This is a genomic window from Streptomyces sp. NPDC002276 (genome assembly GCF_053891435.1).
Map to the genome: position 1 here is coordinate 2,324 of NZ_JBSFCQ010000021.1, position 56,064 is coordinate 58,387.

Genomic DNA, 56,064 nt, shown 5'->3' on the forward strand with positions numbered 1-56,064 from the left:
CACCGAGCACGAACGGAACCCTCCCGCACCCACCACGGCGAACACACCGACCCGCTACGCCAGTTGACCGCCCCGCTCGACAACATCCCCGGCCAGACCGACCGGACCGACACCGGGACACCTCGCCGGCGCGACCGCCACGAGAGCGGACTGCACCCCCAGCCCACCGAGCACGAACGGAACCCTCCCGCACCCACCACGGCGAACACACCGACCCGCTACGCCAGTTGACCGCCCCGCTCGACAACATCCCCGGCCAGGTCGACCGGACCGACGCCCGCGCGGCGAGCGAGAGCCACCGCCGCGAGGGTCGAGTGGACCCCCAGCTTGCCGAGCACGTTTTGCATATGCGTCCGGACTGTGTGCGGGGAGAGGAACAGTCGCTCGGCGACCGCTTTCCGGCCCAGCCCGGCCACCATGCAGCGCAGCACCTCGCGCTCCCGGGGAGTCAGCGACTCCACCAGACGCTCGCTCTCGGTGCGGTGCTTGCGTGCGGCCGTCAACTCGCGCAGGACGCCGGTCAGCAGGGCGGGTGGCAGGTGCGTCTCGTCGCGAAGCACCCCTCGGATGACGGTTAAAAGCCTGGACAGCGAGCAGTCCTTGGCGACCCAGCCGGACGCCCCGGCCTGAAGCGCCAGCGCGGCCCGGCGCGGATCGTCCTTCTCCGCCAGCACGACCATCCGTACGCTCGGCTGGGCGGAACGGACCCCGGCGACCAGGGAGATCCCGTCCACCAGCCCGTCCTCGTTGCCCGCCTGTACCGGCACCGCGGGGCGAATGCCCTGCACATTGCCGCCCAGGTCGGCGTCGACCAGCAGGACGTCGAATCTGCGGCCCTCGGCGTTCGCGCGCTCCATGCTGCGCAGCGCGGCGGGACCACTGCCTGCCGCGGACACGTCGACATCTGGCTCGGCCGCCAGTGCCGCGGCGAGCGACTCGGCGAAAATGCGATGGTCGTCGACGACCAGGACTCGGATGCGAACCACGAAACCCCCTTCCCCAGGCTCCTGGTGGAGCAGGGGATACCTCATCGTCGGGAGACGAAGCGATGATTGCGGGTACGACGCCCGGGAGCCGCCGCAACCGCACGGCCGCCGCCGTGCAGAGACTGCTACCCCCACATCGGGCGTCGTACCCGACTTGTCTCGCCCCCTGATCAGCACCGGCCCCCACCGGTGCTGTTCACAGGGTACGGCCGGGGCGCAGCAGCGGAACCCAATTTGCAGAACTGACTGTCCGGCGCGTTTATGGTGAGCCGCATGTTTCGTATTGAGACGGAAGTCGACAGAGAGCGACGCGATCTGCTCCGCGCCCGGCTGCTCGAAACCAACACGGCCGCGTCCCCGGTGCTGCGGGCACTGCGCGGAACCCCTCGCGAACGCGAAGTTCCGCTCCACGTGTGGGCGTTGGACGACTCGGGGGAGCTGGCGGGCGGAGCGGTCTGCCACACGTGGGCGGACTGGCTCCATGTGACCTATCTGTGGGTGGACGGCCGACACCGGGGGACGGGACTGGGCGGCCGACTTCTGGCCACGGCCGAGCGGATCGCCGTCACCGAGCGCGCTTGTGTGGCGGCCCGGCTTGAGACATGGGACTTCCAGGCGCCGGAGTTCTACAAGAAGCAGGGGTACCAGGTGGTGTCCGTGATCCCGGACTATCCGCCGGGGATCACGGAGTACACGCTCACCAAGAACCTGGGCTGAGCAGGGCGGTCGGTGAAGTGGCCGGTTGTGGACGTGCGTTGGTGTCGACCCTCTAAAGTCCCTGGCCGTGACAGTCACTTCGACGCGGGGCGCCGGAACATCACCGCTGTGGCGTGAACGGCCCTTCATGCTGCTCGCCGCCGCCCGCACCGTCTCCGTACTGGGCAACGGATTCGCCCGGGTGGCCCTCGCCTTCGCGGTGCTGGCGCTGCCCGGCGCCGGACCCGGCCGGCTCTCCCTGGTCCTGGCCTGCCAGGCGGTGCCGCAGCTGGTGCTCATCCTGGTCGGCGGGGTGATCGCGGACCGGATGTCACGCGCCCGGCTGATGGCGCTCGCGGACGTGCTGGGGGCCGGGGCGTACACGGGCCTGGCCGTGCTGGTCCTGTCCGGGCACGCGCCGGTTCTCGCGATGTGTCTGCTCGCGGTGGCGGCCGGTACGGCGACGGCCCTGTTCGCCCCGGCGATGGAGGGCATCGTGCCGCTGGTGGTCCCCGCGGACCGCCTACAGCGGGCGAACGGTCTGCTGCGGGTGGGCACCAACAGCGCGCTGCTCCTGGGCCTGTCGCTCTCGGGCGTGACGGTGGCGCTGGTCGGTCCCGGCTGGGCGCTGGCCCTGAACGCCGCGTCCTTCGCCCTCAGCGCGGCCCTGACCGCCCGCCTCCCAGTACCGAGCCGCCCGCCCCGGAAGACCTCCGGCTGGGCCGATCTCCGCGACGGCTGGCGGGAGTTCGCGTCCCGCCAGTGGCTGTGGGTGGTGGTGGCCCAGTGGTCGATCGTGATCGCGGCGCTCAACGCGAACGTGGGCGTCCTCGGCCCCCTGACCGCCGACCGCTATCTCGGCGGCGCGCGCGCCTGGTCGCTGATCGTCGCCGCGCAGGCCCTGGGCACGATCGCCGGCGCGGGCCTGGCCTCCCGCGTCCGGGTCCGCCGCCCGATCCTGGTGGCGGTCCTGGCCACGTTCCCGACGGCGGCACCGGTCGCCCTGCTCGCGGTGCGGGCCCCGGTCTGGCTGATCGCCGTGGCGATGTTCACGGCCGGGGTCTCCAGCGACGTCTTCGGCGTCCTGTGGAGCACCACGATCCACCGCGAGATCCCGGAGGAGTCCCTCTCCCGGGTCAGCTCCTACGACTACTTCGGCTCCCTGTCCTTCGCCCCCCTGGGCCTGCTGATCGCGGGACCACTCGCGGCGACCGTGGGACTGGGGCACGCCCTCGCGGGCTGCGCGGCTCTGGTGGTACTGGCCACGGGGGCGGCACTGCTGGCGCCGGGGGTACGGAGGCTCACGGCTCCTTGAGATCGTCAACAGATGGTCAACCAAGTCAAAGGTATGGAGAACTGGTGTTGCCCGAGCACTCTTACTCCCCATTTACTTGCCGCTGTCACGGCAGGTGCACCAACGGGGGAGCAGATGCACATGACACGGCATTTGTCATGCCCTAGACATCTTCGAACGGCCGCACGGACGGCCGTACTCGCCTGCGCACTCGCACTGCTGGTCTCCGGCGGTTCGGTGGCCGCCGGCGCGGACGCGAAGACTTCGTCAGCCGGCGCCACGGACTCGCCGGGTGCGTCGGACATGACCTCGGCCCGGGCACAGGCCGTGGAACAGGGCAAGCGGGTCGAGGTCACCAGCAAGCGCACCGAGGACTCGACCACGTGGGTCAACCCGAACGGCGCGCTGACCACCGAGGTGTTCCAGGAGCCGATCCGGGTCCGCCAGGACGGTACCTGGACGCCCGTCGACACCACACTCGCCGACACGGGAGCCTCGGTCACCCCCGGCGCGACGGTGGCGGGCCTCGACCTCTCCGACGGCGGGACGGGGCCCTTCGCCAAGGTGACGGACGGAGGGACCTCGCTGGCCCTGTCCGTCGGAGGCGACCTGCCGACGCCGACCCTGGACGGGAACACGGCGACGTACGCCGACGCGGTGTCCGGGGCGACCTGGTGGTGACGGCGCTGCCCAGCGGGTTCTCCGAGCAGGTCGTCCTCCACGAACGGCCCGACGGTCCGCTGACCATCCGGATGCCGCTGACGACCTCGCAGGGACTGAAGGTCTCCCAGACCGGTTCCGGCCACCTGCTGTTGACCGACGGGAGCGGCAGGACGGTCGCCGACGCCCCGGCACCGCACATGTGGGACTCGGCCGTCGACCCCGCCTCCGGGCTCGCCGCGCACGACGCCCCGGTCGCGTCCCGGATCGAGAGCACCGACCAGGGCCAAGTCCTCGTCCTCACCCCCGACTTGAGCTTCCTCGACGCCGCCGACGTCAGCTGTCCGCTGACCATCGACCCGACCACCACGCTGGCGGTCAGCACCGACACCTGGATGGAGAGCCCCAACTACACCGACTCGCAACGCTCTTCGGAGGAGCTGCGGGTGGGCTCGTACGACGGCGGCACCCACCGGGCCCGCGCCTACCTGAAGTTCGACGTATCCGACATCGTCGGCTCCCACATCGTGGACACCGACCTGTCCCTGTACTCCTACTGGTCGTCCACCTGCTCCACGGCCGGCTCCGGCATCCGGGTCCGCCGGGTCACCTCCGACTGGGATCCCACCGCCGTCACCTGGGACACCGTGCCGACCGTGACCGGAACCGGCGAGGTGGTCAACACCGGGGCCCACGGCTACTCCTCGTCCTGCCCCGCCGCCTACAGCCACTGGGACGTCGACGCCATCGTGCAGGCCTGGGCGGACGGCGCCCCCAACTACGGCATCCAACTGCGCGCGGTCGACGAGACCGACTCCCTGACCTGGCGGCGCTACCGCTCCGCGAACTACGTCTCCGGAGACGATGCCGTAGAACCGCATCTGACCATCACCTACGAGGACTCCGAACTCGCGGGCATCACCGACTCGGCCGACCTCACCACGCCGGTGATCAGCAGCGGCACGGTCAAGGACGCCGCCGGAAACGTGGCGGCCGGAGCGGACGTGGTCCTGTACGCCTGGCCGGACAACGAGTCGGACGACGCCCTCGAAGAGGGGGACTCGGTGAAACTTCAGCCCGTCGCGAAGGCGGTCTCCGACAGCAGCGGCGGCTACGTCCTGCGGGTGGCCTCCGCATCCTCCCTGACCCCGGAGGCCGCAGCGGACGGCACGGTGAACCTCGAAACTGTCGCGTACTCGGGCAGCCACCAGGCCCTGTTCAGCTTCCCCCGCACACTGGTCACTTCGTCGAGCACCACGGCGTATCTGGCGGCGGCCACAGACGCAGTCACGTCGGATACGGACTCGACCACCATCGCTGACACCACCCCCGTGGTCGCCGACCTGGTGTTGGACAACGCGCTGTCCACCTCCGAATACTCAAGCTCCACCGTCGACGCCGGCAACGGCGTTGACGAGGAGAGCAGTTCGGCACCCGAGTCCCTGACGGACGATCCGGACAGCGCGACCGCCTCCGCCGCGGACGACGCCGCAGCCGCCGAATCCACAGCGAGCGACACGACCGCCGACGCGGGCGTCACCAAGGGCTGCAGCGGCACGCTGAAGAAGAAGCTGGGCGAGCATTGGGTGATCGCCGGCCAGACCTACAGCGCCACCACCGGCGTCCAGCACAGCTTCGAGTACAGCAGGGGTGCGGACAGTTCGCTGGGTGTCGGCGTCTCCGCCACCGGCGCCTACGGCAGCTTCACCGGAAGCGGCTCGATCTCCAAGTCCAACTCGATGACGATCGGCATGGGCGGCCGGGGATCCACGATCAGCCAGCACTACGAGGTGCGGGCCAGGGGCTACTACGGCGGTGCGAAGACGAGCGCCGCCTACATCCCCACCGCCAAACACTGCGCCTACTACCAGAAAGACACCCATTTCACCCGGACCACCTCCCACGCCATCACCTGGACCGACGGCGCCAGTCTCGCCGATGTGATCGGCATCGACCTGTCGGTCGAAACCGGCTACTCCAGCGACGCAACGGTGGACTACACCTTCAACGCCAACCGCTGCCTCTGCGGTACCGGCGGAGCAGTGGGTGGCAAGCACCCGTACAACTTCGTCGCCACCACCACGAACAGCGGGCACACCCGATGAACGTAAGACCGTCGCTGCCAGCTCTCATACTGCTTGCGGCCCTGACAGCAGGCTGCTCCGTGGCACAGCAGCAGGACTCCACCGATGGGCCGTTGGACGAGCCCGGATACTCCGACGGCGGATCGGGCAAGGTGTGCATTACCGCGAAGACAAGCGGCAGCATCTTCTTCGGCGGCGACGAGTTGCACAACTACGGCGCCAAGGCCCTCGTCATCGACAAGATCACGCTGCGCGAGGCGAACGGCGTACGACTGGTCGAGGCACTCATCGTGTCCAACTCGTCGGCCTTCATCGGCTACGGCCACGGCTGGCCCCCCGATCCGGAAGCGCGCACCGGACCCGGCATCGACTGGGCCCACCGCCGCAAGGCCGTGGGAGCGACCGTCTCCCCCCAGTCCGACAACGCGAAAGTCGCGAACAACCTGGTCCTGCATCTCCAGGTCACCGCCGCCTCCGGGGTGCGCATGGCCGGAATCCGGGTGCGTTACCACGTCGGCGGCTCCGCCTACGTGTGGGACAACGTGCTGGGCCTGACCGTGGAGACGAAGAAGAAGTCATGCTGAACCGCCCATGCCCCGTCGCCTCGTGACGAGCGTCCCGGCAGCGGTGCTGATGATCCTCATCGGCCTGCTGCCGGGCGGCTCGGCGGGCCCTCGCGGAAGCACCCCGGATCCGCGTCCCGGCACCGACACCGACACCGGCCCGGTCGTGGCCCTGGTCAACGCGTCCTCACCCGCCGGGAACCTCTTCAACGGCCAGTTCTGCGGAGGCGTCCTGGTCTCCCCCACCGTGGTCCTCACCGCGGCCCACTGTGTGCGCGGCAGACGGCCCGGCTCCGTGGACGCCGTCGTCGGGGCCGACAACCTGTGCCGCAGCGCACCCGTCCCCGGTCAGCGACTGCCCGTCCGCGCGGTCCTCCCGCATCCCCGCACGCAACAGGGGCGAACCGTGGACGCCGCGCTCCTGGTACTGGCGGGCAAGGCCACCGCCGCACCCGCCCGCCTACCGGCCCCGAGCGACCAACTGCCCGCCACCGGCACCGAGTTCGGCTGGGGACGAGACGGCTACGGCCGGGTCGCCCCTGCCGCCGCACCTCGGTCCCGCTGCGTTTCGTACCCGGCGAGCGGTGCGCCCGCGCGCAGCGCGACCTGGACATCGCCCCCAACCCCGCCTGGCAACTGTGCGCCGTACCGGCCCCCGAAGCCACCCGCAACACCTGCACAGGCGACTCCGGCAGCCCGGTACTGGCCGCGAACAGGGTCTGGGGTCTGGTCGCCTGGGGCCCCAGTTGCCGCCTCGACGACGTGGGCGTCTACGTGCGGGTGCCCGCGCTCAGCACCTGGGTGGCCGCCGGACCCGCAACGGCACGATGAAGCCGTCGCGAGCCCGAGAGCACGTTGGGGGGCGACACCTCGCGACCCGACCTGACCCGACCTGACCCGAGCCGACCCGACTCGCCCGGCAAGGCGCCGGGCCTCACGCCACCCGCCGCGCCCCCGCCGAAGGCACCGCCGGGAACACGCGCGGTGCGGTGTAGCCCGCCGCCGCGAACGCCTCCTCCACCGCCTTCGTGACCGTGTCCGCGTCCGTGGCCTCGACCAGGACGATCGCCGAGCCGCCGAAGCCGCCGCCCGTCATCCGGGCCCCGAGGGCGCCCGCGCCGACCGCCGTGTCGACCACGAGGTCCAACTCCGGGCAGGAGATGCGCAGATCGTCGCGGAGGGAGGCGTGCCCCTCGGTCAGCACCGGGCCGATCGCGCGGACCTCGCCCGCGTCGAGCAGGTTGATGACCTGGTCCACCCGGTGGTCGTCGGAGACGACATGGCGGACGTAGCGCCGGATCCGCTCATCGCTCAGCCGCGCCAGTGACGACTCCAGGTCCTCGTACGCCACGTCCCGCAGGAAGGGGACGCCGAGTTGGCGGGCGCCCTCCTCGCAGCCCTCGCGGCGTTCCGCGTACTCGCCGTCTCCGAGGGCGTGCTTGACACGGCTGTCGACCACCAGGAGCGACAGGCCCTCCGACGCCAGGTCGAACGGGATCTGACGGATCGACAGATCGCGGCAGTCGAGGTGGAGCGCGTGGCCCTCCTCGGCGCAGGCCGAGGCCGTCTGGTCCATGATCCCGCAGGGGACGCCGACGAAGTCGTTCTCCGCGCGCTGCGAGAAGCGGGCCAACTCCGGCCCGGACAGGCCGAGTTCGAAGAGGTCGTTCAGGGCCAGGGCCGTGACGACCTCCAACGCCGCCGAGGACGACAGGCCCGCGCCCGTCGGCACCGTGGACGACAAGTGGATGTCAGCGCCGGTCACTTGGTGACCCGCCTCGCGCAACACCCAGACCACGCCCGCCGGATACGCGGCCCAGCTGGTGTTGGTGCGCGGAGCCAGTTCCTCGACATGCAGTTCCACGACCGGGCCCTCGATGTCCGCCGAGTGGAGCCGGAGGACTCCGTCGCTGCGGCGGGACACCGCCGCCACCGCCGTGTGCGGCAGGGCGAGCGGCATCACGAAGCCCTCGTTGAAGTCGGTGTACTCGCCGATCAGGTTGACCCGGCCCGGCGCGGCCCAGACGCCCTCGGGAGCGGTGCCGTACAGCTCCTCGAAGCCCTCAAGTACACCCACGTGTCGTCTCCTAACCCTTCGATACGTTCTGCGCGAACGCCCACGCGTCCGCGACGATGCCCGCGAGGTCCGCGCGGGTCGGGTTCCAGCCGAGGCGCTCCTTGGCGCGGTCCGCCGAGGCGACCAGGGTCGCCGGGTCGCCGCCGCGGCGCGGGGCGACGATCTCGGGGATCGGGTGCCCGGTGACCTGGCGGACCGTCTCGATGACCTGGCGGACGGAGAAGCCCTCGCCGTTGCCCAGGTTGCAGATCAGGTGCTCGCCGGGCGTGGCCGCCTTCAGCGCCAGCAGGTGCGCGTCGGCCAGGTCCGCGACGTGGATGTAGTCACGGACGCAGGTGCCGTCCGGCGTCGGGTAGTCGTCGCCGTAGACGGAGATCGCGTCCCGCTTGCCCTGGGCGACCTGGAGCACGAGCGGGATGAGGTGCGACTCGGGGGCGTGCCGCTCGCCGCAACTGCCGTACGCACCGGCCACGTTGAAGTAGCGCAGGGAGACCGCGCCGAGGCCGTGGGCCGCCGCCTCGCTCGTGATCATGAAGTCGACCGAGAGCTTCGAGGCGCCGTAGGGGTTGGTCGGGGAGGTGCGGGCGGTCTCGACGATCGGGACCTCCTCCGGCTCGCCGTACGTGGCCGCCGTGGAGGAGAAGACGAGCTTGCGGACGCCGGCCTCGCGCATCGAGGCGAGGAGGGCCATCGAGCCGCCGACGTTGTTCTCCCAGTACTTCTCCGGCTTGACGACGGACTCGCCGACCTGGGAGAAGGCGGCGAAGTGCAGCACGGCGTCGAAGGAGGAGTCGAGCCACTTGGCGGCGTCGCGGATGTCGCCCTCGATGAAGGTGGCACCCGCCGGGACGCCCTCCCTGAAACCCGTCGAGAGGTTGTCCAGGACGGTGACCTCGTGGCCCGCCTCCAGCAGGTGCTGGGCGACCACGCTGCCGACGTAACCCGCCCCGCCCGTGACCAGGTACTTACCGCTCATCAACTCGCTACCTCTCGCAGTCGCTCGGCCGCGCGCTCCGGCGGCACGTCGTTGATGAACACGCTCATGCCGGACTCGGAACCCGCGAGGAACTTCAGCTTGCCGGAAGTGCGGCGAATGGTGAAAAGCTCAAGGTGGAGCGCGAAGTCGTCCCTGCTCACACCCTCGAACTCCTCCAGCGTGCCGAACGGCGCCTGGTGCCAGGCGGAGATGTACGGCGTCGGAGGCTCTCCCTCACCGAAGATCCGGTCGAAGCGCCTCAAGAGTTCCAGATAGACCTTGGGGAACTCTGTGCGGGCCGCCTCGTCCAGGCCGAGCAGATCGGGCACCCGGCGCTTGGGATACAGGTGGACCTCGAAGGGCCAGTGCGCCGCGTACGGCACGAAGGCGGCCCAGTGTTCACCCTCAAGGACGACCCGCTCACCGGCGAGTTCGCGCTCCAGGACCGAATCGAAGAGGTTCTCCCCGCCGGTCGCCTCCTTGTGCGCCGCGAGTGAACGCAGCATCAGGGCGGTGCGCGGGGTGGTGAAGGGGTACGCGTAGATCTGGCCGTGGGGATGACCGAGGGTCACACCGATCTCTTCGCCGCGGTTCTCGAAACAGAAGACCTGCTCGACGGAGGGAAGATGCGACAGCTCCGAGGTCCGGTCCGTCCACGCGTCGAGGACGAGGGCCGCCTGCTCCTCGGTCAGCGCGGCGAAGGACGCGTCGTGGTCGGAGGTGAAGCAGACCACCTCGCAGCGGCCGGAGTCGCCGGCCAGCGAGGGGAAACGGTTCTCGAACACGACGACGTCGTACGAGGAGTCCGGGATCTCGCTGAGCCGGTCGCCCGTCGTCGGGCAGAGCGGGCACTGGTCGGCCGGCGGGTGGTAGGTGCGGCCCTGGCGGTGCGAGGCGATCGCCACCGAGTCGCCGAGCAGCACGTCCCGCCGTACCTCCGAAGTGGTGACCGTGCGCTCCAGCGGGCGGCGGTCCACCGCGTCGCGCACGGTGTCGTCCCGCAGGTCGTAGTAGATGAGCTCACGACCGTCGGCCAACCGGGTCGAGGTCTTCTTCACGCCGGGCTCTCCATCCGTACGTACATCCACGCCACCATCCACGCCACATCCGGGCTTCACACAGAACTAAACACATCAAACCACCGATCCCCCCAGTCGTCACCATCAAAATCAAACAAAGAACACCAAACGAAGAACACAAACAAGGTGAGCGCTTGATGCAGACTCCCCAGCCCCCCACCTCCCCCATCTCCCTCGCCGCCGAGCTCCGGCTCCCCACCAACGGGCTCGACTACACGATCCTGGCGATCTACTTCGTCGTCGTCCTCGGCATCGGCCTGGCCGCCCGCAGATCGGTGAAGACGAGCCTCGACTTCTTCCTCTCCGGACGATCCCTACCGGCCTGGATCACCGGCCTCGCCTTCATCTCGGCCAACCTGGCCGCCACCGAGATCCTCGGCATGGCCGCCAACAGCGCGCAGTACGGCGCGTACACCGTGCACTGGTACTGGATCGGCGCCATCCCGGCCATGGTCTTCCTCGGCCTGGTGATGATGCCCTTCTACTACGGCTCGAAGGTGCGCTCGGTCCCGGAGTTCCTGCTCCTCCGCTTCGACAAGTGGGCACACCTGCTGAGTTCGATCCTGTTCGCCTTCGCGGCCATCCTCATCGCGGGCGTCAATCTCTACGCCCTCGCGATCGTCGTCGAGGCGCTGCTGGGCTGGCCGCAGTGGGTGGCGATCGTGGTCGCGGGTGCGTTCGTGCTCGCGTACATCACCCTCGGCGGGCTGTCGTCCGCGATCTACAACGAAGTGCTCCAGTTCTTCGTGATCCTCGCGGCGCTCATCCCCATCTCCTACCTCGGCCTGAAGAAGGTCGGCGGCTGGGACGGCCTGACCCACAAACTGGACGCGACCCACGGCCACAACTTCACCACCGCGTGGGGCGGCACCGGCATCGGCAGCGTCAACCCGCTCGGCGCGAACTGGCTGACCATCGTGCTGGGCCTGGGCTTCGTGCTGTCCTTCGGCTACTGGACGACGAACTTCGCGGAGGTACAGCGCGCGCTCTCGGCGAAGAACCTCTCAGCCGCCCAGCGCACCCCGCTCATCGCCGCGTACCCGAAGGTCTTCATCGTGTTCCTGGTGATGATCCCGGGCCTGGTGGCGGCGGCGCTGGTCCCGAAGATCGGCACCAGTGGCTCGGACCTCCAGTACAACGACGCGATCCCGTACCTGATGGAACAGCTGCTGCCCAACGGCGTCCTCGGCATCGCGGTGACGGGTCTGCTGGCGGCGTTCATGGCGGGCATGGCGGCCAACGTCTCGTCCTTCAACACGGTCTTCACGAACGACATCTGGGCGAAGTACGTAGTGACGGACCGCGAGGACGAGTACTACGTCCGCTTCGGTCGCCTGATCACGGTGGTAGGCGTGGCGGCGTCGGTGGGCACAGCCTTCCTGGCCTCCTCCTTCTCGAACATCATGAGCTACCTACAGACGCTCTTCTCCTTCTTCAACGTGCCGATGTTCGTGGTCTTCATCGTCGGCATGTTCTGGAAGAAGGCCACGCCCAGGTCCGGCTTCTGGGGCCTCCTCGCGGGCACGGTGACCGCGATGCTGAACTACTTCTGGATCTACAAGCAGGGCATCATCTCCATCCCCTCCGACCAGGGCGCCAACTTCGTCTCCGCGATCGCCGGGTTCGTCGCGGGTGCGGTGGTCATGTTCGCGGTCTCCCTCTTCACGCAACCGAAGCCGGCGGAACAGCTCCAAGGCCTGATCTACGGCACGACATCCCCCGGCATGACCGAGGCCCCCGCCGCGGGCGACGACGCGTGGTACCGCCGCCCGGCCCTGCTCGGCTGGGGCGCGGTGATCCTGGCCGCGCTGTGCTACATCCCGTTCTCGTTCTAGTCGCGGAGGATTGAGAAACCATGTCCGAACACTCAGGTCACTCAGATCACTCCGAGCATGATCTCCAGCGCGAAGTCAGCGAGCTGGAGGGCAAGTCGACGACCGCGTCCCGCCTCTTCGACCTGCGGCTGATCATCGGTGGGTTGTTCGTCGTCTACGGCGTGATCGTCACGATCGCCGGGATCAACCCGTCGGACTCCTCGCTGGACAAGTCCGAGGGCGTCAACATCAACCTGTGGACCGGGATCGCGATGCTGCTGCTCGGCATCTTCTTCCTGGGGTGGCTGAAGCTGCGGCCGACGCCTCCGGTGGAACTGTCGGAGGTACCGGAGGAGGAAGAGGGGGGCTTGTAGCCACCTCGCGAGCGACGGCGGCCGTGGCGGCTGTGGCAGCGGTCACAAGGCCTCAACCCGTGAAGGGGCTCAAACAGCTCGACCACGTCGGGAGATGAGCGGTGATTGGAAATGCCGCCGAGGTGGATGAACGGTTCGCCGTTCATCCACCTGAGGTCAAGCAAGTACGGGCTGTCCATCTGGGCGATGTGACGACGAAGCTCATCGACGATCTGCCGCAACCGCGGCTCATCATCGTCATCGGCCGCGGTCTCCCTGACCGTGATTCACCTGTGGTACTCGAACATCCCACGATCGTAGTGACGTGACCAGCAGTGTGCCCGCGGTGCGTGGTCCCTCGACGGTCGACGGCAACAAGTCGACGACCGTTTCGGTGAACCCGGCCTCGTCCAGAACCTTCACCCAGACCTGCTCCTGAAGCACCCACCGACGCATCGTGCACACGTCCCCCTCCGGCGTCTTCGCCGGGACGGCGGCGGCCACCACGTCCGGTTGCGCGGGGGCGCCGCTCAGATAGTGCGCGAGCGTGGAGAACACCAGACGTCCGCCCGGCTTGAGAGCGGTGGCAGCCGCGGGCAGCAGCTCACGGGGGTCGGTGAAGTCGAGGGCGCCGAAGACGCTGTAGAGCACGTCGTAGGTGTTGGTCGTCGCCTTCAGGTGCGACACGGCGTCGGAGGCCACGATGCTCAGACGTGGTGCCAGGTGGCCGAACAGGTGGATGGCCATGTCGTGCTGGCCCGGGGAGGCGTCCACGGCAACAACCCGAGCGGGTTCGTGGTGGGTGACGAGGTGGGCGGCGTGCCGGGCAGCCCCGGCGCCAAGGTCACCGACGACCAGTCCGGACAGGTCCCCCAGCGCTTCCGGGCCCGGGCCACCGTCCTGGCTCCAGTTCCAGTGGAACGTACCGGGGACCGCCCGGTCACGCTCGGCGCGGCTGCGCCCGTAGTGGTGCCAGAGGTCCGAGGAGGTGGTCGTCACGCGGACAATCTTGGCGAACAGGGTCCGCCGATATGCCGATTCCGGGGATTCTCACCCTCGCGCGCGTGAGGCCCCGGCCGGAATCGGCCAGGGCCCGGCGGACCCCTCGGTCAGTGCGAGTCGTTGCCAGGGTGGCAGGGGCCGCACTCGGCGGCGTCCGTCCACAACGACAGGTCTACGTCCCAGCCGTCGGCCGCGATCACGGTCGCCGTCCTCATCACCGAGCCGTCGTTCTTCATCTCGACCTTGGGCACGTGGTGCAGGAAGTGTCCGCCGTTGAAGCAGTCGCACAGGTCGGCGTACGCCACGGTGTCGAGGATGATCGCGTGAACACCGATGTCGACGAGCTTGCTAGGCGCAAGCCCCAGGGACTCGCCCCGGTGGTTCATCGCGGTCAGCAGATACGCGTACCCCTGTCCGAGAACCCGGCCGGCCATGGTCGAGTCGTACGGGTAGTCGCGTACGAGGAGTGCGACCTGCTTGTCCCACAGATCGGTCGGCACGACCTTCCGTACGGAGCGGGCCGGGACGCACGTCGGGTCGGTGGCCGGTGAGGGTGCGACAGCCGTTGCCATGATGCCTCCTTGGACGGTGCCCCGCGGTTCGGGGCCACTGCACCCAGCACACCGCGCCGGACACCTGACGGATGGTCAGCACTCGTGCTGCGCAAGGGTTTTGCACGGTGTGCAAGCGGTCTCGACGACCCCGCTGCGGGTCCGTAGCGTGAGAGGCCCCGGCCGTGCGGTGTGGGAGGGGCCTGTGCCCGTTGACCCGCTCTGGAACAGTACGAAAGCGCGCGAGTTGACCGCGCAACGGCGCCCGGGCGCACTCATTCGCCTCGGCCGCGAACACCACGCGTGGACTCTTGCCGCCCTCGGCGACCGGCTCGGCTGCTCACCGGCCACGGTCTCCCGGCTGGAACGCAGCACCAGAGTCGTCGACCTGACCCTGGTGCACCGCGCCGCACTCGAAGTCGGCGTCCCACAACACGTCCTGGTGAGTTCCCTTGCGCCACCCACCCCGACGGCATCGACGGCCACTAGAGTGTCGGCCAGTCCGCATGCCGAGGAGGACCCGATGCGCCGCCGTACGCTGCTCACCGCAACGGCAGTCGCCGGTCCGGCCGCCCTGCTGCTGGGGGTGGACGAGGCCCTGGCCGACACCCCCGCACCGACCGGCGCCGGATCGCTGGACGCCCGGCTGGCCGCGGCCCGCGAGCTGTACGACAAGGGCACGCACGCGCGTCTGCTCGCCGTGTTGCCCGGCCTCATCGCCGACGGGCACGCCGCCGCTTCCTCGCGCCGGGAACTCGATCAGGCCCGGCTCTCCTCCGTCTACAGCCTCGCCGCCGCCGTACTGAGCAAGCTCGGCTCCTACGAGCAGGCCCGGCTCACCGCGGACCGCGCCCGGACCTGGGCCGAGGTCTCCGGCTCACCGCTCGCATCAGCCGCCGCGGTCCGGGAGTTGGCAATCGTCCTGCGCCACCAGAACCGCAATGAGGAGGCCCAGCGCCTCATGTCGGCCGCGGCCTCCGGTGTGGAAACCACCGGCCTGCGGACCGAGGCGTCGGCGTCCGCGTACGCGCAGATGCTCTGCACCCTCGCCTACACCGCCGCCCGCGGCGGCCACCGCGCCGAAGCCCTGACCATGGCCGAGGAAGCCCGCCGCGCCGCCAGCCGACTGCCTCAAGCCGCCCCAGCAGGACGCCTGTTCCCCATCAATCCGGCCGCGGTCGACCTGTACGCGGTCGGAGTGCACTGGGCCCTCGGAGACGCGGGCGCCGCCCTCGAAGCCGGGAAGAACCTGCGCCCCGCGCAGTTCCCCACTGCCGAGCGCAAGGCCCGACTGGGCACCGACATGGCGCGAGCGTGGTGGGCATGGCAGCGCCCCGAGCAGACCGCCCAGGCATTGCTGTCCGCGTACCGCGCCAGCCCGGCCGAGGTCCGGGACCGGCCCGCGATCCGCGGCATCGTCCACGAGTTGGCCGAACGGCACCCGCGTACAACCGGCGTCCGTGAGTTGCGGACGGCTGTACGTCAGCAGGCGAGCTGACACACCCCGCGTGGCGGAGCCGCACGTTGTCACAGCTGCGCGCCCCTGGGGAGTTGGCGTCGGCCGCGTTCTTGGCCCTGGGCCACGCCCAGTTCGCACCACACGTACTTGCCGCGCTGTCCGTTCCTCGACAGCGGCTGCCATCCCCAGAGGTCGGCGCAGGCCCGAACCAGGGCGAGGCCTCGGCCTGCTTCGGCGTCCAAGAGCTTCGCCAACTGGCCCGGCGGCTCAGGAGGTTCGGGATCCGCGTCCCACGCCCCCACCCGTAGCACCCCCGCCGACCACCGCACCCCGAGCATCGCCGGCCCCTTGGTGTGCAGTACGGCGTTGGCCACCAGTTCCGTCGCGAGGAGTTCGGCGGTGTCCGCGACGCCGATGAGTCCGTGCACGGTGAGGACCAGGCGGAGGGTACGGCGGCAGACGGTGACGGCTCGGCGGTCGTTCGGGATGGAGAGGGAGTACTCCCAGGGTTCGGACTCGGTTTCGGGCATACGGCAGCTCCTGATGAGGGGAGGAGTGAGAGGCGGTGGCATTGCCGCAACCGTCATGGCAGGACGAGGCGGTGCGCTTCCGCAGCGTGTACGTCGCGTCACCGACGGTACGGGTAAAATTTGGAACAGTGCAAGTCGTTGTCGTAATCTGCCCCCGAACGAGTCACCGCCCCACGGCAGTTGGGGCGAGAGAGGAAGCCATGCCGCGCAGACGGCAAGTCACCGCGCGCCAGGAACGCCTGGGCATTGAACTGCGGAAGCTGCGTGAGACAGCAGGACTCAAAGCACGGGAAGCCGCCGCGCTGGTCGGGTCCGACTCCGCCCAGATGAGTCAGATGGAGTCCGGAATCGCAGGAGTGAGCGAGGAACGCGTACGCAGCCTCGCCGCTCATTACTCCTGCGAGGACGAGGAGTTGATCGATGCGCTGATCGCAATGGCCACGGATCGGACACGCGGTTGGTGGGAGGAGTACCGGGGGCTGCTGCCCACGTCGTTCCTGGACCTGTCCGAGCTGGAGCACCACGCCACCTACCGCTGGGACGTGGATTTCCTCCATGTCCCCGGCCTGCTCCAGACGAAGGACTATGCTCGCGCGGTCTTCTCGCACAGAGTGCCCGCGCTTCCCCCGAGAGACCTCGAACTGCGGACCGAACACCGGATGAAGCGACACCGCATCATCGAGGGTGCCCAACCGACTCCGTACGAAGCCGTAGTGCACGAGGGGGCCCTGCGCATCCGGGTCGGCGACCGTCCCGCGTCACGAGCTCAACTCACCCGCGTCCTGGAACTCTCGGAAGCGGACCACGTGACCGTACGTGTCATCCCGTTCGACCTGGATGGATTCATCGATGCCGGAAGCGCCATGGTGTACGCGGGTGGCACTGTGCCCAAGCTGGACACGGTCGTGCGGGACGCGCCCCACGGTTCCGCCTTCGTCGACTCCGAGGCGCAACTCGGCAGCTTCCGAACGCTTTTCCGTAGAGTGAAGGGTGTGTCACTCGACCCCGAACGCTCGCGTGACTTCATCCACAGGCTGACGAAGGAACTGTGAGGCGCACCATGACACCCCTGACCAACTGGCAGAAGTCGTCCTTCTCCGGCGGCGGCGACGGCAACGCCTGCATCGAACTCGCCACCACCCCCACCACCCTCCACCTCCGCGAAAGCGACACCCCCGCCACCTTCCTCACCACCACCCCCACCGCCCTCGCCGCCCTCCTCCACCGCATACGCGCCAACCGTCACGGCTGACCCGTGTCCACACCCAGGGACTCCAGGAACGGCAGATACGCCGCCTCGACCTTCCGGGCGTCGCGGCGGGCGTATGTGCGGGCGTCGTTGCGCGGGGTGCCGTCGTAGATGTCGGTGAGAAAAGCCGGCCCAGGGGGGTCGAAAAGGGCCAGCCAGGGGTAGCGCCTGCGGGCGCCGGGCGGGCCGATGACCGTCCAGGCCCAGTGCAGCGCCAGCAGTGCCGTGGCAGGGTCCTTTGACGGTCTACGCCTGCGGACGGCCCGTAGGACGGCCGCGTGTTCCTTACGGCTCATGGCCTCCCACGTGACGCGGGATTCCTCCCGCACCCACCGCTGATCCATTACGCGTCCAGCCCCGCCGAACTGGTCAGTGGGCCCGCCCTGTCCAGCAGTCCTGTGCGGGCCGCGAGCGCCGCCGCCTCCAGGCGCGAACCCACCCCCAGCTTCATCAGGACCCGCTGGACGTGCGTTCGGGCCGTCGACGGGGCTATGCCCATGCCCGCCGCGATCAGGCGGGTGTCCTCGCCGTCGGCCACCCGGACCAGGACCTCCACCTCCCTCGGCGTGAGCATCTGGAGGAGGCGTTGGCCCTCGTCGTCGGGCTGGGCCGCCGGGTTGAGGAGTTCGCTGAAGGCGCCTTGCAACAGCTGCGGTGCTACGGCTGCTTCGCCTGCCCTGGCCTTCATGATGGCGCGTTCCACGCCCTCTATGCGCTCGTCGTGGCGGACATAGCCCGAGGCGCCGGCCGCGAAGGCCGCCGCGATGCCGCGGGGGCTCGGGACCGGGCCGAGGACCAGGACCGCCACCTGCGGGCGTTCCCGCTTGATCTTCACCACCGGGTCGAAGATGCCCGGCTCGGCCGGTGTCGCCGTGCCCAGCAGGCACACCTCGGGCGCGCGGGTGATCACCAGTTCCGCCGCGCCCGCCGCGGGCGCCGCCGCGGCCAGCACCCGGTGTCCCCGCAGCTTCAGTGCCGAGGCCAGTGCCTCGGCGAGCAATCGGTGGTCGTCGACCACCATCAGCCGCACTCCCATCGAGCAACCCCCCAGTCCCCCCAATGGATGCCCACTATGGATGCCCACCGGTCCCCAAGAACAGAGGGCCCCCAGCACCCCCGTTCTTCATGCCCCCGGAAGCTACACGCTTGTTCGACGTTGCGCTGCCCCTACCGGAGAGAAGTGCCCCGGATCGACTGACTTTTTCGCATTCCGGGGCATTCACGGGTGATGAGGGTGGTGAGGGAGAAGGTGAATGGGGGTGGTGGTTCAGCCTGTTGCTTCAGCCTGTTGCGCCGAAGGCGATCGCCAGGTCCTTGTCGTCGGTGGCGGACGACGAGGGCTTGTCCGCGTAGACCGCCGACATGTACAGCCGGCCCTCCGCGTAGAGGATCTCCGCGTAGTCCGGCAGGAAGCTGGTCTCCGCGTCCCGTACCGTCTCGGTGCTCGGGTTCTCCAGCAGCGTCGTCTCCTTGAAGGAGTTGCCGTCGATGCTGACGATCTGGCCGCCCTTGTCGTAGGGCGGGTACTTGTAGGCGAGCAGGTCGCTGCCGTCCATGCGCAGCGGGGTGATGGTGTAGCCGTCGCCGGCGTCGGCGCGCTGGCCGGTCTGCTTGCCGGTGGCGAGGTCGAAGGCGACGATCTCGTTGGTCTTGCTGTAGGAGTCGCCGGAGCCGTCGTGTTCCTCGGTGGGGACGTACAACCGGTCGTTCCCTACGGCGAGTTCGGTGCAGGCCTCGACGCGGGTGATGCCGTCGCAGCGGCCCGCGTACTGCTTGCCCGGTGCCGGGATGTGGGCGCGCAGGGCGCCGGTCCTGTTGTCGATGGAGAAGTAGTCGGAGATGCCGCTGCCGTCGCCCGCGCTGTCGCCGACGTCGGCCGCGACGACCAGCGGGTCGGTCGACACGATGCTGGCGTACTCGATGCCCTGGGCCATCTTGTAGTCCGAGAGCACCTTCCCGGAGACGGGGTCGATGGTCTGGATGTGCAGGGTGGGCGAGTCGTACGTGCCGCACTTGCGGACCGCGACCAGTTTGGCGCCGCCGCCGTAGCCGTCGTCGTAGCAGTCGGCGACCTTGGGGCTCCACAGGACCTTGCCGGTGGTGATGTCGAAGGCGGCGCCGCCGTTGGTGCTGCCGACGGCGACGGTGTTCGCGCTGACGGTGACGTTCTCGAAACTGATCGGCTGGTCACCGGAGTTGGCGGTCTTGGTCCACAGTTTGGTGCCCGCGTTCAGGTCGATCGCGGCAATCTGGCTGCACCCGTTGGAGGGCTTGGCCTTGGTCGGCATGGCGGGCTCGTAGAGGATCGCCGTTCTGCCGTCGGTGGTGGTGTTCCTGGTGGCCTGGCAGACCGGGCCGGGGAGTTTGATCGTCCACAGTTTGGCGCCGGAGTCGCGGTCGTAGCCGTCGATCTCGGCGGCCCCGCTCTTGGCGTACACCTTGTCGGTGAGCCAGGAGCCGGTGGTCACCATGGTGTCGGCGACCTTGGGCATCGGGACCTGGAAGAGGACCTTGGAGGCGGTGTCGGCGGGCACCTTCTCCTTGCCGCCGGAGGTCGTACCGCCCTTGCTGTCGGAGGGAGTTGAGTCGGCCGTCGTCTTCTTGTCGGCGGCCTTGTCGTCCTTGCCGGACGAGGACGAGTACCAGATTCCGCCGCCGACGATCAGCGCGATCGCCACGACCGCCGCGGTGATGATCACCGCGGACGCCCCGAACTTCCGTCCGCCGCCGCCCGGTTGGCCCGGCTGCGGGTGCAACGGCATGGTCGGCTGACCGGGCCCGCCCGGCCCCGGGTAGCCGTAACCGGGCTGCTGGCCATAGGGGTTGGGCTGCTGCCCGTACGGCTGCTGCGGGGGCTGCGCGTACGGGTTGGGCTGCTGGCCGGGGTAGCCGTAGCCGGGCTGCTGGGGCGGTGGCGGGGGCGGTGCCTGCGGGTAGCCGTAGCCCGGTGGGGGCGGGGGCTGCTGCGGGGGCTGGTCCTGGGGCGGGCCGAAGCCGCCCGGCTGCGGGGGCTGGTTCGGCGGGGGCGGGGGCGGCTGGGTCATGACGAGTACCTCGGGAAGGACGGCGGGACGGGGAGAAGTGGGGAACTCACTTGCCGTAGGCGAGCATCAACTTCTCCTTCGTGTCGTCATTGCCGTTCAGCCGGGTCGACGAGATGTAGAAGCGCCCGTCGACGTAGTCGATGTCCCGGGAGAAGAAGCTCGACTCGATCTTCGCGGTGCCCGCGGGCATCTGGAGCAGCTTCGTCGTGGTGTGCGAGGAGCCGGTCGTCGGGACGGACACGACCTGGCCGCCCGCGTCGTAGGCGGCCTCGACATAGGCGATGAGCTTGCCGCCCTCGGCCTTGACCGGCAGCATCGACTCGTCCTCGGGCGACTTGACGCGCCACTTCTCCTTGCCGGTGGCCAGGTCGATCGCGACGATCTGGTTGGCGCCGGTCGTCGCGTCGGTCGGGAGGTAGAGGGTGTTCGCGTCGACCGCGACGCCCTGGCAGCCCTGGAGGTTCTGGTCGAGGATCGACAGACCGCAGGAGGGGGCGAAGGCGGCCTTGGAGTCGACCTGCGAGCGGACGGAACCGTCGCTCTTCAGCGTCGAGATGTTCCAGTGCTTGTTGTCCGCGTCGGTCATGTAGAGGACGACCGGGTCCACGGAGTACACGTGGGAGACCGTCCAGCCCTTGGGGATCGCCTTCGTCCACTTGGCACTGCCGGTCGCCGGGTCGAGTTCCTGCACCTCGTCGTGGGCGGTGTCGGAGCCCGCCCCGCAGGACGAGACGACGAGCAGCTTGCCGCCGCCCGCGAACGCGGACGGGAAGCAGGCCGCGCCGTACTTCTTCTTCTCGTAGAGCCGCTTGCCGGTGGCGAGGTCGTAGGCCACGCCCGACTGCGAACGGCCCACCATCAGGGTCTTGCCGGTGATGGTCAGGCCGATGCTGAGCGCGCTGTCGAACAGGCCGCCGTCCGCGACGGTCGCGGTCCAGCCCTTCGCCCCGGTGTTCAGGTCGAGCTGCTGGAGGTGGTTGCACTTGGCGCTGTCGCTGACACCGCTCATGTACGCCACCACGACCTTGTCGTCGGCGGACTTCTCGGGGGTGACCGCGCAGATCTTCTGCGGGAAGGTGATCGTGGGCCAAGTCGGGTTGCCGTCACCGACGTTGTAGGCGACGACCTCCTTGTACGCGGCCTTCACCGCCGTCTTGCTGGTGATCCACATGCCAGGGGCGTCGGCGCCGGAACCGGGCGCGTCCGGCGCCTCCTTGTACCAGAGCACCTTCGCCTCGCCGGACTTGCGGCCCGCGTTGAGGTTCTCGGGGTCCTTGCCGCCGTCGCCGCTGCCGTCGCCGGGGTTGGCGGGGTCGTCACTGCTGGTGGGCTTCGGGCTGTCGCTCTTCTCCGCCTTCTCCGCGACCGGCTTCTTGTCGTCACCGCCGCCGGTGACCGCCCACACCGTGCCGCCGACGACCAGCAGCCCGGCGACCGCCGCCGCGATCAGCAGACCGGGCCTGCCCTTGAAGGGGCCGCGGCCGGAGGGGGGTTGGGGCGGGGCGAACTGCGGGGGCGGGGGCGGGGGGTACCCGTAGCCCCCGTAGGGGACGGGCTGCTGGGACTGCTGACCGTAGGGGCCGGGCTGCTGCTGGGGCGGCTGACCGTACGGACCGGGCTGCTGCGGCTGGCCGTAGGGGCCGGAGTTGTACGGACCCGGCTGCTGCGGGTAGCCGTAGCCGGGCGCCGGAGGAACCGGGGCGCCGAAGCCGCCGGACGGTGGCTGTGGCGGTTGGTTCGGCGGCGCTCCGTAACCGCCGGACGGCGGCTGTTCGGGCGGCTGAGTCATCAGCGGCTCCCCCTCGTTCACTGATTTTTAGCCACGCCCCGAGGTTCGCGAAGGACCCGGAGTCGCATTTCAGTCGGTGCGGTCGGTGCGGTCGGTTCTCAGACGGCCCTTTCTATCACTCGGCTGTCCATGGACAACGGGCCGGTTCACCCCTGTACCCAAGGGAGAACCGGCCCGTGATAACGCCGTTATGCGCCTTCACTCACCTTTCACGCGTCCTCGGCGAGTTCCAGCCACCGCATCTCCAGCTCCTCGCGCTCGCCGCCCAAGTCCCGCAACTGCGCGTCCAGTTCGGCGACTTTCGCGAAGTCCGTGGCGTTGTCGGCGATCTGGGCGTGCAGCTTGGTCTCCTTCTCGGAGACCTTGTCCAACTGCCGCTCGATCTTCTGGAGTTCCTTCTTCGCGGCCCGCGCGTCAGCGGCGCTCACGGCGGGCGCGGCCTTCTCCACGACGGGAACGGCCGCCGCGGCGACCTCCTCCATACGGTGGCGCCGCTCCAGGTACTCGTCGATACCGCGCGGCAGCATCCGCAGGGTCGCGTCGCCGAGGAGGGCGTACACCTTGTCGGTGGTGCGCTCGACGAAGAACCGGTCGTGGGAGATCACGATCATCGACCCGGGCCAGCCGTCGAGGACGTCCTCCAGCTGGGTCAGCGTCTCGATGTCGAGGTCGTTGGTGGGCTCGTCGAGGAACAGGACGTTGGGCTCGTCCATGAGCAGCCGCAGCAGCTGCAACCTGCGCCGCTCACCACCCGACAGATCCCCGACCGGCGTCCACTGCTTCTCCTTGTTGAACCCGAACGTCTCGCACAACTGCCCCGCGGTCATCTCCCGCCCCTTGCCGAGATCGACCCGCTCCCGCACCTGCTGCACGGCCTCCAACACCCGCAGGGTGGGCTTGAGTTCGGCCACCTCCTGGGAGAGATACGCGAGCTTGACCGTCTTCCCTACGACGACCTTGCCGGCGGCCGGCTGGGTCTCACCGTCGCTGCGGGCGGCGTCGGCGAGGGCCCGCAGCAGGGAGGTCTTCCCGGCACCGTTGACGCCGACCAGGCCGACGCGGTCGCCGGGCCCGAGGTGCCAAGTGATGTGCTTCAGCAGCACCTTCGGCCCGGCCTGGACGGTCACGTCCTCCAGATCGAAGACGGTCCGGCCGAGCCTCGACGAGGCGAACTTCATCAGCTCGCTGGTGTCGCGCGGGGGCGGTACGTCCGCGATCAGTTCGTTGGCGGCCTCGACGCGGAAGCGCGGCTTGGACGTACGGGCCGGGGCGCCCCGGCGCAGCCAGGCCAGCTCCTTGCGGACCAGGTTCTGCCGCTTGGTCTCCTCGGTGGCGGCGATGCGCTCGCGCTCGGCACGGGCGAAGACGTAGTCGGTGTAGCCGCCCTCGTACTCGTAGACGTCGCCCTTCTGCACGTCCCACATCCGCGTGCAGACCTGGTCCAGGAACCAGCGGTCGTGCGTCACGCAGACGAGCGCGGAGCGCCGCTCGCGCAGATGCTGGGCGAGCCAGGCGATGCCCTCGACGTCGAGGTGGTTCGTCGGCTCGTCGAGGACGACCAGGTCCTGGTCCTCGATGAGCAGCTTGGCGAGCGCGATACGGCGACGCTCACCACCGGAGAGCGGGCCGATCACGGTGTCGAGTCCCTGCGGGAAGCCCGGCAGGTCGAGCCCGCCGAAGAGTCCCGTCAGCACATCGCGGATCTTGGCGTTGCCCGCCCACTCGTGGTCGGCCATGTCCCGGATGACCTCGTGCCGGACGGTCGCCTCCGGGTCCAGCGAATCATGCTGGGTGAGGACCCCGAGACGGAGTCCTCCGGAGTGGGTGACGCGGCCGGTGTCGGACTCCTCCAGCTTGGCGAGCATCCGGATCAGGGTGGTCTTGCCGTCTCCGTTGCGGCCCACGACCCCGATCCGGTCCCCTTCGGAGACACCGAGCGAGACACCGTCGAGCAGGGCACGGGTGCCGTACACCTTGCTGACGTTCTCGACATTGACCAGGTTGACGGCCATTTCTCTCCTGACAGGGGGGACGGTCAGCCTCCCAGGGTAATGCGCGGCGGGGGGCTGGGGATCCGGGCAGGTCAGGGGGGTGCCGGCGGTCGTCTGCGGCTCCGTCGCGGCTGGTCGCGCCCGTGCGGCGGAGCCGCGCACTCGTAGGTGATCGGAGGGGCAGGTGCCTGTCAGGCGACGGTGAGGGTCCGGCGCGCGTGGCTGATCAGGTTCTGGGCGTCGGGGCCGAAGACGGCGGATTCGCGCAGGGTGCGCCAGACCTTGAGGTGCGTGGCGACGCTGTCCGCGTCGTCGAGCCAGAGTTCCGCGTGCCAGTTCTCGACGACGACCTGTTGTTCGTCGTAGACCCAGAAGCCACCGCCGGGCGGGATCTTCAGAGGCGCGCCGATGGGTACGATCCCGAGTTCGACCGTGTCCAGGCCGATGACGCCGGAGAGCCGGTCGAGTTGTGCGGCGAGCACCGAGGGCGGGCAGACCAGCGCGCTCAGCACCGGCTCCCAGAGGAGGATGTGATACCTCCGGCTGCCGCTGTAGAGGCCCTCCTGGCGCTTCATACGGGAGCGTACGGCTTCCTCGATGTCCCGGACGGAGCCGTGCAGTTCGGTGAATCGGCTGAGAATCGCGCGCGCGTAATCGGGCGTCTGGAGCACGCCGACGATCCACGACGACTCCCAGGCGTGGAGCACGGCCGCCCGTGCCTGAGCTTCGTTGTGCGCGTCCTGGACGGCCTTGTGACCGGCGGCGAGCTGGCGCCGCCACGAGCGGATGTGGGACTCAAGTCCCCGGAGGCGAGCGAGGAGTTCCCCGTCCGCCTCCGGTCGGCCGGTGGCCTCGGCCCAGGCGCGCAGCTCGTCGGCCGTGGCCGTCTGCTTGCCGTTCTCCAGCTTGCTGATCTTCGACTGGGGCCAACCCAGCCGCTGGGCGAGGATCGTGCCGGTGAGCCGACCGCCAGGGGCAGTTTCGCGCAGTTCACGGAGACGCTCGCCGAGCGCCGCGCGGGCCTGCTGGAAGTCGGTACTCACCGGTTCCGATCACTGCTCCCTGGTGCTCATGTCGGCCGCGAACTGCTCGTACGGGACAGCGTGGTGCATGGCCGCGTCCCGGACCATGGCGTACCTGACGACCTCGGCCGGTTCGGTGATCAGCTCCACGTCGGTGAAGTTGTCGTCGGCGTCGAAGCGGAGGAGCGCGACGAGCCGGGAGTCGAAGATCCAGAAGTCTTCGGCCGGGAGGCTCAGGCGATCAGCCTCGGCCCGCGGGAGGTTGCGGATGTCCTCGCCCAGGGCGGTGTTCTTCTCTGCGTATGCGAGCAGGTAGCGCTGCCCCTGGGTGGCCGGGTCGTCTACGATGCGCACCCGCCCGACCCGCGCCCCGCCCGCGGTCTTCGCACGGACCGTCACGGACCACGGAGTGGTCAGGTCCCACACCAGTGCCTCGCCCCGGACGAACTGCGCCCACGTGTCGGTCGCCTCGTCCGACGCGTACCGACGCCGGGTCTCCAGCCGCCAGGCGGTGTGCTCGAACCGCTCGAAGAGCTGTCCGAACGCGTCCAGGTCGATGATCCTCGCGTCACGCGTCACGTCCTTGGGCCCCCAATCCACGATCAGTTCACGAGGTACGACGATCGGCACCTCTCCCTCCCCGACGTGCCGTAACTGAGCGATGTCCTCGGGGTCGGTGAGCGGTGGCCCGTGCACGATGATCTCGCCGGTGTCCACGTCCTCGTGCACGGACGGGCAGCCGCCCTCGCCGCTGCCGGTTCCGTTGAAGCGCAATCGCCTCATGATCCTGCCCCTCTCATAGGGTTTCGGATCAGCCTTGCGCCACCACTTGCTCGTCGGCTACGTCTCACCTGCCGCGATATCAGAAAGCATGTGAATACTTCACCCCTACGCGAGAATATCCATGAATATCCGCTGGCTGGCTCAACTGCCCCGCCGCGACGCTGAGTTCATGACCACTGCACAGAATTCGGGCACAGCCGAAGCCGTCGAGGCGGTCGAAGTGCTGCGCGGAGCGCTGACGGCGGCGGGGATCGTCCTGCCGTCCCTGGGAGCCGACGCGGCCTCCCCCGACCTGAACCTGATCGACCTGGGGCGGGTGCGTGCGGATGTCGCGCTCCAGCTCGCTGACGCTCTGCGGCGGGGGTGCGCATGAGCGAGTTCACGCCGGAGGTCGGCGATCTCGTGTTCGACGAGGCGACCCGTCAGGTCGGCCGGGTGATGGGTCACGAGGGACCGTACTGGCAGCTCCGGCCGGTCGGCGGAGGCCGCGAATGGGACGCGTTCGGACCGCTGCGGCCTCCCACGGATGCCGAGCGGCTGTCGGCGGGCGTGGCCATGGCCAACGCGCGGAGCCGGGGCGAGTTGTGAGCACGTCGACGGCCGATGACGTCGAACTGTCCCCGGAGTGCGCCGTCGGACAGCAGCGTGGCTACGCCGAGGTGCACGACATGTGCACTCAGACCAAGGACATCCCGCTCCCCCACGGTGGCGGTCTGCTGCTTCAGCAACGGTGCGGATGCACGTGCCACCTGTACCGGAAGGCGGACGCGTCATGACCACGCCGCAGAAGCTACGCTCCCGGGCCATGAGCGAGTCATCCCAGCGGGGGGCGATGCGCGACCCCTCCGTCGTCGTGGCCCTCGACGCGCACGGCATGGTCGCCGTTCTGACCGCCGAATTCCCCGAGCACGGCGGCGAGTACGTGTTCCTGCCCGGGGGCCGCCGGGAAGGTGACGAGACACCGGAAGAGTGCGCGCGACGGGAGTTGCGCGAGGAGGCCGGAGTCACCGCCGAAACCTGGCGCCCCCTCGGCGCCTACGCCATCACCCTGAACTCCACCGCCCGCATCCACCTCTTCCTGGCTGAGGGCCTCACCCTGGGACCGCGGCAACTCACGCCGAGCGAAGCGGACTTCAAGCTCATGTGGTGGCCCATGGGCGATGCGGTCCGGGCCGCCACGGAGGGCCGTTTCCTGCTCCAGGGCGGCCCCCTGGCACTGCTGCTCGCCCAGCGGCTCAGCGGGCCGCTGCCGACCTGACCTCGCTCAGCAGGTCGTACATGGTCTGTCCCGGGCAGTCCGTCTGGAGCCAGTCCCGGTGGCCGCTGATCGTCTCGTTGTCCTTCTTCACGCCGTTCACCGGGTTGGTGTAGGTGATCTTGGCCTGGGGGTCGAGGCCCTTGAAGCGGGTGATGACCTTGATCAGGCGGGTCAGGGAGGCCTTCGCCGCGGGCGTCGGGGGCTGGGACACCAAGGTGCCGATCAGGGCGATGCCCAGGTTGCCGGAGTTGAAGCCTGCCGTATGGAAGGCGGTGACCAGGTTGCCGTCGGGGTTGAAGGCGGGGATCGGGTCGTCGCCGGAGTAGCGGCCCTCGTAGACGACACCCGCCTCGTCGATCAGGAAGTGGTAGCCGATGTCGCCCCAGTCGAGGGTGACCGCGTGGTACTCGTAGATGCCTCGCACGGTCGCGGCCGGGTCCGGGTCGGCGTTCGGGGTGTCCGTGTGGTGGACCGTGATCGACTGCAACGGGTAGTACGCCTCGGGGGAGTTGACCTTGCCGTCCTTGTACCGCTTCGACTCGTCGGCGCCCCAGGCCGGGCGCGAGAGGTAGCGGACGCCGCGGACTCGGGTCGGCTCGGAGGGAACGTGGACGGTGCGGTCCGGGCCTCGGGTGCAGTCGATGGCCATGGAGCGTACGTCCGTTGCGCCTGGCGGTGTCCTCACCTCGTACGTGGTGGCCTCGTCGGCCGCGATCAACGCCGTGCCGCCGCCGTCGATCGTCGCGCAACCGGTGCCCGTTTGCTGCCAGTTGCCGTCCGCGAGGCGGATTCCGGCGCCGTCCTGGTCGCCGGTCCAGCGGAGGGCGACGTAGGACGCGGCGAAGGCCGTGGTGGTGGGGGTGGTACCGGTGGTCGTCTCGGTGCGGGTGGCCGGGAAGGTCTCCGGCTTCGTGCCCGGCGGGGTCGTGTCGGGTGTCGTGTCGGGGGTTGAGCCCGAGTCTGAATCCGAGTCCGAGTCGGTGGCCGCGAACACCGCCGGGGTGAGTGCGGCTCCGGCGGCTACCGCTCCGGCGGCCCCTATCGCGCCGCGACGCGAGAGGGACCGCTTCCTGCGGTGGGACGGGGTGGGGGACGACGGCGTGGGGGCGTCGGACACTGAAGTGGCCTTTCGAGCAAGTGCACTTGAAGTATCAAACGAACCTATCCGTCCCATCCGCCCCACCTGTACTGCAATTGCGGTACATCCGTGTGGAGATGGTGGGGAGGGCCGGGAGGGCCGGGACAGTGCCCGTGGTGCCTCAGGCTCCCGCTCCGCGCAGTCTCTGCTGCGGAACCAGGGCCGACGCCGGTGCCAACCCCCGCCCGCCGGGCGCCTGTTGCTGGTCGCCCACCGGCATGTCGTCGCGCATCAGGCCCTCGGGGATGAGTACGGCGGCCGTGACGCCGCCGCTGCGGGAGTGCCGTATCTCGACGCGGAGGCCCTGGCGTTCGCGCAGTCGGTTGACCACGAAGAGGCCTATCTGCTTGGCGTCGAGGAGGTCGACCTTCTCGGACTGGATCTTGCGGTTGGCGTCGGCCAGCGCGTCGTCCTTCATGCCGAAGCCGCTGTCCTCGATCTCGATGAGGACGCCCTCCTGCAACCGGGCCGCGCGCAGCTGTACTTGGGTGCTCGGCGGGGAGAACGCCGTTGCGTTCTCGACGAGTTCAGCGAGCAGGTGGATCACGTCGGCGACCGAACCGCCGGTCAGCGACACCTTCGGTACGGCCCAGATCTGTACCCGGGACGAGTTCTCGATCTCGGCGACGGCCGCGCGCAGGATGTCGGTCAGCGGGATCGGGTCCCGCCAGCCGCGGCCGGGCGCGATGCCGGAGAGGATCAGCAGGCTCTCGGAGTGGCGGCGCATCCGGGTGGCGAGGTAGTCGACGCGGTAGAGGTCGTGGAGTTCGGCCGGGTCTTGCCGGCGGCGCACCATCGCGTCGAGCAGGTCGAGTTGGCGGTGGAGGAGGACCTGGCTGCGGCGGGCGAGGCTGACGTAGACGCCGGAGATGCCGCTGAGGAGTTCGGCGCGTTCGGAGGCGGCCTTGAGGGCGGCGCGCTGGACCGCGGTCAACGCGGTGCCGACCTGGGCGAGTTCGTCTCCGGCGAGGCGGCGCATGGGGGCCTCGGCGTCGATGTCGACGCCCTGGCCCGCGTGCAGTCGGCGCATGGCCCGCGGGAGGCTGCGGCCGGCCACTTCGAGGGCGGAGTTGCGCAGGTCGAGGAGTTCGACGATGAGGCCGCGGCCGACCAGCACGGAGACGAGCAGCGACAGCAGCACGCCGACCAGGCCGAGGACGACGGCGATCCCGGAGGCGCCGAGCGTGTCCCAGCCGAAGGGGTCGGCGGCGGCCGTGGCACCCGTACCGGCCCTGGTCTCGGCCGCGTCGAGCCCGGTGAGCACTCCACTCGCGGCGGAGTCCCAGCCGCGCAGGAAGCTCGCGGACACGGCGGAGGTGCCGGGTCCCGCGCTGCGCACCCGGTTCTCGACGGCCTGGAACTGGGCGTAACCGGTGCCGTCCAGGACCTTGCGGTACGCCGTCCGGTGCCCGGCCTTGAGGTCGGCGACGGCAGGTTCGAGCAGTTCGCGCTGGGTGGCGACGGCGCCGACGAACAGCGCGTACTGCTCCTTGGTCAGCTCACCCCCGGCGCGGGCGGCGCCGAGCAGTGCCTGTTCCTGGGCAACTGCCTCGCGGGCCCTGGAGAGTTCGAGCACGACGCGCGCCTCGGAGGCGTCGGCGGCGGTCTTGTCGCCGGTGAGGGCACCGGTGACGGAGAAACCGTGCTCGACGATCGCCGAGTAACTGGCGTAGGTGGTGGTCGACTTGGCGCCCTTGGCGGTGGCGCTCGCGCGCAGCGCCGCGAGGCCGGTGGCGTCGGCCTCCAGTTTGTCGATCCGGCCCGGCAGCGAGGAGTCGATGAGGGCCGCGTCGGAGCTGGAGTCGTTGACGCCGTCGCGCAGTGCGGCGGCGGCCGTGTCGGTGACCCTGGTGGCCGACCTGAAGGCGGCCGGGGCGTCGGCGTGGCGCAGGGCCGCGGTCCGTTCGCCCTGTACGGCGGTGATGAACTCCGCTACGGGGGTGAGGAGTTCGGAGTTGACGTCCTTGGCGGTCTCGGTGTCGGCGATGCTCGACGCGGTCGTCACCGCGGCGAAGCCCCAGAGGGCCATCAGGGACACGACGGGCAGCATCAGCAGGGCGACGATCTTCGCACGGACGGATCTGGGGCGCAGTCGGGCCGGTGCGCGGAGGACACGCATGGGGGACCTCGTTCGGGAGGGGAGGTGCGGGGTGGTTCGTACGGCGCGTTCGAGATACCGATCGGCGGTCGGCACCCACACCAGGGAGAGGTGGGGACCGTCGCCGTAAGGGCAGTTGACGTCAGGGCAGCCGACGTCGGCTCAGACCGTGGCGAGTTCGACCTCGCGCAGCAACTCCGCCGCGAACGCCGACTCGTGGCGCTTGCCGGTCGGGGAGAGGGCGACGTAGGCGGAGGCCAGGAAGAGGAAGGAGCCGAGGACGACGGCGAGCGGGAAGATGAACTCCGTTGCCGTGGCGCCGGAGAGGGTCGCGCCGCTGGGCGCGAGGGTGACGCTCACGGCGTACATCCCGGTGTAGTGCATGGTGCTGACCGCGAGTCCCATGACGAGGGCGGCGAGCGTGGCGAGGACCGGGCCGCGCACGATCAGGGTGAGGGTGAGCGCGGCGGTCGCGGCGACGACCGCGATCACGACGGAGGCGATGACCAACCGGGGGTCGTAGTCGATCTCGCCGTGCAGGTCGAGCGCGGCCATGCCGGTGTAGTGCATGGCGGCGACGCCGAGGCCGGTGCCGAGTCCGCCGAAGGCGACCGAGGTGACGCGGGAGCGGCCGTATCCGGCGGTGAAGACACCGGCGGCGACCACGCCGATCGACATCAGCAGGCTGAGGACGGTGAGCGGGACGTCGTAGCGGATGGGGGTGCCTTCGACGCTGAAGCCGAGCATGGCCACGAAGTGCATGGTCCAGATGCCGGAGCCGATGGCGACGGAGGCGAGGGTCAGCCAGTTCCGTTTGGAGGCGCCGTCCGCCTCAAGTGCCCTTACGGTGCAGCGCAGTCCGAGCGCGGCGCCGACGCAGGCCATCGCGTAGGACAGGACCGGGGTGACCCAGCCGGCGCTGAAATGGTCCATGTGGCCCATGGGGAGGTTCCTCTCGGGCGTGGCGCGGCGAGACCGCGCGCGCAGGGAGTACCGCCGGTAACGAGGACCGGGGGTTGGCTGATCATGCCAGCCTCACCCTGTAGGACATACGCCACGAAAGGGACCATGAGGTTGATTGGCGAACATTAGATCAATGTGGTTTCGATAACACCGCACACGCGCGTTTTCGCAGTTCAGGCGGGGTTTTCGTGTGTCCCGTGTGAAGGTCGGGCGATCACGGTCGCGCCCGCCGCCGGACCCGTCGCCGTACGTACCGTCCGGCATGTCCCGGAGGCCGTCAGCGCCTCCGCGACCTTCGCCGCCGACCCGGGGTCGCGGGCGAGGAACGCCGTCGTCGGGCCCGAACCGGAGACCAGCGCGGCGAGGGCGCCCGCGGCGCGGCCCGCGGCGAGCGTGTCGGCGAGTTCCGGGAAGAGCGAAAGGGCCGCGGGCTGAAGGTCGTTGGAGACGGCGGCGGCCAGCGCGTCCGGGTCGCCCTTCGCGAGCGCGTCGAGGAGCGGCTGCGAGGCGACGGGTTCGGGGATGTCGACGCCTTCCGCCAAGCGGTCGAACTCCCGGAAGACGGCAGGGGTGGAGAGTCCCCGCCCGGCCATCGCGAACACCCAGTGGAAGGTGCCCCCGGTCTCCAGTGCCGTGAGCTTCTCGCCGCGCCCCACCCCCAACGCCGCCCCGCCCACCAGGCTGAACGGCACGTCGCTGCCCAACTCGGCGCAGATGTCCAGCAGTTCGGCCCGCGAGGCGCTGGTGCCCCACAGCGCGTCGCACGCCACCAGCGCGCCCGCGCCGTCCGCGCTGCCGCCCGCCATGCCGCCGGCGACGGGGATGTCCTTCGCGATGTGGATGTGCACGGCGGGGCTGTGCCCGTACCGCTCGGCGAGTGCTACGGCCGCGCGGGCCGCCAAGTTCGTTTGGTCCAGGGGGACTTGGGCCGCGTCCGGGCCCGAGCAGGTGACGCGGAGTTCGTCGGCCGGGGTCACGGTGACCTCGTCGTACAGGCCGACCGCGAGGAAGACGTTGGCCAGGTCGTGGAAGCCGTCGGGGCGCGCGGCGCCGACCGCGAGTTGGACGTTGACCTTGGCGGGGACGCGGACCGTCACGCTCACTTACTCGGACTCCTTGGGTTGAGCCTTGTGTTCCGCGATGCGGGCGAACTCCTCGACCGTCAACGACTCGCCGCGCGCCTGCGGGGACACCCCGGCCGCGACGAGCGCCGTCTCGGCCGCCGCCGCCGAGCCCGCCCAGCCGGCGAGCGCGGCCCGCAACGTCTTGCGGCGCTGCGCGAAGGCCGCGTCCACCACGGCGAAGACCTCGCGGCGGTCGGCGGTCGTCTTCGGCGGCTCCGCCCTGCGGGTCAGCGCCACGAGGCCGCTGTCCACGTTCGGGGCGGGCCAGAAGACGGTACGGCCGATGGAACCGGCCCGCTTGACCTCGGCGTACCAGTTCGCCTTCACGGACGGGACGCCGTACACCTTCGAACCGGGCGGCGCGGCAAGCCTGTCGGCGACCTCGGCCTGGACCATCACGAGCGTGCGCTCGATGGTCGGGAAGTGCTCCAGCATGTGGAGGAGGACCGGTACGGCCACGTTGTAGGGGAGGTTGGCGACCAGGGCGGTGGGGGGTGGGCCGGGGAGTTCGGTGACCTGCATCGCGTCGGAGTGGACGAGTGCGAAGCGGTCGGCCCGGTCCGGCATGCGGGCGGTGACCGTCGCCGGTAGTGCGCTCGCCAGGGTGTCGTCGATCTCTACGGCCGTCACGTGGGCGGCCGCTTCGAGCAGGGCGAGGGTGAGTGAGCCGAGGCCCGGGCCCACCTCCACGACCACGTCGTCCGGGCGGACGTCCGCGGTGCGGACGATGCGGCGGACCGTGTTCGCGTCGATCACGAAGTTCTGGCCGCGTTGCTTTGTCGGGCGGACGCCCAGGGCTGCCGCCAGTTCGCGGATGTCGGCGGGGCCCAGGAGGGCGTCGGGGTTGCTGCTCACGTACCTAGGTTACGGGGCGGTTCTTCGTCTGCCGGTCCGCTGTGGCTGGTCGCGCAGTTCCCCGCGCCCCTTAGGGGCGCACACCTTAACCGTGTAGACGGGTCCCGCAGTGCGGCCAGGGACTTGCACCCCTGCGCACGTACAGCTTCTTCGCCCTGAAGGTCTGTTCCTCCGCGCTCGCGTCCTGCGGGTGGCCCGAGCCGCCGAGGCTGTGCCAGGTGTGGGTGTCGAACTGGTAGAGGCCGCCGTAGGTGCCGGAGGGGTCCACCGCGGCGGGGCGGCCGCCGGATTCGCAGGTGGCGAGGCCGTGCCAGTTGAGCTGGTCGGCGCCCTGTACCGAGGTGGGCATGGGTTTGGTGCCGACCTTCACGAGCTGGGAGCGGGGTTCGCGGACCAGTTCCTCGTCGACGCGGCGCGGTTTCTCCTTGACGCCGTTGACCGTGCGGAGGGCGTAGGTGACGCGGCGCAGGCCCGGTCGTCCGGCGCGTTCGACGACCTCCGTGCCCTTGAAGAGGGTGGGATCGTCGGTGCGTTCCACCGCGAAGGGGATCGCCTCCTCGCGGATCTCGCGGGTGCCGGTGACCCGCAGGACCGTGATCGTCTGGCCGTCGCGCGGGAAGTTCCCCGGCGGGACCGAGGTGGCGTCCTCGCCGTGCAGGCCGATGCCCGCCTCCTGGACCGCCTCGCCGACCGTCGCCGCGTTGGTGCGGATCGTACGGGCGCGGCCGTCGGCCATGATCGTGACGGTGCGTTCGGTGCGTACGTCGAGGGCGAGTCCGGCGCGGCCGATGGGCTGGGAGCGGGAGGTCGAGACGTAGGCGCCCTCCGCCCGTACGCCGAGTTGTTCGAGGGCGCCGTCGACCGTGCGGGCCGTCGTCCACACCTCGCGCCGCTGCCCGTCGATGGTGAGCCGCACGGGGCGGCCGTAGCGGACCGCGACCTCGTCGCCGCTGGCGAGGTCCGCGTCCCGGCCGGGGGCCACCACGTCGTGCTCGCCGACCTCGACGCCCTGCTGGGCGAGGAGTTCGGTGACGTCGTCGGCGAAGGTGTGCAGGGTGCGCGGCTTGCCGTCGACGCTCAGTTCGATCGCCTTGTCCTTGGCGACGAACGCGGTGGTGCCGCCGGCGAGGAAGGCGACGACCAGGGCCTGCGGAACCAGCCGCCGCATGGTGGAGCCCGTGGACGTGGAGGCCGTACGGTCGGCTCTTCGTCTGCGGTCCGCGCGGCCCGGCGCGACGGTCACCGCCTGGCGCGGGAACACGGGCTCCGGCGCCTCATAGGCGGGGCGGTACGTGTCCTCGTACACCTGGGTCGCGTCCGTGCGGTCGGTGTACTCGTCGTCGCGCACACCGCGGTCGTACGTCTCGTAGGTCTCGTAGGTCTCGTAGTTGCTCACGCCGACACGCTCCAGAAGGCCAGAAGGGTCCGGATCGGGCCAACAGAACCTAGCGGAGCGACCGTCACTCTCCAAAGCGGCGCGGCTACTCAGGGTTGTGTTCGAAAGGGGCGCCAAGCCTCGGTGGAGCTTCAGTAACCGAAGGCGCGGGCCGTGTTGCTGGCGAGAGCCGTCGACAGGGCGTCCTCGTCGATGCCCCGGACGGCGGCCATCGCGCGGACCGTGACCGGAATGAGATAGGGCGCGTTGGGCCGTCCGCGGTACGGAGCGGGGGTCAGGAAGGGGGCGTCCGTCTCCACCAGGACCAGTTCGAGGGGGGCCACGGCGAGCGCGTCGCGCAGGTCCCGGGCGTTCTTGAAGGTGACCGTGCCGGCGAACGACATGAAGTACCCGGCGCTCGCGCAGAGTTCGGCCATCTCGGCGTCGCCGGAGTAGCAGTGGAAGACGGTCCGCTCGGGGGCGCCCTCCTCCTTGAGGACGCGCAGGACGTCGGCGTGGGCGTCGCGGTCGTGGATGACCAGGGCCTTGCCGTGCCGCTTGGCGATCTCGATGTGGGCGCGGAAGGACCTCTCCTGCGCGGCCTTGCCCTCGGGTCCGGTGCGGAAGTAGTCGAGGCCGGTCTCGCCGACGCCCTTGACGTGCGGGAGTCCGGCCAGGCGGTCGATCTCCGCGAGGGCCTCGTCCAGGGCCGTATCGCCGCCGGGGGTTCGCGCGCCCTGCCTGGACCAGCCGTCGGGGTCGCCGTGGACGATGCGCGGGGCCTCGTTCGGGTGGAGGGCGACCGTCGCGTGGATCGCGTCGTGGCGGGCGGCCGTCTCGGCGGCCCAGCGGGAGCCCTTCACGTCGCAGCCGACCTGCACAAGCGTCGTGACACCGACCGAGGCCGCCTTGGCGAGCGCCTCCGCCACCGTGCCGGACTGCATGTCGAGGTGGGTGTGGGAGTCGGCGACCGGCACCCGGAGGGGCTCCGGGAGCGGAGGCGCGGACTTCTCGACGGTCTTTTCGGTCCTGTCGGTCTTGTCGCTGGAGGCAGGCATGCCCCGATCCTACGAAAGGGGCATGCCCGCCCGGTCGCCGGAGGCGGTCAGCTCGCCTTGCGGTGGTGGTGGAACGGGTGGAGCAGGTCGGACAGGTGCCAGTGGTGCTCGACGGGCTCCTGCCCGGGAGCCGCGGACTCGTCGGTGGCGTCCTCGGCTGCCGCCGCGGTGCGCGGCCGGGGCGCCTGGTACTGCCGCTGCGCCGCGTCCCGTACCGACGACACCTGGCCCGCCCGCATGATGCGCACGACATGCCCGTCGCAGTTGTGGCACGCGGGGCGGCTCAGGGGCGACGGCACGACCTGGCCGTCCGCCACGTACATGACGAACTGGTGGCCGTCGGTGTCGACGTGGTGCTCTATCTCGTATGCCTGCTCCCAGCCGTGCCCGCACCGCATGCAGGCGAAGGAGTACGACTCGTTCACCACGGCGGTGGCAGCGCCCCGGAGGCCGGTCTGCCCTGCGATCTCACTCATGCCAGCTCCTGCTTGCTTTCCGCTGGACAAGCGCCCCCGCGAGGGGATTCCCCCCGGAATCCCGTTGGAGGCGAGGGACGGGTGCGTCCCTCACTCCAGTGGACGCCTCGGGCAGGGCGAACGCACCAGACCTGTCGTCTGTTGGAGGCGATTTGGACTCTTCTTGTCAAATCGCCCCGGCCAGCCGGTCCTGGCTTTGCATTTCACGACACTGCTTTGCTCCGCCATGGGGCGCGTGCTCATGGGAGGAGCGCCCTGCTCAGAGGGGCCGTCTCCGCAGCTCAGAGAGGCTTTTGCGTGGTCTTGGCGGCCACCACCGCATCGAACACCTCGCGCTTGGGAACACCCGCTTCGACCGCGACCGCGGCGATCGCTTCCTTTCGCCGCTCGCCCGCCTCCTCGCGCACCCGCACCCGCCGCACCAGTTCGTCCGCGCCGAGTTCCTCGGCCTGTTCCGGCGCCCCCTCCACCACGACGGTGATCTCGCCGCGCACGCCCTCCGCCGCCCACGCGGCCAGCTCGCCGACCGGGCCGCGCTTGATCTCCTCGTACGTCTTCGTCAGCTCCCGGCACACGGCGGCCCGCCGCTCCGCGCCGAACGCCTCCGCCATCGCGGCGAGGGTGTCGTCGAGCCGGTGCGGTGCCTCGAAATAGACGAGGGTGCGCCGCTCACCGGCCACCTCCCGCAGCCGCGACAGCCGTTCGCCCGCCTTCCGCGGCAGGAACCCCTCGAAGCAGAACCGGTCCACCGGCAGCCCCGACAGCGCGAGCGCGGTGAGCACGGCGGACGGCCCCGGTACGGCGGTCACCCGGATGTCCTTCGCCACGGCTGCGGCGACCAGCCGATACCCCGGGTCGGACACGGACGGCATCCCCGCGTCGGTCACCAGCAGCACCCGCGCCCCGCCGACCAGGGCCTCGACCAACTCCGGGGTGCGCGCGGACTCGTTGCCCTCGAAGTACGACACGACCCGCCCCTTGGGCTGCACCCCGAGCGCCTGGGTCAGCCGGCGCAGCCGCCGGGTGTCCTCCGCGGCGACCACGTCGGCCCCGGCCAGCTCCGCCGCGAGCCGGGGAGGAGCGTCCTGCATGTCGCCGATGGGGGTGCCCGCCAAAACAAGGGTTCCAGTCACGTTCCCATCCTCGCAGGGCCGACAGATCCGGACGCATCCGGACCGAGACCGCCCATGCACGGGACTCACACAGCGCTGTTCCCTACGATGGCGCGGTGACCAGTACCGCGTCCTCCACGGACACCCGGCAGGGCCAGGCCCCCCAAGAGCAGCGGCCGTCGTGGCAGCAGCGGCTGCGCCGTTTCGGCTATACGGCGGGGCCCAGAAGCGACGTACGGGACCGGCTGGTGCCGCCGTACGCGGAGCCCAGCCCCCGGCTGTGGGCGACGCTCGGCTTCTCGCCGGGGCTCGTCGACCGCATCACCCGCTGGTCGGCGTGGGGCGGCCCGCTGCTGGTCACGCTGATGGCCGGGGTGATGCGCTTCTACCACCTGGGCAGTCCGAAGGCGGTGATATTCGACGAGACGTACTACGCCAAGGACGCGTGGGCGCTGGTCCACCGCGGCTTCGAGGTCAACTGGGACAAGAACGCCAACGACCTCATCCTGAAGACCGGCGGCCACGTCTCGATCCCCACGGACGCGGCCTATGTCGTCCACCCGCCGGTCGGCAAGTACGTCATCGGCATCGGCGAACTGATCTTCGGCTTCAACCCCTTCGGCTGGCGCTTCATGACGGCGCTGCTCGGCACGCTGACCGTCCTGATGCTCTGCCGCATCGGCCGCCGCCTGTTCCGCTCCACGTTCCTGGGCTGTGTCGCGGGCGTCCTGATGTCGCTGGACGGCCTGGCCTTCGTGATGGCCCGCACCTCGCTGCTCGACGGCGTGCTGATGTTCTTCGTGGTGGCCGCGTTCGGCTGCCTGCTGATCGACCGCGACAAGGCGAGGGAGAAACTCGCGGCGGCACTACCGGCCGACGCCTACGGCCGCGTCCGCCCCGACGCGCACACCGCCGACACCCTCTCCCTCGGCTGGCGCCCCTGGCGCTGGACGGCGGGCCTGTTGCTGGGCCTCGCGATCGGCACCAAGTGGAACGGCCTGTACATCACGGCCGCGTTCGTCGTGATGATGCTGCTGTGGGACGTCGGCTCCCGCAAGGTCGCGGGCGCCCGCAACGCGTACGTGGCGGTCCTGAAGCACGACCTGGGCCTGGGCTTCGTGGCGACGATCCCGGTCGCCGTCGCGGTCTACCTGACCTCCTGGATCGGCTGGATCCTCTCCCCCGCGAACGGCACCGGCGGTTACTTCCGCAACTGGGCCGCGACCGACGGCAAGGGCGGCACCTGGAGCCACGTCCTGCCGGACTGGCTGCGCAGCCTGTGGCACTACGAGCACGAGGTCTACGAGTTCAACGTCGGCCTGCACTCGCCGCACACGTACATGTCCAACCCGTGGAGCTGGCTGGTCGACGGCCGCCCGGTCTCGTACTTCTACGAGTCTCCGTCCCCCGGCGCGGACGGCTGCCCCGTGAACGCCGGCGACAAGTGCGCCCGCGAGGTCCTCGCGATCGGCACGCCGATGCTGTGGTGGGCGGCCTGCTTCGCGATCCTCTACGTCCTGTGGCGCTGGGCGTTCCGCCGCGACTGGCGCGCGGGAGCGATCGCCTGCGGCGTCGCGGCCGGCTACCTCCCCTGGTTCCTCTACCAGGACCGCACGATTTTCTTCTTCTACTCGATCGTCTTCCTCCCGTTCCTGTGCCTGGCGGTGGCGATGCTCATCGGCGCGATGATCGGCCCACTGGACTCCAACGACACCCGCAGGGTCACGGGGGCGGTCGGGGCGGGGGTGCTTGTCCTGCTGATCACTTGGAACTTCATCTACTTCTGGCCGCTTTATACGGGGACGTCGATTCCTATTGATCAGTGGCGGTCTCGGATGTGGCTGGATACGTGGGTGTAGGTGGGGGGCGAGTTTGGGGAGGGGCGCGGCAAGTGGCTGCGCCCTCTTGGGTGTTGGGGGGTGTTGGCGGGGGTGACTGGTCGCCTTTGGAGGGACGGAGGGCGGTCCGGGTCTGGGCGCTGGCAGGTTTACGGCGGGCTGGGTGTGGCTGGTCTGACGAGGCGGTTTGATTGCCGTCGCATCTCTTGGGGGACGCCTTGGGGGATTTCCACGCCCTGAGGCGTATCAGCCATCGTTCGGCTGGGTGAGGCTGGCGAGCAGTCTTGCGGTGTTCAGGGTGTCGGGGTGGTCCTCACCCAACACCTGCCGCCGCCGGGCCAGCGTGTCCTCGCACAACTCCAACGCCTCCTCCACCCGACCCACAGCCGCGAGATCAGCCGCCAGATTGAACGCGGTGATCAGGGTGCCGGGGTGGCCCTCACCCAACACCCGCCGCCGCCGGGCCAGCGTGTCCTCACCCAGCACCACCGCCTCCTCCACCCGACCCACAGCCGCCCACCGGATCGCCAGATTGGACGCGGTGATCAGGGTGTCGGGGTAGTCCTCACCCAGCACCAACCGCTGCCGGGCCAGCGTGTCCTCACCCAACGCCACCGCCTCCTCCACCCGACCCACAGCCGCCCACCGGATCACCAGATTGGACGCGGTGCGCAGGGCGTCGGGGTGGTCCTCACCCAACACCCGCCGCCGCCGGGCCAGCGTGTCCTCACCCAACGCCACCGCCTCCTCCACCCGACCCACAGCCACCAGCCAAACCGCCACATTGGACGCCGTGATCAGGGTGTCGGGGTAGTCCTCACCCAGCACCAACCGCTGCCGATCCAGGGTGTCGTCACCCAGCCTCACCGCCTCCCCCACCCGACCCACCGTCGCCAGGTCAGCCGCAAGATTGGACGCGGAACCCAGGGTGTCGGGGTGGTTCTCACCCAACACCCGCCGCCGCCGGGCCAGGGTGTCCTCACCCAACGCCACCGCCTCCCCCGCCCGACCCGCCGCCGCCAGCCGAACTGCCAGATTGGACGCCGTGATCAGAGTGTCGGGGTCGTCCTCACCCAGCACCTGCCGCTGCCGATCCAGGGTGTCCTCACCCAGCTCCAACGCCTCGCCCTCCCGGCCCACCATCGCCAGCCTATTGGCCAGGCTGGACGCAGCTCCCAGGGCGTCGGGGTGGTCCTCACCCAGCACCCGCCGCCGCCGTTCAAACAGGTCCCGGTGTAGGGCATAGGCGCGGTCATGATGTCCAACGGCAGTGGATGCCCTGGCCAAGTAGTTGACGGCCCACCACGTGTGAATGGAATCCGGACCCAGCAGAGTGATCCAGGTTTCGTAGAGGTCTTCAAGGCGGGGCAGGACCGCTGCTGCGCTGCCGCGGTCCATGAGGTAGACAGCCGCTTCGCATGCTGCGAAACGGGCTTGCGCGGTGGCCAGGTCAGTGGGGTCGATCGCCAGCAGGTGAGGCAGCAGGTGCGGCCAGCGAGGCCAGGAACCGGGATCCCCCACCCCGCCTGGGAAGGCCGCAGCGAGCAACATACTGGCGTTGCGCGCCGCGGCGACACGCTCCTCGGCGGTGAGCTGGTCTTTGAGGACGGCCTGGGTCAGACGGTGCAGGTGCAGGCTCCCGCCCGCCACCCGGGCCAGCCCACGCTGGTGGAGTGCCAACAGGACACGGCTTCTGGTGCGCCTGTCCGCTACCACCTGGCCCACGGACGACTCCTCGTCAACCTCTTCCGGAGTGACGGTGGGCAGGGCAAACGGTTCCGGAGCCAGCAGCGCACAGGCATTCATCAAGTCAGCCGCCTCCGGGTCCTGTTCCCGCAGCCGTTGCATGCTCAGTCGAATCTGCGCGGCCAGCGACCATGGGTAATCCCGCGGCCTGCCCTCATCGGTGATCGCGCTGGCCTTGCTGACCAACAACTCCAGATACTCGTCCACGGCCGTCGTCCTCAGCACCGCAGCCGCCTGGACCAGGGCCAACGGCAGGTCATCCAACGCCTCCGCCAGCCGCCCCGCATCCGCCTCCGTGAGCCATGGCGTCCGACTGCGCAGCAGATCGATCGACTCCCGCCGCGCCAGCACATCGATATCCAACGGCGCGGCCACACCATGCCAGTCCGGGTTACGAGAGGTGATCAGCACATGCCCCGCCCCAGACGGCACGAAGTGCGCCAGCGCCTCAGGGTCCTCCGCGTTGTCGAATGCGACCAGCCACCGCGACCGCGCCCCCAACGCACGCCCCAGCGCCCGCACCGCCTCTTCCAGAGGCATATCCGCCTGCGCAGTCCCCATCTCAACCGCCAGCATCGCCAACTGCCCAGGAATCAGCGCCGGATCCTCAGCCCGCACCCACCACACCAGCTCGTACTCCCCGCAGAACCGGTGCGCGTACTCAGCCGCGAGCTGCGTCTTGCCCACACCGCCACGGCCATCCAGCGCCACCACCGCCACCGGACGACCGCCCGTCAGGCGCCCCCGTACCTCCACCAACAACTCGTCCCGGCCCACGAACCCCGCATTACGCGCCGGAACGTTCCACACCCCCGGCAACGTCCCCGGCAGCCGAGGCCCGTTCGCCCCACCCCTGCCCGGCGGAAACCCCGGAGCCACCAACGGAACCCCCGCCGGCCCCGCCACCGCCCCCAGCAACACCTCCCGCGCCTTCTCCTCCCCCAGACCGAACAGCGCGGGCGCACGCAACGCCCGCACCATCGGCCGCACGACACAGTCCTCGATCCGGAGTGGGATCAGCTTCTCGCGGGCGGCAAGCTTCGCCGTCCACTCCTCCGTGGTCCACCGTTCCGAGTCGAAGTACGCGGCCGAGAACAACGCCACCGTCGGCCCGGCGGCCAAAGCCCGGTCCATGTTCTGGATGACGTTCTCGCCGGCGCCCCAGTGCCAGACGGCCAACTCGACCTCGTACCCGGCATCCTGCAACTGCCAGGCCACCCACTCCGCCCACGCCTGGTCCGCCTCCGCGTGCGAGATGAACAACCGTGGTCCGCCCGGCACAGCCTCGACACCCGCCACGTGAACCCCCGTACCAGCCCCGCCCCCTACCACCACACGAGACTAGAACCCACCCAGACCACCGCACACAGGCTTTCGACCAAGTCGCCGTTGTTCAGTGGTCGTTATTGGTCGTGCTGCCCCTGCCTGTGACGCAACCTCGTCGCGCCGACGACGGCGACGAAGAGACTGCCGCCTACCGCCATCGGGAGTTCAGAGGTGAAGGGCCTCAGAGGCGGGTGGCCGAAGAAGGTTCGAGCGCATTCGATTCCGAGTAGGGCGGCTGTCAGGATGATCGCCCACAGGATCGGTACGACCAGCCATGTGCTCCGGGTGCTCAGCCACCTGTTCATTCGGCGCCTCCCGCCCGACGCGCCCTGGTGAACACTCCCGCTCGGATCTGAAGCACCACACCGAGCACGACAAGTCCCAGGGCAAGGGTGGAAACCACCAACCCCACTCCGGACGAGACGCCGAGAAGCCTGGCTCCGCCGTCAAGAACGAAGCCGCCCCCCATCGCTATCCGACCCCAACCGGACTTACGCGACTGCGCTTGCGGTGCGACTCCCCGGCCTATCAAGGCCAACACGCCTACGGCTACGACGAAGCAGCCGGCACCCAATGTGATCCACCCAGACATGGCAGACATGGCACCCCCCGCGGGAAGGTTAGCGGGAGGGCTACTGGACGGCCGCGACCACCCCCGCCGTCATCCCCCGGGCCGTCGTCACGAGCGCCGCGACCGCCTCCTCAGGGCCCAGGCCGCAGAGGTCCAGCAGCGCGAACAACGACTCCGCGCTGATGACCAGCGCGAGGCCGCGGGTCAGTTGGTCCACGGTCTCGCGGTGTGCGGGGCCGCAACTCGCCGCCCAGGGGGCCAGGGCGTGGTCGATGAGGCCGAAGCGGTGGGCGGGGCGGTCCTTGGAGGTCGAGGGCTTCGCGATGGTCGCGGCGACCACCGCCCGCACCGCGCCCTGTCTGCGCAGGACCGCCCGGCCGAGAACCTCCGCGGCCTGGGCGATCCGTTCGACCGGGTCGTCGCTGTCCGTCCGTAAGCGCAGGACCTCGAACCACCCCTAGGGTCCTGGCCGTTGGCAACCCCACAACGCCACAACCGTCAACGGACCGGCGACGATCCAGATCCTTGAGGACGGCAGCAACACCGAACACCGCCTGGGAATGGGCGAGATCACCGTCCCCGCGCACACCGGCGGCCCGCCGCAGCACCGCCACGCGCAGCACGACGAGGAGTTCTACGTCCTCTCGGGCAACGTGCGGTCACCGTCGGGGAGGACGACTACGACGCCGGAGCCGGTACGTGGGTCATGGTCCCGCCGGGCGCCCCGCACACGTTCGCCTTCGCACTGGTGGGAGGGATACGGCCCACCGCCCTGGGCGTGGCCGCCCTCGTCGCGCCTCTCGCCTGGCCCGGTCCCGCCGCCGCGCTCGTGCTGTGCGCGGCCGCCGCGGCACAGGTGGGCGACGCCGTCATCGGAGTCGCCACCCGGAAGACGACGATGATCGCGGGTGCCTCGTTCCTGACCGCGATCCACGTCGCGACGGCGGTCGCCACCGCCTGAGCGCCACGCGGCACCGCGCCGCGCCGCGCCGCGCGACTCACCCGCGACCGGCGGACGGGGCCTGGGACGCCGGGTCCCGCACCTCGCACCACACCACCTTCCCGGACACCCCCTGCTCCACCCCCCACCGCACCGCCACCGCGTCCAGCAGCATCAGCCCGCGCCCCGACTCCGCGCCGAGACCGGTGTCGGTGGTGGCGTCCAGGAGGACGGGCAGGGCGCGCGGGTCGGGGTCGGTCACCTCGACCCGGATACGGTCGTCGTCCAAGCCGCCCCGACCGACCCGGGTGACCCGCACCCGTACCGGCGTGCCCTCCCCCACGTGCCGGATCACGTTGCTCACCAACTCGCTGACGCACAGCTCCACTTCGGGGTGCGGGCCGTCGCCGCCGAGGTAACCGCGCACCGCGTGCCGTAGTTCGGGGACCGCCTTCGGTACGGCGAGCAGGGCGGCCTCGAAGTGTGTCGCGTTCACCGTTCCGCCGCCTCCGCCTCACGGAGTACGGCGGCCAGGCGGCGGGCCGTGTCGAGGTTGCAGTTGCCCAGCGAGACCAGTCCCCCGGAGCCGGGCGCTGCCGCGAAGCTGGGCAGGTCGGCGCGGAGCGACGGAAGGGTGATGCCGTGGGCGGCGAGGGCGTCGCGGAGTTCCTCCGCGCAGAGGACCGTGTCGTAGGGGCTGGACGTGGGTTGTGGGGGCATCTCTACGTGCGCCTTTCTGTGCTCTCTGTGATGAATCACTCACACAGTGACGTGACAGGCCCTACCGTGAAAGGAGTTCGAGTTACGCCTGTCAACGAGCAAATGGCGGTGGTGAGTTGTGCCTCCTCGCAAGGACACCGACGCGTCGGCGAACGTCCCCTCCTTCTACGGCGCGGAGTTGCGCTTCAAGAGGGAACTGGCCGGTCTGACGCTGGAACAGTTGGCGGAGGGGAGTTATCGGGGGGTGCCGTTCCTGAGCCAGATCGAGCACGGGGAGCGGCGGATGCCGCTGGATCTGGCCCGGCATGTGGACAAGGCCCTCGGGACGGACGGGTTTTTCGAGCGCCGTTGTGAAGACGCGCGGAAGGCGAAGCAGTCAGGGCATGCGGAGTACTTCGCCGATGTCGCGGAGATGGAGCAGCACGCGGACAGCATTGAAGAATGGGCACCAACGCTGGTGCCAGGGCTGCTCCAGACATCGGCGTACGCGAACGCCGTCGTGCGCACCTCGCTCCCGTGGCTGCGCCCCGCGACCGTCAAGAAGCAGGTCGACGCCCGCCTGGATCGGGCCAAGCTCTGGAAGCGCGCAGACCCTCCGGCGTTCTGGGTGATCCTGCACGAGGGGCTGATCAGCAAGCCGCTGCTGCCGCCCGCCGAGATGGCCGATCAGCTGAACCACATGGCAAGCGTGGTCCGGTCAGCGCAGAGTGTTCTGCAGATCCTTCCGGAAACGACAGCGGCCCACCCGATGATGATGGGCATGATCAAAGTCATGACGTTCCCGGACGCGCCACCCGTGGTGTACACGGAGGGTCTCCACAGTGGCCAACTGATCGACTATCCAGCCCTCGTGAAGGACCATCGCAGGTCGTACGATCTGCTCAGGGCCACGGCGCTGTCCCCGGAGGCGTCTCTGGCCATGATCGATCAAGCGGCGAAGGACTATCGAAATGGCAAGCACCGAACATGACTTGAGCGCTGCGCGCTGGCGCAAGAGCAGCTACAGCAACGGCACTGGCGGCGAATGCCTGGAGGTCGCCGAAGCCTTCGTCGGTGCCGCCCGCTGGCGTAAGAGCAGCTACAGCAACGGCAGCGGCGGTGATTGTGTCGAGGTCGCCGACGGAGTCACCGGAACCGTCCCCGTCCGGGACTCCAAGGTCCCGGACGGCCCCGCCCTGCTGCTCCCCGCCTCCGCCTGGGCCCCCTTCGTCGCCAGTCTCCGTTAGGACAACAAAAGGAAACACCCCTCACAACTTTCCCCCACGCCCCATACAGTCGAAGCACTGTTAACGGGGAGGGGTAAGACCCATGCGCAAGGGGGTAAAGGCCACCGTCATCGGCAGTGTGTTCGCCGTGATGGTGGGAGGGGCGGGATACGGGGCGTACAACCTCGTTTCCGCACTGCACGACAGTTCAGGTGTAGGCGGTTCCGACGGTGGGCCCGCGTCCGTGAAGAGCGGGCCGCCTAGCGCTTCGGAGGTCAAGGCCACGACGGCCAAGTTCTTCGCGGCCTGGGAGAAGGGGCAGGCGGTGAACGCCGCGTCGTACACGAACAACGACGCCGCCGCCGACCCCGTACTGGAGTCCTACAGCGGGGCCGGGCACATCACCGGGGTGAAGATAACCCCCGGTACGACGACCGGGGCGACCGTGCCGTTCACGGTGCACGCGACGGTGTCGTACGACGGGAAGTCGAAGCCGCTGACGTACAGCAGCCAACTGACCGTCGTGCGCGGCAAAACCACCGGGCGGGCGCTGGTCGACTGGCAACCGGCCGTGATTCACCCGGAGTTGAAGAGCGGCGACACGTTCGTCACCGGGGAGTCCGCGAGCCCGGCGATCGAGGCCGTGGACCGGAACGGGACCGTGCTGACCAAGGAGAAGTATCCGTCGCTCGGGCCGATACTCGACGAGTTGCGGTCCAAGTACGGTGACAAGGCGGGCGGTTCGCCGGGGATCGAGCTGGCGATCAAGCACGAGGCCGAGGGCTCGGCCGACACCACGGTGCTGACCCTGGAGAAGGGCAAGGCCGGCAAGGTGCGTACGACGCTCAGCGCGAGCGCGCAGGCCGCCGCCGAGAAGGCCGTGACGAAGTACTCGGAGTCGTCGGTCGTGGCGCTCCAGCCGAGCACCGGGCAGGTGTTGGCGATCGCCAACCACCGTGACGACGGCTTCAACGCCGCGTTCCTGGGGCAGTTGGCGCCCGGTTCGACCATGAAGATCATCAGTGCCGCCACGTTCATCGACAACGGGCTGACCACGATGAACGGGCCCGCGCCCTGCCCGCCGTCCGCGGTGTCGGAGAGTCAGACCTTCCACAATCTGACGGGCCTCGCGCCGGACGAGAACGCGACGCTCGCCGAGAGTTTCGCGCGTTCCTGCAACACGGCGTTCGTGAAGTTCGCGGACTCGGTCAAGGTGGACTCGCTGACCCGGGAGGCCGAGGACCGTTTCGGGCTCGGCCGGGACAACTGGAAGACCGGCATCCCGTCCTTCGACGGCTCGGTGCCCGCGTCCGGCGGCCCGGACACCGCGGCGAACCTGATCGGTCAGGGCCAGGTGCAGATGAGCCCGCTGAACATGGCGTCGGTGACGGCGACCGCGAAGACGGGCACGTTCCGGCAGCCGGTGCTCGTGTCGCAGAGCCTCGACGACCGCCAACTGGCCACCGCCCAGGGCCTGTCGGCGAGTACGTCGACCCAGTTGCGGGCGATGATGTACCGCACCGCGACGAGCGGCACCGCGGCCGGGATCATGGCCGGGCTCGGTCCGAACATCGGGGCGAAGACGGGGTCCGCCGAGGTGGACGGGCAGTCGAAGTCCAACAGTTGGTTCACCGGCTACCGGGGCGATGTCGCCGCGGCGGCCATGACGCAGGACGGCGGCCACGGCATCGACGCCGCCGGACCGATCGTCCGGGCGGTACTGGCGGCGAGTGGCTGAACTCACTCCTGGTGGAAAGTGAACTCACCCGCACAGGACGGGACTCTAGGGTGGGCGTGGTCGTTGGGGTGTGAGAGGGCCGAGAGCGGCGGGGGCCCAAAGGGATTCGCGGAGGATCGGGAACTGTGGGCACGAGGGGCAAGAGAAGGCGCGTCGCCGAGCGACGGAAGGCGAGACCCGCCATGGTCGGCGGGGTGATCGCCGTGGCCGTCGTCGGCGCGGGCGTGGGCGCCTACGCGCTGTACGACGGCGGGGCGTCGGCCGAGGCGCGCACGTCGAACACCGCGGACCACAAGGCCATCAAGAAAGGCCCGTTGACGGCGGCCGAGGTCCAGACGACCGCGAAGCGGTACCTGGCCGACTGGCAGCAGGGCAAGGTCGCGCTGGCCGCCGCCGCGACGGACAAGTCGACGGCGGCCACCGCGCTGCTCACCGGCTACAGCAAGAACGCCCACATGAAGGGCATCACCGTCACCGAGGGCACCCCCACCGGCGCCAAGGTCCCGTTCTCCGTGAAGTGCACGGTGTCGTACAAGGGCATCAACAAGCCCATGACGTACGCCACTTCACTCACCGTCGTGCGCAGCGCGAAGGACGGCAAGCCGTATGTGCAGTGGCACGCCTCCGTCGTCCACCCGGATCTCGCGGACGGCGACACCCTGGTCACGGGCGAGTCCGGCACCCCGCCGATCAAGGCCTACGACCGGGACGGCGGCGAGCTGACGACCGCCAAGTACCCGTCCCTGGGGCCGGTGTTGGACGGGCTGCGAGAGAAGTTCGGCAAGAAGGCGGGCGGCAAGGCGGGCATCGAACTGCGGGTGGTCCGCGGCAAGACGTCCAAGGAGTCCGACAAGACGCTGGTCGAGCTGAGCAAGGGCACGCCCGGCAAGGTGAAGACGACGCTCAGCCCGACCCTCCAGGCGGCGGCCGAGACACAGGTCAGCAAGCAGAAGAACTCCTCGGTCGTGATGATGCGCCCGTCGACCGGCGAGATCCTGGCCGTCGCGAACGCCTCGCACGGCTTCAACGTGGCCTTCCAGGGCTCGTTGGCCCCCGGCTCCACGATGAAGATCGTGACGTCGACCATGCTCTTCGAGAAGAACCTCATCACCCCGGACGCGTCCCATCCCTGCCCCAAGACATACAAGTTGGCGGGCTGGACCTTCCACAACGACGACGACTCGGAGATCAAGAAGGGCACGTTCAAGATGGCCTTCGGGGCCTCCTGCAACAACGCCTTCATCAACTTCGCGCCCAAGCTGACCAACAGCAGCCTGACGACCGAGGCCCAGCAGGTCTACGGCCTCGGCATGAACAACTGGGCCATCGGCGTCCCCACCTTCGACGGCTCGGTCCCGGTGCAGAGCGGCGCGCAGATGGGCGCCTCGCTGATCGGCCAGGGCGGGGTCCGCATGAACCCGCTGAACATGGCGTCGGTCGCCTCGACGGTCGACACGGGCACCTTCCACCAGCCGTACCTGGTCTCCCCGACGGTCGACAACCGCACGATCGCCAAGGCCTCGCGCACGATGTCGTCCACGACCCAGGCGCAGCTGAAGGAAGTCATGAAGTACACCGCCGACTACGGCACGGCGGCCAAGGCGATGGCCGGGCTCGGCCCCGACTACGGCGCGAAGACCGGCTCGGCGGAGGTCGACGGCCAGAAGAAGCCCAACGGCTGGTTCACCGCGTACAAGGGCGACCTCGTGGCCGCCGGCGTGGTCCAGGCGGGCGGCCACGGCGGCGACACGGCGGGTCCGATCGTGGCGGCCCTGCTGAAACTGGGCGCGAGCCTCGGCGGCTGAGGCTCAGGCTCAGGCTCAGGCTCAGGTGGTGACGGGTGTGGCGGCCGTATAGGTCCGCCGCAGGAACCGCATGATCGTCTTCGTCTCGAACTGGACGACGGAGACGCCCTGTTCGGAGTGGAACTCGACGACCGCCTGCACCCGCCCGCACGGCCACACCCGCACCTCGCCACTGCCCGCCGGGGCGCGCAGCCCCTGCTCCAGCAGCTCCCGGTCGAAGGTCCACGCATGCGGTCCGGGCAGATCGATACGGACGGCCAACGGATCGGATTCGGGGTCGTACCGCAGGACGACGGGCACGGCGGCGGGGTCCAGCCGGTCCACGTCCTCGTCGGTGACGATATGGGCTCGCGCGTACTGTTCGACTACGGACATCGGGCGGCCCCTTACGCTGAGTGACCTGTGTGAAAGCTGTGCATCCGCTTCCACTACCCCAATGTCGCATATTTTCCCGGGCGCGCCCCTCGGGGCGACAGATCTCACATAACGAATGGGGATCTTCTCGCTCTTGCAAAGGACTCGCAACAACCATCTAAAATCATCCCGTGCATGTCCCTGACGGATTCATCGACGCCCCCATATCCGCCGCGACCGGAGTCGTCGCCGCCGGAGCCATCGCCGTGAGCCTGCGCGGCGCCCGCCGCGAACTGGACGAGCGCACCGCGCCCCTGGCGGGCCTGGTCGCCGCCTTCATCTTCGCCGTGCAGATGCTCAACTTCCCCGTCGCGGCCGGTACCAGCGGCCACCTGCTGGGCGGCGCGCTGGCCGCGATCCTCGTCGGCCCCTACACCGGCGTCCTCTGCGTCTCGGTCGTCCTGCTCATGCAGGGCATCCTCTTCGCGGACGGCGGACTGACCGCGCTCGGCGTGAACATCACCGACATGGCGATCACCACGACCGTCGTGGCGTACGCCGTCTTCCGCGGCCTGGTCAAGATCCTCCCGCGCACCCGCCGCTCGATCACGGCCGCGTCCTTCACCGCCGCCCTGCTCTCCGTCCCCGCCGCCGCCCTCGTCTTCACCCTCCTCTACGCCCTCGGCGGCACCACCGACGTCTCGATCGGCAAGGTCGCCACCGCGATGATCGGCGTCCACGTCCTCATCGGCGTCGGCGAGGCCGCGATCACCGCGCTCACGGTCGGCGCGGTGATCGCCGTACGCCCGGATCTCGTCTACGGCGCGCGCGGCCTGGAGCAGCGGTTGAAGCTGCGCGTGAACGGCGAACTCGTGGACGCCACGCCCGAGTTGGAGCCTGTACGTGCCTCGCACCGCAAGGTGTGGCTCACCGGCCTCGCCGCCTCCCTCCTCCTCGCCGGTTTCGTCAGCTTCTACGCCTCCTCGAACCCCGACGGCCTGGAGAAGGTCGCCGCCGACCAGGGCATCGACCGGACGGCGAAGGCGCACGCCTCGGCCGACTCCCCCCTCGCGGACTACGGCGTGCGCGACGTCGAGGACGCCCGGCTCTCCGGCGGGCTGGCGGGCGTGATCGGGGTCGGCGTCACGGTCGTGGCGGGCAGCGGGGTCTTCTGGGCGGTCCGCAGGCGCCGTAGCGCTTCCTCGCAGGCGGCCTGAGATGGGCGCGGGCCACGCCCACCGCCTCTACCGCCACGGCCACTCACGGGTCCACGCGCTGCCGCCGCACACGAAGCTGGCCGCTGTCTTCGCCTTCGTCGTGGTCGTGGTGTCGACCCCGCGCGAGGCGATGTGGGCGTTCGGGCTGTACGCGTCGCTGCTCGCGTGCGTGGCCTACGCGGCCCGTGTGCCCGCCGGCTTCCTGCTCCGCCGACTGCTGATCGAGGTGCCCTTCGTCGCCTTCGCGGTGCTGATGCCGTTCGTGGCGGAGGGCGAGCAAGTGACCTTCCTGGGGCTGGAGTTGAGCGTGAACGGCCTCTGGGGTGCCTGGAACGTCCTCGCCAAGGGCACATTGGGCGTCGCCGCCTCGGTCCTCCTCGCCGCCACCACCGAACTCCGCGAACTCCTCCTGGGCCTCCAGCGGTTGAGGCTCCCGCCGCTCCTCGTGCAGATCGCGTCGTTCATGATCCGCTACGGCGATGTCATCACCGACGAGATGCGGCGGATGCGGATCGCCCGCGAGTCACGGGGTTTCGAGGCCCGGGGCGTCCGCCACTGGGGCGTGCTCGCGAAGTCGGCGGGCGCGCTGTTCATCCGCTCCTACGAACGCGGGGAGCGGGTCCATCTGGCCATGGTGAGCCGGGGTTACGCGGGTTCCATGCCGGTGATCGACGAGGTGACCGCCGACCGGGCGCAGTGGTCGCAGGCCCTCGCACTCCCCTCCGCCGCCCTTGTCGTATGTCTGTTGGGATGGACCCTGTGACCGACTCCTCCTCGTTGGATGTCTCCGGGCTGGCCTTCGCCTACCCCGACGGCCATCAGGCCCTGTTCGGCGTCGACTTCACCGTCGCGCGCGGTGAACGGGTCGCGCTGCTCGGCCCGAACGGCGCCGGAAAAACCACCCTCGTGCTGCACCTCAACGGCATCCTCACCGGCGGCGCGGGGACGGTGACGGTGGCCGGACTCCCGGTCGGCAAGCGGCACATGGCGGAGATCCGGCGCCGGGTCGGGATCGTCTTCCAGGATCCCGACGACCAGCTCTTCATGCCGACGGTGCGGGAGGACGTGGCGTTCGGTCCGGCGGCGGCCGGGATGAAGGGTGCCGAGCTGGAGCAACGGGTGCGTACGGCACTGGAGTTGGTGGGGATGGCGGACTTCGCGGACCGGCCCCCGCACCATCTGTCGTTCGGGCAGCGGCGAAGGGTGGCCGTGGCGACCGTGCTGGCGATGGAGCCGGAGATCCTCGTCCTCGACGAGCCGTCCTCCAACCTCGACCCCGCCTCACGGCGCGAACTGGCCGACATCCTGCGGTCGTTGGACGTGACCGTCCTCATGGTCACGCACGACCTGCCGTACGCGCTGGAGTTGTGCCCGCGCTCGCTGATCCTGAGCGAGGGCGTGATCGCGGCGGACGGCGCGACCGGCGAACTCCTCTCCGACGACGCGCTGATGCGGGCCCATCGTCTGGAGTTGCCCTTCGGGTTCGACCCTCGGTCCGTGACAATGGGCGCGTGACGAACGAGGACCATACGGTTGCCGGGTCGCTCCTCCTCGACGAGCAGCTGTGCTTCGCGCTGTACGCGGCCCAGCGCGCGCTGACGGCCGCGTACCGCCCGCTCCTTGAGGAGCTGGAGCTGACCTACCCGCAGTACCTCGTCCTCCTCGTCCTGTGGGAGCGCGGCGAGAGCACGGTCAAGGACCTCTCGAACGCCCTGCGCCTCGACTACGGCACGCTGTCGCCGCTCCTGAAGCGTCTGGAGGCGGCCGGGCTCGTCCACCGCGAGCGCGCCCCGCACGACGAGCGGTCGGTGCTGGTCGCGTGCACGGAGCGCGGCAGCGCGTTGCGGGAGCGCGCGGCCCGGGTGCCGGGGGCGCTGCTCGCGGCGACGGAGCTGGAGATGCCGGAGGTCGTGCGGCTGCGCGCGGAGCTGTGGCGGCTGGCGGAGCGGGCGGGGGCAGCGGCGGAACGGGCCCGCTGACCTCGGGTTACCGGCGGTTGCTACCCCCTGCTGGCCACGTGTCACCTACCGGTCAGTATCTTGTGCACGATGTAGTTGCCCACTCCTGTCTTTCCGCCTTTTGTTTCCGTCCTGTGTTTCTGTTCTGGGGGAGGTCCCGCCATGACCGACGACGCCGCTGCCACCGCCGTCGACACCCGCCCAACGAAGATCATGTACGTCGCCGAGGCCACCGCCCACGGCGGCCGGGACGGCTTCGTCAGCAGCCAGGACGGCCAGCTCGCCCTCCAGGTCGCGATGCCCCCGGCGCTGGGCGGCGACGGCAACGGCACCAACCCCGAGCAGCTCTTCGCGGCGGGCTACAGCTCCTGCTTCCACAACGCGCTGGTCCTGGTCGGCCGTAGGGCGGGCTTCGACCTGACCGGCTCGACAGTCGCGGCGAAGGTCGGCATCGGCCCCAACAAGCAGCGCGGCTACGGCCTCGCGGTCGCCCTGAGCGTGTCCCTCCCGATCCTCGATCCGGACATCGCGGCGAAGCTGGTGGACGCGGCCCACGAGGTCTGCCCGTACTCCAACGCGACGCGCGGGAACATCGACGTCACGATCCTGCTTGGTTGAGGTAGGACAGCGGACCGGCGGGACCAGGAGTGCGGACGTGGACGTGAACGGCGTGGTGGCCCAGGGCTTCGAGCCGGTCAGGGAGGCGTTCGCGGCCAACTTCGAGGTGCGCGGGGACCTGGGCGCGGCCGTGACCGTGTACCGGGACGGGCACCGGGTCGTGGACCTGTGGGCAGGCACGAAGGACGTCGACGGCACCGCGCCCTGGCAGCGGGACACGGCCCAGATCGTCCGCTCGGCGACGAAGGGCGTGGCCGCCGCCGCGCTGCTGCTGCTCGCGCAGCGCGGTGAGCTGGACCTGGACGCTCCCGTGGGCGAGTACTGGCCGGAGTACAAGACGGCGGGCAAGGAACGCACCCTCGTGTGGCATCTGCTCGCGCACCGCGCGGGCGTGCCGGTGCTGGACCGTCCGCTGACCCCTGCACAGGCCGCCGACCCCGTGAGGGGCGCGGCGGCGGTCGCGGCCCAGGCGCCGGTGTGGGAGCCGGGCACGGACCACGGCTATCACGCGCAGACGTACAGCTGGCTGACCGGTGAGCTGGTGCGGCGGGTGACGGGACGGTCGATCGGCGCGTGGATCGCGGACGAGATCGCCGGGCCGGTCGGGGCGGACCTGTGGGTGGGGCTGCCGTCCGGTGCGGCGGGGCGGGTGGGGCGGGTGGCGCAGATCGAGGCGACCCCGCCGGACGCTCACGGCCTCCGCGTCCGCCCCAAGCGCTCGGTCTCCGAGGCCTACGCGAACCCCGACTCCCTCACCCGGCGCGCGTTCGGCGCGATCACCCCGATGCCGGACGAGAACGACCCCGCGTACCGGGCCGCCGTACTCCCCGCGTCGAACGGCATCGCGACGGCGGACGGCCTGGCCCGTTTCTACGCCTCGCTGATCGGCGAACTGGACGGCGGGACACGGCTGTTCACCCCGGAGACGGTCGAGCTGGCGCGCACCGAACGCTCGTCGGGCCCGGACCGCGTCCTGGTCGTGGGCACCCGTTTCGGCCTCGGCTACATGCTGCACGGCAGCGCGTCCCCGCTGTTGTCGGAGGGTTCCTTCGGTCACCCGGGCCGGGGCGGCGCGCTGGGGTTCGCGGACCCGGATTCGGGCATCGCGTTCGGGTATGTGACGAATTCGTTCAGGAAGAGTGTGACGGCTGATCCACGGGCGCAGGCCCTGGTCAGGGCGGTGCGTACCGCACTGTCGTAGCGCACTGGTACGGCTACGGCCGTCGGCACCACGGCCGGCGTTCACGACCCTGGGGCAACAATGGGGTATGCGCTGCTGCATCTCGGCTCCCCTCGCGGCCCTCGCCGCGCTCCCCACTCCCTACGACGTCCTGCGCTCCGGCACGCTCCTCGTCCCGGCGCTGCTGCGTGCCGCCCACGCCCGTCCCGGACGCGGTGGATTCCGCCAACTGGCCGCCGTCCACCTGGAGTTGGTCACCCTCACCGAGGACAGCGCGATCATCACCTGGCACACCCGGATACCCGGCACCGACGACGGTCTCGGCCACCCGCTCCCCGCCGTGACCGAGGGCGAGGTCGTCTACGGCACCCACCCGGGCCGACTGAACCGTGTCGCGGCCGAGGAGCGGCCCACCGCGCACCACCAGGTGGAGCTGACCGGCCTGGAGCCCGGGCAGACGTACTACTACCGGGCACGTTCCGCGGGCGTGACCGCCGTACCGACGCCGTTGCAGCACGTGCGCGGGAACGCCGTCGGCACCTCGCGGCACGGACTCGGCTCGCTGACCGGCACGTACTCCTTCACCACGCCCCAGCCCCCGCCCGGCAGGCATCTGCTGTCCATCGCCCTCTGCAACGACCTGCACCTCGGCGAGACCACCGCGGGCCGCATGGCGGGCTTCCCGCTGCTGCGCGGGGTGTCGCAGGCGGCGGGCCTCGCCGCCTATCCGGAGATCATGACCCGGGCCCTGGTCGAGGAGGCCAAGCGGCGCGGGGCGGACGTGCTGCTGGCCGCCGGGGACATCTCCGCGGGCGGATCGCCTGCGGACCTGGCGGAGGCCAGACGCATCCTGGACGGCTTCGGCACGCTGGGCCGGGACTATCTCGTCGTACGCGGCAACCACGACCGGGCGGGGAGTTCCGCCGACACGTTCCGGGAGGGGTTCGGTGACGGCTTCGGCGGCGGGCCCGGGTATTTCGCGCACGATCTCGGCGGGCTGCGGATCATCGGGCTCGACACGTATGCCAAGGCCGGTAACGGGGGTGACGCGGGTGGGCTCGGCGAAGAACAACTGTCCTGGTTCCGCGCGCGACTCAGGGCAGAGCCGGACCGGCCGACCGTCGTCTTCGGTCACCATCCGCTGACCGTACGGGACTCCGTGTTTCCGGTGACCCGGGGGCAGCAGCTCGATCGGCGGCAGGCGCGCGCGATCGTCGACGCGTATGCCTCGGCGCCGGGGGTTTTCCTGCACCACGCGGGGCACACCCACCGGAACAAGCGGACGCTGCTGGTGCGGGCGCCGCATGTCGTACAGCAGGAGGTCACCGCCGCGAAGGACTATCCCGGTGGGTTTCTGCTGCTGCGCGTCCACTCCGGGGGTTACGCCCT

55 protein-coding genes and 3 pseudogenes (1 of these 58 running past the window's edge) are annotated in these 56,064 nt (G+C 69.9%); 29 read left to right on the forward strand and 29 right to left on the reverse strand.

The genetic code is table 11. The features are described from left to right. On the forward strand, positions 1-231 hold a 231-nt coding region (locus ACWIHT_RS38645), incomplete at its 5' end, for a hypothetical protein (RefSeq protein WP_456173189.1). On the opposite strand, the gene ACWIHT_RS38650 is transcribed toward ACWIHT_RS38645, so the two are convergent. After that, on the reverse strand, positions 219-986 hold the full coding sequence (locus tag ACWIHT_RS38650) for a LuxR C-terminal-related transcriptional regulator (protein WP_019066623.1): 768 nt from the start codon (positions 984-986) through the stop codon (positions 219-221). The two genes, ACWIHT_RS38645 and ACWIHT_RS38650, sit on opposite strands and share 13 nt — an antisense overlap. A gap of 261 nt (positions 987-1,247) precedes the next feature. On the opposite strand from ACWIHT_RS38650, the gene ACWIHT_RS38655 reads away from it, so the two are divergent. The 7 genes and pseudogenes from ACWIHT_RS38655 (at position 1,248) to ACWIHT_RS38685 (ending at position 7,114) form a co-directional block, all read left to right on the forward strand. Then, on the forward strand, positions 1,248-1,703 hold the full coding sequence (locus ACWIHT_RS38655) for a GNAT family N-acetyltransferase (RefSeq protein ID WP_456173190.1): 456 nt from the start codon (positions 1,248-1,250) through the stop codon (positions 1,701-1,703). A gap of 67 nt (positions 1,704-1,770) precedes the next feature. After that, positions 1,771-2,997, forward strand: a complete 1,227-nt coding sequence (locus ACWIHT_RS38660; RefSeq protein WP_456173191.1) for an MFS transporter — start codon at positions 1,771-1,773, stop codon at positions 2,995-2,997. Positions 2,998-3,279: 282 nt separating this feature from the next. Further along, positions 3,280-3,657 carry a hypothetical protein gene (locus tag ACWIHT_RS38665; RefSeq protein ID WP_456173192.1) on the forward strand — a complete coding sequence of 126 codons (378 nt, stop codon included), beginning with the start codon at positions 3,280-3,282 and terminating at the stop codon, positions 3,655-3,657. Next, entirely contained in the window at positions 3,654-5,741 is a 2,088-nt protein-coding gene (locus ACWIHT_RS38670; protein ID WP_456173193.1) for a DNRLRE domain-containing protein, read from the forward strand. Before ACWIHT_RS38665 ends, ACWIHT_RS38670 begins: the two co-directional genes overlap by 4 nt. Before the next feature lie 59 nt (positions 5,742-5,800). Next, positions 5,801-6,304, forward strand: a complete 504-nt coding sequence (locus ACWIHT_RS38675; protein ID WP_456173194.1) for a hypothetical protein — start codon at positions 5,801-5,803, stop codon at positions 6,302-6,304. A gap of 49 nt (positions 6,305-6,353) precedes the next feature. Continuing rightward, positions 6,354-6,803 (forward strand): annotated as a pseudogene (locus ACWIHT_RS38680) (trypsin-like serine protease); the annotation flags it as partial. A gap of 41 nt (positions 6,804-6,844) precedes the next feature. Continuing rightward, positions 6,845-7,114 (forward strand): trypsin-like serine protease, encoded by a 270-nt coding sequence (locus tag ACWIHT_RS38685; protein ID WP_456173319.1) that lies wholly within the window; start codon positions 6,845-6,847, stop codon positions 7,112-7,114. A gap of 103 nt (positions 7,115-7,217) precedes the next feature. Here ACWIHT_RS38685 and galK read toward each other — a convergent pair whose 3' ends face one another. From galK to galT, 3 genes are read right to left on the reverse strand one after another with little or no spacing between them, the layout of a single operon-like run. Continuing rightward, a complete protein-coding gene (gene galK, locus ACWIHT_RS38690) occupies positions 7,218-8,360 on the reverse strand; it encodes a galactokinase (protein ID WP_456173195.1) in 1,143 nt (380 codons plus the stop codon). 10 nt (positions 8,361-8,370) lie between these two features. After that, positions 8,371-9,336: a UDP-glucose 4-epimerase GalE gene (gene galE, locus ACWIHT_RS38695; protein WP_456173196.1), complete on the reverse strand. Its 966-nt coding sequence runs from the start codon at positions 9,334-9,336 to the stop codon at positions 8,371-8,373. Beyond that, positions 9,336-10,394 carry a galactose-1-phosphate uridylyltransferase gene (gene galT / locus ACWIHT_RS38700; protein WP_456173197.1) on the reverse strand — a complete coding sequence of 353 codons (1,059 nt, stop codon included), beginning with the start codon at positions 10,392-10,394 and terminating at the stop codon, positions 9,336-9,338. The genes galE and galT overlap by 1 nt, the downstream gene beginning before the upstream one ends. Before the next feature lie 158 nt (positions 10,395-10,552). On the opposite strand from galT, the gene ACWIHT_RS38705 reads away from it, so the two are divergent. Both ACWIHT_RS38705 and ACWIHT_RS38710 read left to right on the forward strand, forming a co-directional pair. Then, positions 10,553-12,250: a sodium:solute symporter family protein gene (locus ACWIHT_RS38705; RefSeq protein WP_456173198.1), complete on the forward strand. Its 1,698-nt coding sequence runs from the start codon at positions 10,553-10,555 to the stop codon at positions 12,248-12,250. 20 nt (positions 12,251-12,270) lie between these two features. Next, complete coding sequence (locus ACWIHT_RS38710; protein WP_456173199.1) at positions 12,271-12,603, forward strand: hypothetical protein; 333 nt, start codon at positions 12,271-12,273, stop codon at positions 12,601-12,603. 122 nt (positions 12,604-12,725) lie between these two features. On the opposite strand, the pseudogene ACWIHT_RS38715 reads toward ACWIHT_RS38710, so the two are convergent. The 3 genes and pseudogenes from ACWIHT_RS38715 to ACWIHT_RS38725 form a co-directional block, all read right to left on the reverse strand. Continuing rightward, positions 12,726-12,824: pseudogene (locus ACWIHT_RS38715) on the reverse strand (Imm7 family immunity protein); the annotation flags it as partial. A 16-nt stretch (positions 12,825-12,840) separates the two neighbouring features. After that, positions 12,841-13,581 (reverse strand): class I SAM-dependent methyltransferase, encoded by a 741-nt coding sequence (locus tag ACWIHT_RS38720; RefSeq protein ID WP_456173200.1) that lies wholly within the window; start codon positions 13,579-13,581, stop codon positions 12,841-12,843. Positions 13,582-13,691: 110 nt separating this feature from the next. Next, positions 13,692-14,156 (reverse strand): hypothetical protein, encoded by a 465-nt coding sequence (locus ACWIHT_RS38725; RefSeq protein WP_456173202.1) that lies wholly within the window; start codon positions 14,154-14,156, stop codon positions 13,692-13,694. Between the two features lie 184 nt (positions 14,157-14,340). On the opposite strand from ACWIHT_RS38725, the gene ACWIHT_RS38730 reads away from it, so the two are divergent. Further along, entirely contained in the window at positions 14,341-15,633 is a 1,293-nt protein-coding gene (locus ACWIHT_RS38730) for a helix-turn-helix domain-containing protein (RefSeq protein ID WP_456173203.1), read from the forward strand. Positions 15,634-15,662: 29 nt separating this feature from the next. Here the strand turns inward: ACWIHT_RS38730 and ACWIHT_RS38735 are convergent, their stop codons facing one another. Beyond that, on the reverse strand, positions 15,663-16,124 hold the full coding sequence (locus ACWIHT_RS38735) for an ATP-binding protein (protein ID WP_456173204.1): 462 nt from the start codon (positions 16,122-16,124) through the stop codon (positions 15,663-15,665). Positions 16,125-16,324: 200 nt separating this feature from the next. Between ACWIHT_RS38735 and ACWIHT_RS38740 the strand changes: the two genes are divergently transcribed. Both ACWIHT_RS38740 and ACWIHT_RS38745 read left to right on the forward strand, forming a co-directional pair. After that, on the forward strand, positions 16,325-17,176 hold the full coding sequence (locus ACWIHT_RS38740; RefSeq protein ID WP_456173205.1) for a helix-turn-helix domain-containing protein: 852 nt from the start codon (positions 16,325-16,327) through the stop codon (positions 17,174-17,176). A gap of 8 nt (positions 17,177-17,184) precedes the next feature. Continuing rightward, complete coding sequence (locus tag ACWIHT_RS38745) at positions 17,185-17,376, forward strand: DUF397 domain-containing protein (RefSeq protein WP_456173206.1); 192 nt, start codon at positions 17,185-17,187, stop codon at positions 17,374-17,376. On the opposite strand, the gene ACWIHT_RS38750 is transcribed toward ACWIHT_RS38745, so the two are convergent. From ACWIHT_RS38750 to ACWIHT_RS38780, 7 genes are all read right to left on the reverse strand, one after another. Beyond that, a complete protein-coding gene (locus tag ACWIHT_RS38750; RefSeq protein WP_456173207.1) occupies positions 17,367-17,669 on the reverse strand; it encodes a hypothetical protein in 303 nt (100 codons plus the stop codon). The two genes, ACWIHT_RS38745 and ACWIHT_RS38750, sit on opposite strands and share 10 nt — an antisense overlap. A 47-nt stretch (positions 17,670-17,716) precedes the next feature. Further along, a complete protein-coding gene (locus ACWIHT_RS38755) occupies positions 17,717-18,409 on the reverse strand; it encodes a helix-turn-helix transcriptional regulator (protein ID WP_456173208.1) in 693 nt (230 codons plus the stop codon). Between the two features lie 244 nt (positions 18,410-18,653). Next, the gene (locus ACWIHT_RS38760) at positions 18,654-20,417 is read right to left on the reverse strand and encodes an outer membrane protein assembly factor BamB family protein (RefSeq protein ID WP_456173209.1); all 1,764 of its coding nucleotides are present in this window, start codon (positions 20,415-20,417) and stop codon (positions 18,654-18,656) included. Between the two features lie 46 nt (positions 20,418-20,463). Continuing rightward, entirely contained in the window at positions 20,464-22,206 is a 1,743-nt protein-coding gene (locus tag ACWIHT_RS38765) for an outer membrane protein assembly factor BamB family protein (protein ID WP_456173210.1), read from the reverse strand. A 209-nt stretch (positions 22,207-22,415) separates the two neighbouring features. After that, positions 22,416-24,218: an ABC-F family ATP-binding cassette domain-containing protein gene (locus tag ACWIHT_RS38770; protein WP_456173211.1), complete on the reverse strand. Its 1,803-nt coding sequence runs from the start codon at positions 24,216-24,218 to the stop codon at positions 22,416-22,418. A 170-nt stretch (positions 24,219-24,388) separates the two neighbouring features. Further along, on the reverse strand, positions 24,389-25,240 hold the full coding sequence (locus tag ACWIHT_RS38775) for a helix-turn-helix domain-containing protein (RefSeq protein WP_456173212.1): 852 nt from the start codon (positions 25,238-25,240) through the stop codon (positions 24,389-24,391). Between the two features lie 9 nt (positions 25,241-25,249). Further along, a complete protein-coding gene (locus ACWIHT_RS38780; protein WP_456173320.1) occupies positions 25,250-26,005 on the reverse strand; it encodes a DUF6879 family protein in 756 nt (251 codons plus the stop codon). Between the two features lie 166 nt (positions 26,006-26,171). On the opposite strand from ACWIHT_RS38780, the gene ACWIHT_RS38785 reads away from it, so the two are divergent. The 3 genes from ACWIHT_RS38785 to ACWIHT_RS38795 all read left to right on the forward strand — a co-directional run bounded on the left by ACWIHT_RS38785 (position 26,172) and on the right by ACWIHT_RS38795 (position 27,260). Further along, positions 26,172-26,375: a hypothetical protein gene (locus tag ACWIHT_RS38785; protein WP_456173213.1), complete on the forward strand. Its 204-nt coding sequence runs from the start codon at positions 26,172-26,174 to the stop codon at positions 26,373-26,375. After that, positions 26,372-26,590, forward strand: a complete 219-nt coding sequence (locus ACWIHT_RS38790; RefSeq protein ID WP_456173214.1) for a hypothetical protein — start codon at positions 26,372-26,374, stop codon at positions 26,588-26,590. The genes ACWIHT_RS38785 and ACWIHT_RS38790 overlap by 4 nt, the downstream gene beginning before the upstream one ends. Before the next feature lie 217 nt (positions 26,591-26,807). After that, complete coding sequence (locus ACWIHT_RS38795) at positions 26,808-27,260, forward strand: NUDIX hydrolase (RefSeq protein WP_456173215.1); 453 nt, start codon at positions 26,808-26,810, stop codon at positions 27,258-27,260. On the opposite strand, the gene ACWIHT_RS38800 is transcribed toward ACWIHT_RS38795, so the two are convergent. From ACWIHT_RS38800 to rsmI, 9 genes are all read right to left on the reverse strand, one after another. Then, positions 27,238-28,302: a peptidoglycan recognition protein family protein gene (locus tag ACWIHT_RS38800; protein ID WP_456173321.1), complete on the reverse strand. Its 1,065-nt coding sequence runs from the start codon at positions 28,300-28,302 to the stop codon at positions 27,238-27,240. The two genes, ACWIHT_RS38795 and ACWIHT_RS38800, sit on opposite strands and share 23 nt — an antisense overlap. A gap of 217 nt (positions 28,303-28,519) precedes the next feature. Continuing rightward, complete coding sequence (locus tag ACWIHT_RS38805) at positions 28,520-30,517, reverse strand: sensor histidine kinase (RefSeq protein ID WP_456173216.1); 1,998 nt, start codon at positions 30,515-30,517, stop codon at positions 28,520-28,522. A gap of 141 nt (positions 30,518-30,658) precedes the next feature. Then, positions 30,659-31,438, reverse strand: a complete 780-nt coding sequence (locus tag ACWIHT_RS38810) for an MHYT domain-containing protein (RefSeq protein WP_456173217.1) — start codon at positions 31,436-31,438, stop codon at positions 30,659-30,661. Between the two features lie 194 nt (positions 31,439-31,632). Beyond that, positions 31,633-32,562 (reverse strand): 4-(cytidine 5'-diphospho)-2-C-methyl-D-erythritol kinase, encoded by a 930-nt coding sequence (locus ACWIHT_RS38815; protein ID WP_456173218.1) that lies wholly within the window; start codon positions 32,560-32,562, stop codon positions 31,633-31,635. After that, complete coding sequence (gene rsmA, locus ACWIHT_RS38820; protein WP_456173219.1) at positions 32,563-33,438, reverse strand: 16S rRNA (adenine(1518)-N(6)/adenine(1519)-N(6))-dimethyltransferase RsmA; 876 nt, start codon at positions 33,436-33,438, stop codon at positions 32,563-32,565. It abuts the gene before it with no gap. 85 nt (positions 33,439-33,523) lie between these two features. After that, on the reverse strand, positions 33,524-34,834 hold the full coding sequence (locus tag ACWIHT_RS38825; RefSeq protein WP_456173220.1) for a ubiquitin-like domain-containing protein: 1,311 nt from the start codon (positions 34,832-34,834) through the stop codon (positions 33,524-33,526). Between the two features lie 131 nt (positions 34,835-34,965). After that, entirely contained in the window at positions 34,966-35,871 is a 906-nt protein-coding gene (locus ACWIHT_RS38830) for a TatD family hydrolase (protein ID WP_456173221.1), read from the reverse strand. 47 nt (positions 35,872-35,918) lie between these two features. After that, complete coding sequence (locus ACWIHT_RS38835) at positions 35,919-36,347, reverse strand: hypothetical protein (RefSeq protein ID WP_456173222.1); 429 nt, start codon at positions 36,345-36,347, stop codon at positions 35,919-35,921. Positions 36,348-36,628: 281 nt separating this feature from the next. After that, positions 36,629-37,480, reverse strand: a complete 852-nt coding sequence (gene rsmI, locus ACWIHT_RS38840; protein WP_456173223.1) for a 16S rRNA (cytidine(1402)-2'-O)-methyltransferase — start codon at positions 37,478-37,480, stop codon at positions 36,629-36,631. Between the two features lie 95 nt (positions 37,481-37,575). Between rsmI and ACWIHT_RS38845 the strand changes: the two genes are divergently transcribed. After that, the gene (locus ACWIHT_RS38845) at positions 37,576-39,318 is read left to right on the forward strand and encodes a dolichyl-phosphate-mannose--protein mannosyltransferase (RefSeq protein WP_456173225.1); all 1,743 of its coding nucleotides are present in this window, start codon (positions 37,576-37,578) and stop codon (positions 39,316-39,318) included. Between the two features lie 225 nt (positions 39,319-39,543). On the opposite strand, the gene fxsT is transcribed toward ACWIHT_RS38845, so the two are convergent. Continuing rightward, positions 39,544-42,342 carry an FxSxx-COOH system tetratricopeptide repeat protein gene (gene fxsT, locus ACWIHT_RS38850; protein ID WP_456173226.1) on the reverse strand — a complete coding sequence of 933 codons (2,799 nt, stop codon included), beginning with the start codon at positions 42,340-42,342 and terminating at the stop codon, positions 39,544-39,546. A gap of 659 nt (positions 42,343-43,001) precedes the next feature. Continuing rightward, positions 43,002-43,289, reverse strand: a complete 288-nt coding sequence (locus ACWIHT_RS38855; protein WP_456173227.1) for a hypothetical protein — start codon at positions 43,287-43,289, stop codon at positions 43,002-43,004. A 166-nt stretch (positions 43,290-43,455) separates the two neighbouring features. Between ACWIHT_RS38855 and ACWIHT_RS38860 the strand changes: the two are divergent. Next, a pseudogene (locus ACWIHT_RS38860) lies at positions 43,456-43,679 on the forward strand (cupin domain-containing protein); the annotation flags it as partial. Positions 43,680-43,938: 259 nt separating this feature from the next. Here the strand turns inward: ACWIHT_RS38860 and ACWIHT_RS38865 are convergent. Beyond that, positions 43,939-44,376, reverse strand: coding sequence for an ATP-binding protein (locus ACWIHT_RS38865; protein WP_456173228.1), 438 nt, complete (start codon positions 44,374-44,376; stop codon positions 43,939-43,941). After that, positions 44,373-44,600, reverse strand: a complete 228-nt coding sequence (locus ACWIHT_RS38870; RefSeq protein WP_456173229.1) for a hypothetical protein — start codon at positions 44,598-44,600, stop codon at positions 44,373-44,375. Before ACWIHT_RS38870 ends, ACWIHT_RS38865 begins: the two co-directional genes overlap by 4 nt. Before the next feature lie 118 nt (positions 44,601-44,718). Here ACWIHT_RS38870 and ACWIHT_RS38875 point away from each other — a divergent pair, with 118 nt between their 5' ends. The 4 genes from ACWIHT_RS38875 to ACWIHT_RS38890 all read left to right on the forward strand — a co-directional run bounded on the left by ACWIHT_RS38875 (position 44,719) and on the right by ACWIHT_RS38890 (position 49,348). Further along, positions 44,719-45,570, forward strand: coding sequence for a helix-turn-helix domain-containing protein (locus ACWIHT_RS38875; RefSeq protein WP_456173230.1), 852 nt, complete (start codon positions 44,719-44,721; stop codon positions 45,568-45,570). Next, complete coding sequence (locus ACWIHT_RS38880; RefSeq protein ID WP_456173231.1) at positions 45,551-45,826, forward strand: DUF397 domain-containing protein; 276 nt, start codon at positions 45,551-45,553, stop codon at positions 45,824-45,826. The genes ACWIHT_RS38875 and ACWIHT_RS38880 overlap by 20 nt, the downstream gene beginning before the upstream one ends. Positions 45,827-45,908: 82 nt before the next feature. Next, the gene (locus ACWIHT_RS38885; protein WP_456173232.1) at positions 45,909-47,543 is read left to right on the forward strand and encodes a penicillin-binding transpeptidase domain-containing protein; all 1,635 of its coding nucleotides are present in this window, start codon (positions 45,909-45,911) and stop codon (positions 47,541-47,543) included. A 182-nt stretch (positions 47,544-47,725) separates the two neighbouring features. Further along, complete coding sequence (locus ACWIHT_RS38890) at positions 47,726-49,348, forward strand: penicillin-binding transpeptidase domain-containing protein (RefSeq protein WP_456173233.1); 1,623 nt, start codon at positions 47,726-47,728, stop codon at positions 49,346-49,348. Positions 49,349-49,369: 21 nt separating this feature from the next. Here the strand turns inward: ACWIHT_RS38890 and ACWIHT_RS38895 are convergent, their stop codons facing one another. Beyond that, positions 49,370-49,723, reverse strand: coding sequence for an SsgA family sporulation/cell division regulator (locus ACWIHT_RS38895; protein WP_456173234.1), 354 nt, complete (start codon positions 49,721-49,723; stop codon positions 49,370-49,372). A gap of 170 nt (positions 49,724-49,893) precedes the next feature. Here ACWIHT_RS38895 and ACWIHT_RS38900 point away from each other — a divergent pair, with 170 nt between their 5' ends. The 7 genes from ACWIHT_RS38900 to ACWIHT_RS38930 form a co-directional block, all read left to right on the forward strand. Beyond that, positions 49,894-50,919: an energy-coupling factor ABC transporter permease gene (locus tag ACWIHT_RS38900; RefSeq protein WP_456173235.1), complete on the forward strand. Its 1,026-nt coding sequence runs from the start codon at positions 49,894-49,896 to the stop codon at positions 50,917-50,919. A 1-nt stretch (position 50,920) separates the two neighbouring features. Continuing rightward, entirely contained in the window at positions 50,921-51,682 is a 762-nt protein-coding gene (gene cbiQ / locus ACWIHT_RS38905; protein WP_456173236.1) for a cobalt ECF transporter T component CbiQ, read from the forward strand. After that, complete coding sequence (locus ACWIHT_RS38910; RefSeq protein WP_456173237.1) at positions 51,658-52,434, forward strand: energy-coupling factor ABC transporter ATP-binding protein; 777 nt, start codon at positions 51,658-51,660, stop codon at positions 52,432-52,434. Before cbiQ ends, ACWIHT_RS38910 begins: the two co-directional genes overlap by 25 nt. Beyond that, entirely contained in the window at positions 52,431-52,898 is a 468-nt protein-coding gene (locus ACWIHT_RS38915; RefSeq protein ID WP_456173238.1) for a MarR family winged helix-turn-helix transcriptional regulator, read from the forward strand. The genes ACWIHT_RS38910 and ACWIHT_RS38915 overlap by 4 nt, the downstream gene beginning before the upstream one ends. 141 nt (positions 52,899-53,039) lie before the next feature. Continuing rightward, positions 53,040-53,495, forward strand: coding sequence for an organic hydroperoxide resistance protein (locus ACWIHT_RS38920; RefSeq protein ID WP_456173239.1), 456 nt, complete (start codon positions 53,040-53,042; stop codon positions 53,493-53,495). Between the two features lie 37 nt (positions 53,496-53,532). Beyond that, a complete protein-coding gene (locus tag ACWIHT_RS38925; RefSeq protein WP_456173241.1) occupies positions 53,533-54,696 on the forward strand; it encodes a serine hydrolase domain-containing protein in 1,164 nt (387 codons plus the stop codon). A 67-nt stretch (positions 54,697-54,763) separates the two neighbouring features. Continuing rightward, positions 54,764-56,064, forward strand: partial view of a metallophosphoesterase gene (locus tag ACWIHT_RS38930; protein ID WP_456173242.1) — the 5' portion only. Its footprint extends 172 nt past the window's final position; only the first 1,301 of its 1,473 coding nucleotides appear in the window; it begins with the start codon at positions 54,764-54,766; the stop codon falls past the right edge of the window.

Excerpts from the sequence above, each read along its gene's own strand:
- ACWIHT_RS38655 (WP_456173190.1), top strand. The coding sequence starts at position 1,248 with ATGGTGAGCCGCATGTTTCGTATTGAGACGGAAGTCGACAGAGAGCGA.
- ACWIHT_RS38665 (WP_456173192.1), top strand. The coding sequence starts at position 3,280 with ATGACCTCGGCCCGGGCACAGGCCGTGGAACAGGGCAAGCGGGTCGAG.
- galE (WP_456173196.1), bottom strand. The coding sequence starts at position 9,336 with ATGAGCGGTAAGTACCTGGTCACGGGCGGGGCGGGTTACGTCGGCAGC.
- ACWIHT_RS38705 (WP_456173198.1), top strand. The coding sequence starts at position 10,553 with ATGCAGACTCCCCAGCCCCCCACCTCCCCCATCTCCCTCGCCGCCGAG.
- ACWIHT_RS38710 (WP_456173199.1), top strand. The coding sequence starts at position 12,271 with ATGTCCGAACACTCAGGTCACTCAGATCACTCCGAGCATGATCTCCAG.
- ACWIHT_RS38725 (WP_456173202.1), bottom strand. The coding sequence starts at position 14,156 with ATGGCAACGGCTGTCGCACCCTCACCGGCCACCGACCCGACGTGCGTC.
- ACWIHT_RS38735 (WP_456173204.1), bottom strand. The coding sequence starts at position 16,124 with ATGCCCGAAACCGAGTCCGAACCCTGGGAGTACTCCCTCTCCATCCCG.
- ACWIHT_RS38740 (WP_456173205.1), top strand. The coding sequence starts at position 16,325 with ATGCCGCGCAGACGGCAAGTCACCGCGCGCCAGGAACGCCTGGGCATT.
- ACWIHT_RS38745 (WP_456173206.1), top strand. The coding sequence starts at position 17,185 with ATGACACCCCTGACCAACTGGCAGAAGTCGTCCTTCTCCGGCGGCGGC.
- ACWIHT_RS38750 (WP_456173207.1), bottom strand. The coding sequence starts at position 17,669 with ATGAGCCGTAAGGAACACGCGGCCGTCCTACGGGCCGTCCGCAGGCGT.
- ACWIHT_RS38755 (WP_456173208.1), bottom strand. The coding sequence starts at position 18,409 with ATGGGAGTGCGGCTGATGGTGGTCGACGACCACCGATTGCTCGCCGAG.
- ACWIHT_RS38760 (WP_456173209.1), bottom strand. The coding sequence starts at position 20,417 with ATGACCCAGCCGCCCCCGCCCCCGCCGAACCAGCCCCCGCAGCCGGGC.
- ACWIHT_RS38765 (WP_456173210.1), bottom strand. The coding sequence starts at position 22,206 with ATGACTCAGCCGCCCGAACAGCCGCCGTCCGGCGGTTACGGAGCGCCG.
- ACWIHT_RS38770 (WP_456173211.1), bottom strand. The coding sequence starts at position 24,218 with ATGGCCGTCAACCTGGTCAATGTCGAGAACGTCAGCAAGGTGTACGGC.
- ACWIHT_RS38785 (WP_456173213.1), top strand. The coding sequence starts at position 26,172 with ATGACCACTGCACAGAATTCGGGCACAGCCGAAGCCGTCGAGGCGGTC.
- ACWIHT_RS38790 (WP_456173214.1), top strand. The coding sequence starts at position 26,372 with ATGAGCGAGTTCACGCCGGAGGTCGGCGATCTCGTGTTCGACGAGGCG.
- ACWIHT_RS38795 (WP_456173215.1), top strand. The coding sequence starts at position 26,808 with ATGAGCGAGTCATCCCAGCGGGGGGCGATGCGCGACCCCTCCGTCGTC.
- ACWIHT_RS38805 (WP_456173216.1), bottom strand. The coding sequence starts at position 30,517 with ATGCGTGTCCTCCGCGCACCGGCCCGACTGCGCCCCAGATCCGTCCGT.
- ACWIHT_RS38810 (WP_456173217.1), bottom strand. The coding sequence starts at position 31,438 with ATGGGCCACATGGACCATTTCAGCGCCGGCTGGGTCACCCCGGTCCTG.
- ACWIHT_RS38830 (WP_456173221.1), bottom strand. The coding sequence starts at position 35,871 with ATGCCTGCCTCCAGCGACAAGACCGACAGGACCGAAAAGACCGTCGAG.
- ACWIHT_RS38835 (WP_456173222.1), bottom strand. The coding sequence starts at position 36,347 with ATGAGTGAGATCGCAGGGCAGACCGGCCTCCGGGGCGCTGCCACCGCC.
- ACWIHT_RS38870 (WP_456173229.1), bottom strand. The coding sequence starts at position 44,600 with ATGCCCCCACAACCCACGTCCAGCCCCTACGACACGGTCCTCTGCGCG.
- ACWIHT_RS38880 (WP_456173231.1), top strand. The coding sequence starts at position 45,551 with ATGGCAAGCACCGAACATGACTTGAGCGCTGCGCGCTGGCGCAAGAGC.
- ACWIHT_RS38885 (WP_456173232.1), top strand. The coding sequence starts at position 45,909 with ATGCGCAAGGGGGTAAAGGCCACCGTCATCGGCAGTGTGTTCGCCGTG.
- ACWIHT_RS38890 (WP_456173233.1), top strand. The coding sequence starts at position 47,726 with ATGGTCGGCGGGGTGATCGCCGTGGCCGTCGTCGGCGCGGGCGTGGGC.
- ACWIHT_RS38895 (WP_456173234.1), bottom strand. The coding sequence starts at position 49,723 with ATGTCCGTAGTCGAACAGTACGCGCGAGCCCATATCGTCACCGACGAG.
- cbiQ (WP_456173236.1), top strand. The coding sequence starts at position 50,921 with ATGGGCGCGGGCCACGCCCACCGCCTCTACCGCCACGGCCACTCACGG.
- ACWIHT_RS38910 (WP_456173237.1), top strand. The coding sequence starts at position 51,658 with ATGTCTGTTGGGATGGACCCTGTGACCGACTCCTCCTCGTTGGATGTC.
- ACWIHT_RS38920 (WP_456173239.1), top strand. The coding sequence starts at position 53,040 with ATGACCGACGACGCCGCTGCCACCGCCGTCGACACCCGCCCAACGAAG.